This is a genomic window from Candidatus Tisiphia endosymbiont of Dioctria linearis (genome assembly GCF_964026545.1).
In the GTDB taxonomy this organism is placed as follows: Bacteria; Pseudomonadota; Alphaproteobacteria; order Rickettsiales; family Rickettsiaceae; genus Tisiphia.
This window is the reverse complement of sequence record NZ_OZ032156.1, coordinates 57,672-115,342: the sequence shown is the minus strand read 5'-3', so window position 1 is coordinate 115,342 and position 57,671 is coordinate 57,672. Positions and strand designations below refer to the sequence as shown.

53 protein-coding genes and 3 pseudogenes (1 of these 56 only partly in view) are annotated in these 57,671 nt (G+C 32.2%); 16 read left to right on the top strand and 40 right to left on the bottom strand.

Features of this window, described 5'->3' with window-relative positions; translation table 11 throughout:
* The first annotated feature begins 16 nt into the window (after positions 1-16).
* Positions 17-1,750 carry a tetratricopeptide repeat protein gene (locus tag AAGD42_RS00585; RefSeq protein WP_341752858.1) on the top strand — a complete coding sequence of 578 codons (1,734 nt, stop codon included), beginning with the start codon at positions 17-19 and terminating at the stop codon, positions 1,748-1,750.
* 86 nt (positions 1,751-1,836) lie between these two features.
* Here the strand turns inward: AAGD42_RS00585 and AAGD42_RS00580 are convergent, their stop codons facing one another.
* The 10 genes from AAGD42_RS00580 to AAGD42_RS00535 form a co-directional block, all read right to left on the bottom strand.
* A complete protein-coding gene (locus tag AAGD42_RS00580; protein WP_341752857.1) occupies positions 1,837-3,327 on the bottom strand; it encodes a replicative DNA helicase in 1,491 nt (496 codons plus the stop codon).
* 21 nt (positions 3,328-3,348) lie between these two features.
* On the bottom strand, positions 3,349-4,281 hold the full coding sequence (gene trxB / locus AAGD42_RS00575) for a thioredoxin-disulfide reductase (RefSeq protein WP_341752856.1): 933 nt from the start codon (positions 4,279-4,281) through the stop codon (positions 3,349-3,351).
* 34 nt (positions 4,282-4,315) lie between these two features.
* Positions 4,316-5,194, bottom strand: a complete 879-nt coding sequence (locus AAGD42_RS00570; protein ID WP_341749551.1) for an alpha/beta fold hydrolase — start codon at positions 5,192-5,194, stop codon at positions 4,316-4,318.
* A gap of 168 nt (positions 5,195-5,362) precedes the next feature.
* A complete protein-coding gene (locus tag AAGD42_RS00565) occupies positions 5,363-6,292 on the bottom strand; it encodes an AEC family transporter (RefSeq protein WP_341752855.1) in 930 nt (309 codons plus the stop codon).
* Positions 6,293-6,383: 91 nt separating this feature from the next.
* The gene (locus tag AAGD42_RS00560) at positions 6,384-7,244 is read right to left on the bottom strand and encodes a ribonuclease D (RefSeq protein ID WP_341752854.1); all 861 of its coding nucleotides are present in this window, start codon (positions 7,242-7,244) and stop codon (positions 6,384-6,386) included.
* A gap of 226 nt (positions 7,245-7,470) precedes the next feature.
* Positions 7,471-7,749: a Txe/YoeB family addiction module toxin gene (locus tag AAGD42_RS00555; protein WP_341749554.1), complete on the bottom strand. Its 279-nt coding sequence runs from the start codon at positions 7,747-7,749 to the stop codon at positions 7,471-7,473.
* Complete coding sequence (locus AAGD42_RS00550; RefSeq protein WP_341749555.1) at positions 7,743-7,991, bottom strand: type II toxin-antitoxin system Phd/YefM family antitoxin; 249 nt, start codon at positions 7,989-7,991, stop codon at positions 7,743-7,745. Before AAGD42_RS00550 ends, AAGD42_RS00555 begins: the two co-directional genes overlap by 7 nt.
* Positions 7,992-8,220: 229 nt before the next feature.
* Entirely contained in the window at positions 8,221-10,047 is a 1,827-nt protein-coding gene (locus AAGD42_RS00545; RefSeq protein WP_341752853.1) for a PAS domain-containing sensor histidine kinase, read from the bottom strand.
* A gap of 7 nt (positions 10,048-10,054) precedes the next feature.
* Positions 10,055-12,052, bottom strand: a complete 1,998-nt coding sequence (locus AAGD42_RS00540) for an acetyl/propionyl/methylcrotonyl-CoA carboxylase subunit alpha (protein ID WP_341752852.1) — start codon at positions 12,050-12,052, stop codon at positions 10,055-10,057.
* Between the two features lie 144 nt (positions 12,053-12,196).
* Entirely contained in the window at positions 12,197-13,741 is a 1,545-nt protein-coding gene (locus AAGD42_RS00535; RefSeq protein WP_341752851.1) for an acyl-CoA carboxylase subunit beta, read from the bottom strand.
* A gap of 136 nt (positions 13,742-13,877) precedes the next feature.
* Here AAGD42_RS00535 and rpe point away from each other — a divergent pair, with 136 nt between their 5' ends.
* Positions 13,878-14,528 carry a ribulose-phosphate 3-epimerase gene (gene rpe / locus AAGD42_RS00530; protein ID WP_341752850.1) on the top strand — a complete coding sequence of 217 codons (651 nt, stop codon included), beginning with the start codon at positions 13,878-13,880 and terminating at the stop codon, positions 14,526-14,528.
* A gap of 11 nt (positions 14,529-14,539) precedes the next feature.
* On the opposite strand, the gene AAGD42_RS00525 is transcribed toward rpe, so the two are convergent.
* The 5 genes from AAGD42_RS00525 to AAGD42_RS00505 all read right to left on the bottom strand — a co-directional run bounded on the left by AAGD42_RS00525 (position 14,540) and on the right by AAGD42_RS00505 (position 20,267).
* Positions 14,540-15,247, bottom strand: a complete 708-nt coding sequence (locus AAGD42_RS00525; protein ID WP_341752849.1) for a M48 family metallopeptidase — start codon at positions 15,245-15,247, stop codon at positions 14,540-14,542.
* A gap of 149 nt (positions 15,248-15,396) precedes the next feature.
* Positions 15,397-15,810 carry a helix-turn-helix domain-containing protein gene (locus tag AAGD42_RS00520; RefSeq protein ID WP_341752848.1) on the bottom strand — a complete coding sequence of 138 codons (414 nt, stop codon included), beginning with the start codon at positions 15,808-15,810 and terminating at the stop codon, positions 15,397-15,399.
* Between the two features lie 133 nt (positions 15,811-15,943).
* Positions 15,944-17,860: an RNA polymerase sigma factor RpoD gene (gene rpoD / locus AAGD42_RS00515; protein WP_341752847.1), complete on the bottom strand. Its 1,917-nt coding sequence runs from the start codon at positions 17,858-17,860 to the stop codon at positions 15,944-15,946.
* A gap of 17 nt (positions 17,861-17,877) precedes the next feature.
* The gene (gene dnaG, locus AAGD42_RS00510; RefSeq protein ID WP_341752846.1) at positions 17,878-19,650 is read right to left on the bottom strand and encodes a DNA primase; all 1,773 of its coding nucleotides are present in this window, start codon (positions 19,648-19,650) and stop codon (positions 17,878-17,880) included.
* Complete coding sequence (locus AAGD42_RS00505; RefSeq protein WP_341749564.1) at positions 19,647-20,267, bottom strand: diacylglycerol/polyprenol kinase family protein; 621 nt, start codon at positions 20,265-20,267, stop codon at positions 19,647-19,649. Before AAGD42_RS00505 ends, dnaG begins: the two co-directional genes overlap by 4 nt.
* Positions 20,268-20,343: 76 nt before the next feature.
* Between AAGD42_RS00505 and greA the strand changes: the two genes are divergently transcribed.
* Positions 20,344-20,835: a transcription elongation factor GreA gene (greA, locus tag AAGD42_RS00500; protein WP_341753419.1), complete on the top strand. Its 492-nt coding sequence runs from the start codon at positions 20,344-20,346 to the stop codon at positions 20,833-20,835.
* A gap of 275 nt (positions 20,836-21,110) precedes the next feature.
* Here greA and AAGD42_RS00495 read toward each other — a convergent pair.
* From AAGD42_RS00495 to efp, 6 genes and pseudogenes are all read right to left on the bottom strand, one after another.
* Positions 21,111-22,157: pseudogene (locus AAGD42_RS00495) on the bottom strand (HlyD family secretion protein).
* Between the two features lie 3 nt (positions 22,158-22,160).
* Positions 22,161-22,922 (bottom strand): CDP-alcohol phosphatidyltransferase family protein, encoded by a 762-nt coding sequence (locus AAGD42_RS00490; protein ID WP_341749569.1) that lies wholly within the window; start codon positions 22,920-22,922, stop codon positions 22,161-22,163.
* A gap of 41 nt (positions 22,923-22,963) precedes the next feature.
* Positions 22,964-23,659, bottom strand: a complete 696-nt coding sequence (locus AAGD42_RS00485; RefSeq protein ID WP_341760742.1) for a phosphatidylserine decarboxylase — start codon at positions 23,657-23,659, stop codon at positions 22,964-22,966.
* Between the two features lie 230 nt (positions 23,660-23,889).
* Positions 23,890-24,219 carry a DUF2610 domain-containing protein gene (locus tag AAGD42_RS00480; RefSeq protein ID WP_341749571.1) on the bottom strand — a complete coding sequence of 110 codons (330 nt, stop codon included), beginning with the start codon at positions 24,217-24,219 and terminating at the stop codon, positions 23,890-23,892.
* A gap of 272 nt (positions 24,220-24,491) precedes the next feature.
* The gene (locus tag AAGD42_RS00470; RefSeq protein ID WP_341752844.1) at positions 24,492-25,232 is read right to left on the bottom strand and encodes an inositol monophosphatase family protein; all 741 of its coding nucleotides are present in this window, start codon (positions 25,230-25,232) and stop codon (positions 24,492-24,494) included.
* Between the two features lie 6 nt (positions 25,233-25,238).
* Positions 25,239-25,805 carry an elongation factor P gene (efp, locus tag AAGD42_RS00465; protein WP_341752843.1) on the bottom strand — a complete coding sequence of 189 codons (567 nt, stop codon included), beginning with the start codon at positions 25,803-25,805 and terminating at the stop codon, positions 25,239-25,241.
* 214 nt (positions 25,806-26,019) lie between these two features.
* Between efp and AAGD42_RS00460 the strand changes: the two genes are divergently transcribed.
* The 3 genes from AAGD42_RS00460 (at position 26,020) to AAGD42_RS00450 (ending at position 28,752) form a co-directional block, all read left to right on the top strand.
* On the top strand, positions 26,020-27,378 hold the full coding sequence (locus AAGD42_RS00460) for a PleD family two-component system response regulator (protein ID WP_341752842.1): 1,359 nt from the start codon (positions 26,020-26,022) through the stop codon (positions 27,376-27,378).
* 82 nt (positions 27,379-27,460) lie between these two features.
* Positions 27,461-27,973: an RNA pyrophosphohydrolase gene (locus AAGD42_RS00455; protein ID WP_341751052.1), complete on the top strand. Its 513-nt coding sequence runs from the start codon at positions 27,461-27,463 to the stop codon at positions 27,971-27,973.
* Between the two features lie 26 nt (positions 27,974-27,999).
* Positions 28,000-28,752, top strand: coding sequence for a class I SAM-dependent methyltransferase (locus AAGD42_RS00450; protein ID WP_341752841.1), 753 nt, complete (start codon positions 28,000-28,002; stop codon positions 28,750-28,752).
* 2 nt (positions 28,753-28,754) lie between these two features.
* On the opposite strand, the gene AAGD42_RS00445 is transcribed toward AAGD42_RS00450, so the two are convergent.
* On the bottom strand, positions 28,755-29,216 hold the full coding sequence (locus AAGD42_RS00445) for a nucleoside deaminase (RefSeq protein WP_341760741.1): 462 nt from the start codon (positions 29,214-29,216) through the stop codon (positions 28,755-28,757).
* 10 nt (positions 29,217-29,226) lie between these two features.
* Positions 29,227-29,454 (bottom strand): annotated as a pseudogene (locus AAGD42_RS00440) (cation transporter dimerization domain-containing protein); the annotation flags it as partial.
* A 104-nt stretch (positions 29,455-29,558) separates the two neighbouring features.
* Between AAGD42_RS00440 and pdxY the strand changes: the two are divergent.
* On the top strand, positions 29,559-30,440 hold the full coding sequence (gene pdxY, locus AAGD42_RS00435; protein ID WP_341752839.1) for a pyridoxal kinase: 882 nt from the start codon (positions 29,559-29,561) through the stop codon (positions 30,438-30,440).
* 31 nt (positions 30,441-30,471) lie between these two features.
* On the opposite strand, the gene AAGD42_RS00430 is transcribed toward pdxY, so the two are convergent.
* Together AAGD42_RS00430 and AAGD42_RS00425 are read right to left on the bottom strand one after the other, a co-directional pair.
* Positions 30,472-30,924, bottom strand: a complete 453-nt coding sequence (locus AAGD42_RS00430; protein WP_341760740.1) for a nucleoside deaminase — start codon at positions 30,922-30,924, stop codon at positions 30,472-30,474.
* Positions 30,925-30,934: 10 nt separating this feature from the next.
* On the bottom strand, positions 30,935-31,843 hold the full coding sequence (locus AAGD42_RS00425; protein WP_341752838.1) for a cation diffusion facilitator family transporter: 909 nt from the start codon (positions 31,841-31,843) through the stop codon (positions 30,935-30,937).
* A 143-nt stretch (positions 31,844-31,986) separates the two neighbouring features.
* Here AAGD42_RS00425 and AAGD42_RS00420 point away from each other — a divergent pair, with 143 nt between their 5' ends.
* Together AAGD42_RS00420 and AAGD42_RS00415 are read left to right on the top strand one after the other, a co-directional pair.
* Positions 31,987-32,457: an RT0821/Lpp0805 family surface protein gene (locus AAGD42_RS00420; RefSeq protein ID WP_341752837.1), complete on the top strand. Its 471-nt coding sequence runs from the start codon at positions 31,987-31,989 to the stop codon at positions 32,455-32,457.
* A gap of 147 nt (positions 32,458-32,604) precedes the next feature.
* The gene (locus AAGD42_RS00415) at positions 32,605-33,324 is read left to right on the top strand and encodes a metal ABC transporter ATP-binding protein (protein WP_341752836.1); all 720 of its coding nucleotides are present in this window, start codon (positions 32,605-32,607) and stop codon (positions 33,322-33,324) included.
* 48 nt (positions 33,325-33,372) lie between these two features.
* Here AAGD42_RS00415 and AAGD42_RS00410 read toward each other — a convergent pair whose 3' ends face one another.
* From AAGD42_RS00410 to AAGD42_RS00395, 4 genes and pseudogenes are all read right to left on the bottom strand, one after another.
* Positions 33,373-33,609, bottom strand: coding sequence for a hypothetical protein (locus AAGD42_RS00410; RefSeq protein ID WP_341752835.1), 237 nt, complete (start codon positions 33,607-33,609; stop codon positions 33,373-33,375).
* A gap of 27 nt (positions 33,610-33,636) precedes the next feature.
* Positions 33,637-34,971, bottom strand: a complete 1,335-nt coding sequence (gene radA / locus AAGD42_RS00405; protein ID WP_341752834.1) for a DNA repair protein RadA — start codon at positions 34,969-34,971, stop codon at positions 33,637-33,639.
* Positions 34,968-38,360: pseudogene (gene mfd / locus AAGD42_RS00400) on the bottom strand (transcription-repair coupling factor). The gene radA and the pseudogene mfd overlap by 4 nt, the downstream one beginning before the upstream one ends.
* Before the next feature lie 6 nt (positions 38,361-38,366).
* Entirely contained in the window at positions 38,367-38,642 is a 276-nt protein-coding gene (locus tag AAGD42_RS00395) for a succinate dehydrogenase assembly factor 2 (RefSeq protein WP_341749599.1), read from the bottom strand.
* Between the two features lie 161 nt (positions 38,643-38,803).
* On the opposite strand from AAGD42_RS00395, the gene AAGD42_RS00390 reads away from it, so the two are divergent.
* The 3 genes from AAGD42_RS00390 (at position 38,804) to clpX (ending at position 42,142) form a co-directional block, all read left to right on the top strand.
* Positions 38,804-39,292, top strand: a complete 489-nt coding sequence (locus AAGD42_RS00390; RefSeq protein ID WP_250311751.1) for a palindromic element RPE2 domain-containing protein — start codon at positions 38,804-38,806, stop codon at positions 39,290-39,292.
* Positions 39,293-39,294: 2 nt separating this feature from the next.
* The gene (gene dnaA, locus AAGD42_RS00385) at positions 39,295-40,686 is read left to right on the top strand and encodes a chromosomal replication initiator protein DnaA (RefSeq protein ID WP_341751054.1); all 1,392 of its coding nucleotides are present in this window, start codon (positions 39,295-39,297) and stop codon (positions 40,684-40,686) included.
* Positions 40,687-40,876: 190 nt separating this feature from the next.
* A complete protein-coding gene (clpX, locus tag AAGD42_RS00380; protein WP_341752833.1) occupies positions 40,877-42,142 on the top strand; it encodes an ATP-dependent Clp protease ATP-binding subunit ClpX in 1,266 nt (421 codons plus the stop codon).
* Between the two features lie 195 nt (positions 42,143-42,337).
* Here the strand turns inward: clpX and AAGD42_RS00375 are convergent, their stop codons facing one another.
* From AAGD42_RS00375 to mutS, 5 genes are all read right to left on the bottom strand, one after another.
* Entirely contained in the window at positions 42,338-43,681 is a 1,344-nt protein-coding gene (locus AAGD42_RS00375; RefSeq protein WP_341752832.1) for a class I SAM-dependent methyltransferase, read from the bottom strand.
* Between the two features lie 111 nt (positions 43,682-43,792).
* Positions 43,793-45,586 (bottom strand): single-stranded-DNA-specific exonuclease RecJ, encoded by a 1,794-nt coding sequence (gene recJ, locus AAGD42_RS00370; RefSeq protein WP_341752831.1) that lies wholly within the window; start codon positions 45,584-45,586, stop codon positions 43,793-43,795.
* Positions 45,587-45,927: 341 nt separating this feature from the next.
* Positions 45,928-46,164, bottom strand: a complete 237-nt coding sequence (locus tag AAGD42_RS00365) for a type II toxin-antitoxin system RelE family toxin (protein WP_341752830.1) — start codon at positions 46,162-46,164, stop codon at positions 45,928-45,930.
* On the bottom strand, positions 46,148-46,366 hold the full coding sequence (locus AAGD42_RS00360) for a ribbon-helix-helix domain-containing protein (protein WP_341752829.1): 219 nt from the start codon (positions 46,364-46,366) through the stop codon (positions 46,148-46,150). The genes AAGD42_RS00365 and AAGD42_RS00360 overlap by 17 nt, the downstream gene beginning before the upstream one ends.
* Positions 46,367-46,710: 344 nt before the next feature.
* Positions 46,711-49,377, bottom strand: a complete 2,667-nt coding sequence (gene mutS / locus AAGD42_RS00355) for a DNA mismatch repair protein MutS (RefSeq protein ID WP_341752828.1) — start codon at positions 49,375-49,377, stop codon at positions 46,711-46,713.
* Between the two features lie 304 nt (positions 49,378-49,681).
* Between mutS and AAGD42_RS00350 the strand changes: the two genes are divergently transcribed.
* A complete protein-coding gene (locus AAGD42_RS00350; RefSeq protein ID WP_341752827.1) occupies positions 49,682-50,407 on the top strand; it encodes a hypothetical protein in 726 nt (241 codons plus the stop codon).
* A gap of 221 nt (positions 50,408-50,628) precedes the next feature.
* Here AAGD42_RS00350 and AAGD42_RS00345 read toward each other — a convergent pair whose 3' ends face one another.
* The 6 genes from AAGD42_RS00345 to AAGD42_RS00320 form a co-directional block, all read right to left on the bottom strand.
* Positions 50,629-51,150 (bottom strand): GNAT family N-acetyltransferase, encoded by a 522-nt coding sequence (locus AAGD42_RS00345; RefSeq protein ID WP_341752826.1) that lies wholly within the window; start codon positions 51,148-51,150, stop codon positions 50,629-50,631.
* Between the two features lie 185 nt (positions 51,151-51,335).
* The gene (locus AAGD42_RS00340; protein WP_341752825.1) at positions 51,336-51,599 is read right to left on the bottom strand and encodes an HU family DNA-binding protein; all 264 of its coding nucleotides are present in this window, start codon (positions 51,597-51,599) and stop codon (positions 51,336-51,338) included.
* Between the two features lie 3 nt (positions 51,600-51,602).
* Entirely contained in the window at positions 51,603-52,517 is a 915-nt protein-coding gene (gene sppA, locus AAGD42_RS00335) for a signal peptide peptidase SppA (protein ID WP_341752824.1), read from the bottom strand.
* An 89-nt stretch (positions 52,518-52,606) separates the two neighbouring features.
* Complete coding sequence (gene smpB, locus AAGD42_RS00330) at positions 52,607-53,068, bottom strand: SsrA-binding protein SmpB (protein WP_250311469.1); 462 nt, start codon at positions 53,066-53,068, stop codon at positions 52,607-52,609.
* Positions 53,055-53,933 carry a 4-hydroxy-tetrahydrodipicolinate synthase gene (dapA, locus tag AAGD42_RS00325; RefSeq protein WP_341752823.1) on the bottom strand — a complete coding sequence of 293 codons (879 nt, stop codon included), beginning with the start codon at positions 53,931-53,933 and terminating at the stop codon, positions 53,055-53,057. The genes smpB and dapA overlap by 14 nt, the downstream gene beginning before the upstream one ends.
* Before the next feature lie 197 nt (positions 53,934-54,130).
* Positions 54,131-55,033: a branched-chain amino acid transaminase gene (locus AAGD42_RS00320; RefSeq protein ID WP_341752822.1), complete on the bottom strand. Its 903-nt coding sequence runs from the start codon at positions 55,031-55,033 to the stop codon at positions 54,131-54,133.
* Positions 55,034-55,086: 53 nt separating this feature from the next.
* Between AAGD42_RS00320 and AAGD42_RS00315 the strand changes: the two genes are divergently transcribed.
* The 3 genes in view from AAGD42_RS00315 to uppS are tightly spaced (at most 2 nt apart) and all read left to right on the top strand, a layout consistent with a single transcriptional unit that may run on beyond the window.
* Complete coding sequence (locus tag AAGD42_RS00315; protein WP_341752821.1) at positions 55,087-55,767, top strand: response regulator transcription factor; 681 nt, start codon at positions 55,087-55,089, stop codon at positions 55,765-55,767.
* Positions 55,751-57,052: a sensor histidine kinase gene (locus AAGD42_RS00310; RefSeq protein ID WP_341752820.1), complete on the top strand. Its 1,302-nt coding sequence runs from the start codon at positions 55,751-55,753 to the stop codon at positions 57,050-57,052. The genes AAGD42_RS00315 and AAGD42_RS00310 overlap by 17 nt, the downstream gene beginning before the upstream one ends.
* A 2-nt stretch (positions 57,053-57,054) precedes the next feature.
* Positions 57,055-57,671 carry the 5' portion of a polyprenyl diphosphate synthase gene (uppS, locus tag AAGD42_RS00305; protein ID WP_341752819.1) on the top strand. Its footprint extends 73 nt past the window's final position, so the window shows 617 of its 690 coding nt (coding positions 1-617); it begins with the start codon at positions 57,055-57,057; its stop codon lies off the right edge, out of view.

The following is a 57,671-nucleotide window of genomic DNA, read 5'->3' as shown; positions in this document are numbered from 1 at the left end:
ACCTAATATAATCAAAATGACTGTCTTTGAAAAAAGTGAAGCCATTATTCTAGCTAATAATCTTCTAGAAAATAACGATATCAAATTAGCAAAATTCTTGAGCAAAGAATTTGCTGGTTATCCTATCATGATAGTACAAGGTGCACAATTATTAAACAATGTACAAGGTTTAGGTAAAAAAGAGTATAAGGAAAAGATACACCAATCAACAGACAAAATTAAATTAAATATTACATTAGTTATCAATGAGTTAAAGCCAAGTGCTAAAAAATTACTAAATAGAATAGCCTTAATAAATAATCAAGGTTTCTCGAAAGAACTTTTAAAAATTATTACGGATAATCAAAATACTCTTGATGATGATCTCTATCAATTATCTAAATTTGCTTTAATATCTAACATTGAGCTACATGAAATTAATCCGATCTTTGAAATGCACGATGTTATTGCTCAGAAAATATCTGAGAGTGCTAGTAATAATAAAGCCTATTTAGAAGATATCATTACTAAATTAGTTGGATATGTGCCAAAGAGTGTAATAAAATCCCGTATTTTTAGAAGCGCTAAAACTATGGAAGAAAATTTTGAAATAATTTTAAGAAATTCAAAAAAATATAATTTAAGTATATATAAACTTATGCAACTTAATAGTCAATTGGCAACTCAATATAATAATTCTCTTAATTATTATAAGCTAGAGAAAAATATTCAGTGGTTTAATAAAATTAATCAACAAGGAAAATTTAAATTATGGTTAATGAGCAATGACGAGAAATATACATATCTAAAATATATGCAAAAAATAGGTGCGTATTATGCGAATTATCTTAACTATAGGATGGCAATAAAATATTTTATAAAAGCGAAAGAAATATTTTATAATAGTAATGTAAAAGGTTATGAAGTTTCAAAATGGACTTTATTCTATAATATAATGATATCTAATCTTGCATTAGGACAGGTTCAAGAAGCAGAAAAAGATATTCAAATTATAGAACAAATGTTTAATGAAGGTTTAATAGATAAAAGTGATTTAGGTTGTATACATCATGGTAAGTCAAGGTTATTCTTAGTACAAGGAAAATATACTGAATCATTAGAACAAAATAATAAAGCTATAGAAACATTTATTAAAAGTGGATTAGATACTGATGACCTAATTCTTATGTATACTTATATAGCTAAAGCATTAATATTGAATTATCTTAAAGAATACCCAAAAGCATATGCTCAACTTAAACAAGTATATAATTTGTTTAAAACTTACAAAATACAGTCTCTTGAAATACTTGGTACTATTTATGCCGAGATGGCAAGAAGTGAATTAGGACTGAATAAGCTAGACCAAACCTCATATCATGTTAAACAGGCTATCTCTATATTTTTAACCGATGAGCGTAGAAATCCTAAAGATGCAGATTATTCAGAAGATATAGGTCTAGCACTGAGCTACGTAATACAAGGTAATATTTTGTTTGCTCAAGATAAGATAAAAGAAGCAATAGAATCATATAATAAAGCTTACAGCATATATTATTATGTATATAGAGATAATCGTAAAAATGTGGCACAAGTTAGTGAGTTGTATAGTCAAGGAGCTAAAGCATCATGTAAAGCAAGAAACTTATTTAGTTATAAATTTTTTGGTAAGTCTCAAGTGAAGGAGTTTGGGATAAATCATCCTAATACTGTATCTATGTTCAAGTATTGTAAAAAATATAATATGGGTTTATGGGCAGAAGAACAGTAAAAGCGGCTCCTCGCAATGACATTTTATACTTTAAATTTTGTTCACAGAGCCTAGTCTCAGTACTAACATCAAAGATTTTTAGCCCTTTATTTCCCAAGTAGTTTTTTTTGTAAATTACCAAATTTTGAATGCTGACTATCATAGTGAAGATGAACATTGCCAACAGGACCATTACGATGTTTCGCTATTATAATATCCGCAACATTATATACTTGATTTAACTTACTTAACCACTCTGCATGTTTTGCATCACCCGCCGAAGGTTCTTTACGGGTTAAGTAATATTCTTCCCGATAAATAAACATTACTATATCAGAATCTTGTTCAATAGACCCAGATTCCCGTAAGTCCGACAACATCGGCTTTTTATCTTCTCTAAGTTCGACAGCTCTAGATAATTGTGATAAAGCAATTACAGGAATATTTAATTCTTTGGCTATAGCTTTTAACCCTTGAGTAATTTCTGAAATTTCATTTACCCTATTCTCTGATTTGTTTATTCCTCTAATTAACTGCAGATAATCTATAAATAATATACCAAGATTATGCTTACGCTTCATTTTTCTAGCCCTAGTACGAATAGCAGCAATAGATAAAGCCGGTGTATCATCAATAAAAAATGGTAGGTCAGAAAGGGTTGTAACTTCTCTGCGTAATCGATTATAATTCTCTTCCGTCACATGACCTGACCGAAGAGCAGATGAATTAATTTCAGTATGCATTGACAGAATACGAGTAGTAAGTTGCTCAGATGACATTTCAAGAGAGAAAAATCCTACTGATTGACCTTCTGTTTCTTGTTCATTATTTTTTTGCTGTAGAACTTTACAACTATTTACTGCAAGATTTATAGCAAAAGCTGTTTTCCCCATTGATGGACGCCCAGCAATAATAACTAAATCTGAGTTATGAAAACCTGATAATTTTTCATCTAAATCAATTAAGCCGGTAGAAATACCTATTACATGATTAGAATTCTTCATTGCCCTGTTAATACTGGCAAGAGACTCTGAGAGAGATAGCCCAATTTTAACAAAGCTCTTATCATTCACTCCTTCACTAGCAAGGTTATAAAGCTTACCTTCTGCATGTTCTATTTGCTGACTTGAATCATATTCTAAAGAAGCATCATAAGCATTATTAACTACCTCTTCCCCTATCTGAATTAAATTACGCCTTATTGCCAAATCATAGATTATTTTTCCATAATCTAGAGGATTAATTACCATCATTGACAGAGTGACTAATTTATTTAAATAGTCACTACCACCTAATTGCTGAAATAATTCATCTTTTTCTAACATGCTTCTAAGCGTTATTGGAGTAGCGATTAAGCCTTTTTCTGTGATAACTTCAATAGAATTATAGATTTTTTGATGTAGTGGCTCAAAAAAATGATTTGGTCTTAGGAATTCTGAAACAATATTGTAGTAATCATGGTTAACTAAAATCGCTCCTATTAACATTTGCTCAGCTTGAACGTTTTCCGGTAAAGTTCGAGCAACAGGCATGACTATACCTGACTCATTCGAGCCGCTTAACTTATCTGCTTTATCAATCGCTTTACTGCGAGCCATAATTTTTTCTTATGTTTAGGTCTAATTATTTAAAAACTTTTCTGCTTCTAAAGCTGCCATACACCCAGTACCAGCAGCAGTAACTGCTTGTCTAAAAATTTTATCTTGTACATCTCCAGCGGCAAAAACACCTTTAATACTGGTTTCCGTTGAATTTGGTTTAGTAATAATATAATTATCACTATCTATATCTAGTTGTCCTTTGAACAAACTAGTATTTGGCATATGTCCAATCGCTATGAATATACCAGTACAGTCAATTGAGCTAACCTCACCTGTTTGGGTATTTTCTAGCCTAGCTGAGCTAACTGATTTAGGATTATCAGTACCGATAACTTCAATCAGCTTATGATTCCAAACGACAGATATTTTAGGATTTTTAAATAATCTGTCTTGTAAAATTTTCTCGGCTCTAAAACTATCCCCACGATGCACAATAGTCACCTGACATGCATGATTGGTTAAATATAACGCCTCTTCAACAGCACTATTACCTCCACCAATAACTAATACGTGCTGATTTTTAAAAAAGAAACCATCGCAAGTGGCACAAGCTGAGACCCCACATCCTTTGAATTGTCCTTCGGAAGGAATATTAAGCCATTTGGCTTCCGCCCCGGTACATATTATAAGACTATCCGCCCAGTAAATTATACCAGATCCAGTGGTCACCACTAAGGGTTTTTTTGATAAATCTACCTTTTCTACATAATCGTAGATAATTTCTGCCCCAACATTTTTTGCCTGCTGAGTCATTTGCTCCATTAACCAAGGACCTTGAACCGGATCAGCAAAACCTGGATAATTTTCAACATCTGTCGTAATGGTTAGCTGTCCGCCTGGCTGCATACCATGTAATAATATCGGATTTAGTGCTGCCCTAGCTGTATAGATTGCCGCACTTAAGCCAGCAGGACCTGAACCTATAATAAGTACTTTAGTAGAAATAGTCATAATTAATATCCTTGTCAAAAATCATTTAGCCAGGTCATTTAGCCAAGCCATCTAACCAGAATTTTATATAGTTAATTTGATCACTAGTCATTAACGAAGGTACATGACCAGCATAATCAACAACAAAAAGTTCCAGCTCTTTATTTTTTTTCATTTGTTCAATAGTAGATTGTTGTAAAATATCAGACTTAGCTCCATGGATAACCAATAATTTACAAATAATTTTATTCCATATAGCCCACATATCAACATTTTTTTGCTTACTCGCATTAGCACTCATACCATGTACTATGTCAGGATCATAATTCATTTTATATTTTCCATCTTGAGTCTTTATAAAACTATATTTGGTAAGATAATCCCAATCTTCCTCACTACTAATACCAAATTGGCTATATATTAGCTTTAAATGTTGCTTGGCACTAGCTAAATCAACAAATAAGGGTACTTGGCCTGCATATAGACCAATTTTAACTAAAGGGGATGACGGAATAAAAGGACCTATATCATTGATAATCATGGCTTTGATAAGTTTGTTATATCGACTAGCTAGAACCATACCAATTATTCCACCCATGGAACTACCAAGCCAAATACAGTTCTTAATAGCTAACTTCCTTAGAAAAAGTACTGTATCTTTTATATATACTGGATAGTTATAATGCTCTTTCTTTTTAAAAACATCACTATTTCCACGCCCTGGATAATCTATAGCAATTACTCGAAATTTATCACTTAATGCCATAGCAATTTTATCAAAATCATGAGCATTTCTAGTCAAGCCATGGGCACAGACTATGACATTTTTATTATTAGGGTTGCCAAATTCAAGATAAGCCAGCTTATGAGATGGGATATATTGTGAGCCAAACCAATTAATATACGGTCCAACTTGGATGAATTTTTGTATCATTTCATTTCTAATTTTTTTACGTCATTGCGAGCCACCGTAGGTGGCGTGGCAATCTATTGACTTCTCAGTTTTCCTTGGATTGCTTCGTCGACCTAAGGTCTCCTCGCAATGACGGTTTCTCAATTGACGAAGCAATCAATTTTTAATCACTTTCTTATATTTAAATAATTAATTCAAATCGCTTAAAAATATACTTACCATAAATGGTATATATATTACACTAAAAATTAGTGAAAGAAATACTGTAGTAGCAACTTTTTCTGGATGGAATTTTTGTAGACTTGCTATAACAATCAGATTGGCTGCCATAGGGGCAGTGGCAAGAAGCCTAAAAGCATTGTAATAATTCTCATCATACCATCCTAAAACAAATTTATCTAAAAGGATAAATAAGTTAATTCCTATTGGATAAAATAGAAATTTTGCCATAAAAGTGGCAACAGTAAACTTTATGTCTATTTCAAATTTTTGCAAAGTTGAAAGAGCTAAACCAACCATAACCATACCAAGTATAGAAAATGACCCTCGCATATTATATATAAAATCATCTAAAAAATCAGGTAAAGTAAAGCCAGCGAAACTAAATAAACAACCAAGTAAAAAACCATTTAAAATTGGTAGCTTTACAACTTTCAAGATACTTTCACTACTATTGGCAAAACTTCTGGCACAAATATAAAATCCCACAGAGCATTCAAAAATATTTACACCTATAACTGCCATCATATAGATACTTAAAACATAATCATCAAAGAGAGCAGCAGCTATTGGTAGCATAAAATAACCACCATTAGCGGTACCGGCAGATAATGCTATAATGTTTCGTGTATGATCAAACCAATATCGTCCAAAAAAATAGTAGGAAAATATTGATAAGGAAGTAGCAATAAAAAAAATAACTACAGTAACGCTTAATGATGATAAAGTTAAAGTAGTACTGGCAGGAATAGCAAAAAAAACAATAGGAGATATAAAATAGAATAACAACGAAGCTATACTATCTCTTTCAACTTTAGAATATCTTCCTGCTAGGAAACCAATTACTACGCTCAGTAAGACAGAAATGGTTTTAAAAAAAACTATACTAAATATTGCCATGCAATAAAGCCAGAATATATAAGATTCCTGTTTTAGTCAACCTTTGAGAAAATAGCAATTTTATTTTACAATTAATATAAATAAAGTGTCTTTATTCACCTAATTCTTGTATTGCAAGACACAGATCTGCTAATTGAGTTCTATATTTTTGCTTACTAAGGTAGCGACCATTTAGTTTAAGATTTTCAAAATCTTTGTTACTGGTCGGTAAATGTTGACAAATCTTTACTAATTCCTCATCACTAATAAAATGTCTCCTTGGTAAATCTATGGTACTTGCTTGTTCTTCCCGATAAGCTGCCATAATTTTCATTTTATTAATAAAAAACTCTGAATGATTATAGAATCTGACTTTTTGCCAAGCCTTTTGTGTATCAACAATATAATTTTTAATATTAAGCAAAGATTTTATTTGTTCGTCATATTCATTTTGCAGATTATTATTTTGGATTATTGATTGTAATATTTTGTAAATCGGTTCTAAATATTCAACATCTTTAATAGCATAATCTAGCAGATTAGTACTAAGGGGGCGTTTTAACCAATCAGATCTTTGGTAAGTTTTATCAATATGAACGAAGCAAATTTTACTGCATATATCCGAATAACTTAAATGTTTACCAAAATCACAAATACCAGCAGCAATTTGTATGTCAAAAACATTTCTTGGCAATTTCTTAAATAAATGATAAAATATCTCAAAATCCTCTCTAGGAGCGTGAACTATTTTAAGAATTTTCTCGTTCAAAAATATTTCGTTAAGAGGCAAAAGATCCAAATCACATAAAGTGTCAATTATCACTTTGTGACTACTAGTCATGATTTGTATTATGCTAAGCTGAGCAAAATAAGTATTCTTACGCAAAAATTCAGTATCAACACTTATAGTCTTACAATCCAATAACTGCCGACAAAATTCGTTTAATATTTTTTGATTATCAATAATCAGCATTTTTGAAGTATTAGTAATTAAATTGCTCCTAATCTAACGGATTTAGCCATACGCTCATGGTTATAGTAAAAATAGCTTAACAGTTTTACAGCACTTTGTCAAATAATGGAATCCTTAAGAAAGTTCAGACTATCAAATGTACTTCTTAATATGGGAATGTAAGATCTAATATTATTATAAATTTTATAGTCTTGTACTTTCATTTGTTATCCATTCGAGATATATTTTAATTTTCGTAATGACTCCACATTCTGAGTACTTTTACTATTTGCATATTCTCATCTATCTCATAAACTAACCGATGTTGTAAATTAATTCTTCTCGAATATTTATTTACTAGATCCCCCAACAATTTTTTATAAGGCGGGGATATTTGCAAAGGATTAACACTTAGTATTTGGCATAATTTCCTTGCTTTATCTTCTAAATTAGCCGCTTTTAATTTTGCAATATCTTTTTGGGCAGCTTTAGATAACACTACCTTATATTGTACTAAATCTACCATTCTACTTCAGTATAATCTTTGCATTCTTCTATAGGCTCTCTACTAGCTTGTAAAATAGACTCTCTCATATTAGGAATTGATAACAAATATAAAGTTTCTTGCATAGAAGCATAATCTTCTTCCGATAATATCACAGCATTATTACGTTTTCCTTTTATATATATGGGTTCATGCGTTTTGTGAATTTCATCAATTAGTTTAAATAATTTCGATCTTGCAATAGTTGCTGAATAAATAAACATAGTAGATACCTCATAGAATATAAATACTAGAAAGTACCACTTTACGTACACACTGTAAAGGCAATTTTTTATTGAGAGTTCACGGAAAAAAGCTGAAGTACAAAACGTCATTGCGAGACCATGTAATGGTCGAAGTAATCCATTATTCTTGGATTGCATCAATGCTACTAAAGTAGCTCCTCGCTAACAGACGTCTTGTACTTTAACTTTTTTCCGTAAACTCTCACTATTATAAAATATTCTGCTTCGAATTATTAGTCTTTAATTTTAATTCATCAAGGTTGAACGTTATATTGATAATGGCACCACCTTCTAACCTATTTGCTAACTCTAGTGTTGCACAATGATCTTGTGCTATTTTTTTGATAATAGCCAATCCCAAACCTGTTCCCTTAGATCTAGTTGTTATATAAGGTTCTGTAGCTCTATCAATTAAATTTTCTTGAAAACCTACCCCATTATCATCTACTGTAATAATAATCTGATGGTCAGATTTAGCTATAGAAACAATAATAACCCCTTGAATCCCTATAGATTCTTCGGCATTCTTTAATAAATTAACCATAATTTGATTAATTTGAGTTGTGTCACAAATAAAATCTATATGCTGATCAGTTGTGATAAATTTATATAATATTTTATCATTAATTAATTTTCGGGATTCAACCATATTTTTTATCAGAATTACTAGATCACAATCCGTAAATACTGGAGCTGGTAATCTTGCAAAATTAACAAATTCAGAGACAATCTTCTTAATATCATCAGTATGACGTACAATCATCTGTATGTATTTATTAAACTCTGCTTTATCTTCAACTTGATTACCGAATTTTCTAAATAATCTTTCGGAGGCAAGGTGAATGGGGGTCAAAGGGTTCTTGATCTCATGAGCTACTTTCCTTGCAACATCAGACCAAGCAAGTGCACGCTGAGCTATAACTAAATCTCTTTGTTGACGATCAATCTGTTTAACCATCCTATTAAAAACTGAAGATAAAACGCTTATTTCATCTTTATTAATAACATCTTCTGGCACTTGGATAGTTAAGTCACCGTCTTTAACTTTTTCAGCAGCAATTACTAATTTCCTAATAGGGGTTACTATTTTTATAGCAAAGATCATCCCCCAACTTATTGCAGCTAATAGTAATAATAAAGCAATAAAAATAAATACTATAGAAAATTTGATCTGCATACTGGATATATGTTTTTTAAGACGATAATATTCTTCAGCTGCACCACTAGTTTTATTAATATGATCGGTAATTTTAGCATCAATCAACCTACCTACCAACAAATATATATCATTCTGATCCTTAAGTTTTATAAGCATTCGAATCTTTGTTGGATCCGATTTTATCTCAACAATTTCTCCTATCTCAGCTCTTTTCATTAAATGAGCTGGAATAGTAGCAAATGAAGTTGCAAAGCTTAAGAATGTGTTAGCAATAACAGTATTAGTAGGTTTATGTAAAACTATAACTTCATCAAGAGAACGCATCTCAGCTTCAGAATTTAATGTATCATTAAATAAAATGGGGTTATGTATCAAGTCATAATACATTTCATTTAAATCATAAGCGACAGATAACGTCGTTTCTCGCAATTGTAGTTTATGTTCATTGATATAAGATTCTGCTACTATTATTGATTGATCAAGCACAGCAGAAATCTTTTTATCGAACCACGATTGAATACCAAAGTTAAAAAAATATGCTGAAAATACTGAAACAATAATCGTTGGAATTGTAGCAACCAAACTAAAAGCAATGATGATACGATTTTGCAATTTTGAAGATTTCTCAACATCTCCTTTATCAACAAAATCTCGTAAAAATTTGCGAGCTAATAAAATGCCTAAAAGTAAGAATATAGTAAGATCTACTAATATCAGCCCGATAACTCTACTTGGGTCTGGACCAAGAGACTTTGGCTCAATTGAAATCACATAATAAGTTGAGTAAGCCAATATGACGGCTACAATTATTAGAACAAATAGTAATTTACCGCTATCACAATATTTCCTAAGATTTTGATAAAAGTGATTCAACATTTTTAACCTAAACGAACTCTAGTAATACTTGACCACTAACCACCAGCTCCTTTTCATTAACTAGGATTTTAGCAATTTTCCCATTACGCTCAGCAACAAGTATATTTTCCATTTTCATAGCAGTTAAAACCATAATCTCTTGACCAACAATTACCTCACTACCTTCTTGAACCCTAATTGCAATAATTTGTCCTGCAAGCGGAGCTTGCAATTCTGTTTGCTCTTCTTGGATATTTTTGGTAATCATCAACGCTTCTAGTTCAGACATCCTTGGAGAACGGACATAAGCTTTAACAGTAATGCCTGAATGCGATAACATATAACCTGTTACGATATTTTGAATTTTTATATTGGCTTTTCTACCATTTACAATACAGGAAAAGAGTCTACTACCTAAGTTCCAATTACTACGTATGTAGATTCTATCATTTTCTTGTCTTATATTATAACCATAATCTACTGGTGTAATTAAAACTGGAAATAGTTTATCATCAATTGATACAACCCATCTAGTGCCAATTTTATGAGTTTGATCGATTATTTGACCAGAAATTAATGAGGCACGTTTTTGCTCGGTAATATAAACAAAAATGGCTGTAGCGAGGAATATTTTAGTAATTTCAGAAGTTAAACTTGCTCCAGAAAAACCATCTGGATATTCTTCTTCGATAAACGCGGTATTTATATCACCTGCTATAAAGCGAGGATGTGATATTACCGCTTCCAAAAAACTAATATTATGAGAAATGCCTTGTATTATGTAAGAACTTAAAGCAGAACGCATAACTTCAATAGCTTGCTTTCTAGTTTCTCCATAAGTACAAAGTTTGGCAATCATTGGATCATAAAACATACTGACTTCTCCTCCAAGCCCTAAACCAGTATCCACACGAATATTAGCATTTTTTGGCGGTTCTGAATATTCAGTAATTCTACCACTAGATGGCAAAAATCCACGCATTGGGTTTTCTGCACAAATTCTCGATTCAAATGCATGCCCCTTTAATTTTATATCTTCTTGAGAAAATGATAATTTTTCACCAGCCGCTATTTTTATCATCTCTTCTACTATATCAATACCAGTTATCAGCTCAGTTACTGGATGCTCAACTTGTAGTCTAGTATTCATTTCAAGAAAATAAAAATTCTTATCTAAATCAACTATAAATTCAACTGTACCGGCAGAGTAATAACCTACTTTACTAGATAAAGCTATGGTTTCTTTATACATTTTTTGTCGTATTTCCTCAGTAATAAAGGAACTTGGGGCTTCTTCAATCACTTTTTGATGATAACGCTGAATTGAACATTCTCGCTCACCAAGACAAACACTATTACCATACTGATCAGCTAATAATTGAATCTCAATATGCCTTGGGGACTTAATTAATTTCTCAATGAATAATCTACCATCACTAAAATTATTTACTGCCTCAAGCTTAGCTGATTCAAAGGCATTAGCCATTTCTTCAGAGTTTTTCACCACTCTCATTCCACGACCGCCACCGCCAGCTGTTGCCTTAACTATAATAGGGAAACCTATTCCTTCTGCAATTTCTATTGCCTGATTTATACTGCTGATAGTACCCATATAACCAGGAACTGTGCTAACTCCTGCTTCTACAGCGATTTTTTTTGCTTCAATCTTATCGCCCATTTTCTTAATGGCAGAAGCATTTGGACCTATTAAGGCAACCCCTTCCCTTTTTAAAATATTTGCAAAATTTGAATTTTCCGATAGAAACCCATATCCTGGATGCACCGCCGAAGCTCCACTCGCTCTAATAGCATTTATAATATTTTTAATCGACAAATAACTTTCAGTAGCAGGGGAATTGCCAATATAATAAGATTCATCAGCATATTGTACATGCATTGAATGTGTATCGGTTTCAGAATATACTGCAACTGATGTAATACCCATCTTTTTTAGTGTTCGCATTATTCTTAAAGCTATTTCACCACGATTGGCGATTAAAATTTTATCAAATAATGGTTTAGTCATAAAATCTCGTACTTAAATAATAATATTAGACATTATACCAGATGTCCTGCTCCTCACTAATAGATAATTAGAGATAATTTCACTAATTTTTATATAGCTAACCCGATTAGCATTCTTGGTCAAATTTTAAAATAGAAGACTATGCTAAAGCGGTAAGTTATCATGTTTCTTCCATGGTAACTGTACTTTCTTGTGTTGAAGAAAGTTTAGTGCTTTACATATACGCCATCTAGTGTTTTGAGGCTTGATAATATCGTCTAGATACCCTCTAGATGCTGCAACGAAAGGAGAAGTAACAGTATCTTTATACTCCTGAATCTTTTGTTTTTTTGATTCTGGATATTTACATTCTGCTTTAAATATTATTTCAGCAGCCCCTTCAGCTCCAAGTACCGCAATTTCCGAGTTAAACCACGCATAATTGACATCACCACGAAGATGCTTTGAGTTCATTACGATATAAGCACCACCATAAGCTTTCCTAGTAATTATGGTAATTTTCGGTACAGTTGCTTCAGCGTACGCATATAATAATTTCGCACCATGTTTAATAATACCGTTATGCTCCTGAGCAATACCAGGTAAGAAGCCTGGAACATCAACTAAAGTCACTATCGGAATATTAAATGCATCACAAAAACGTACAAATCTTGCTGCTTTTCTTGATGCGTTAATATCCAAACAGCCAGCTAAATGTAATGGTTGATTCGCAACAAATCCTATAGACCTTCCTTCCATATAACCAAAGCCAATTATAATGTTTTTAGCAAAATCTGGTTGTAACTCAAAAAAATCTCCTTCATCCACAATACGCTCAATTAACTCTTTCATATCGTAAGCTTTGTTTGGAATAGTTGGGACTAAGGTATTTAAAGACATATCAACTCGATCAGCTGGATCTTCGGTACGACGATATGGTAGTGGGCTACGATTTGATAGAGGTAAAAAATTAAAAAATCTTCTAGTTTCTAGAAGTAGCTCTATATCATTTTTAAAAGCAAAGTCAGCAACACCACTCTTGGTAGTATGCATCTTTGCACCACCAAGTTGTTCTTGACTTACTTCTTCACCTGTAACAGTCTTAACTACCTCCGGTCCGGTTACAAACATATAAGAAGTATTTTTAACCATGAAGATAAAGTCTGTTAAGGCAGGAGAATAAACAGCTCCTCCAGCACAAGGTCCCATAATTAAGGTGATTTGTGGAATAATACCAGAAGCAATTACATTGCGTTGGAATAATTCACCATAACCACCAAGACCATCAACTCCTTCCTGGATTCTTGCTCCTCCCGAATCATTTATCCCAATAACTGGTGCTCCTACTGCCAAAGCAGAATCGAGTATAGAGCATATTTTTTTAGCATGATACTCACCAAGAGAACCACCTAATACCGTAAAATCTTGGCTATACACAAAAACTAACCTACCATTTATGGTGCCATGTCCAGTTATTATACCGTCCCCTAGGAATTTTTTTTCTTCCATTCCAAAATTACTACATCTATGTTCAACGAACATTCCTGTTTCTTCAAAACTCTCGGGGTCTAGCAACACTTCTATTCTTTCTCTGGCAGTGAGCTTACCTTTCTTATGTTGTAAGGTAATTCTTTCTTCTCCCCCCCCTTGACGGGCATTATTACGCTTTTCATCAAGTGAATCAGAAGAATTTGCAATATGTTGACTCATATATGGCTATTATAGTTCATTATAATCATAACTCGTAGTATAATAACAAAATGACGAAAAGATAGTAGAAATTTATCTGAATTAGTTTTATAGAATGTAGTGTGCTTACTTAAAAATTTTATATTAAAGGATAAAAGTGAAAATAATTAAGATTGCTCCTTCGTTACTATCAGCAGATTTTGCTAATTTACAAAAAGAAATTAGTTCTTTGGAAAAAGCTGGTGCTGATATGATTCATATAGACGTTATGGATGGACATTTTGTACCTAATTTAACATTTGGATATCCTATAATAAAATCCTTGAGAGCTCATACTACATTACCATTTGATGTACATTTAATGATTAATAACCCAGAATATTCAATTAAAGATTATGCGAATAGTGGAGCAGATATTATCACTATCCACCCTGAAACAACTATTCATCTTGACAGAACTTTAGATATTATTCAAAATTTAGGAGTAAAAGTGGGAGTGGCACTACTTCCTTCCACTAATCCAAATTATATAGATTATATTATTGATAAATTGGATTTGATACTAGTAATGACTGTAAACCCTGGATTTTCTGGTCAAAAATTTATAGAAAATCAGTTAGAAAAAATTAAAATTATTTCAGAAAAAATTAAAAATTCCGGCAAAAATATATTGCTTTCTGTTGATGGAGGAATAAATGATGTTACCGGCAAAAATTGTATCAAAGCAGGAGCTGATCTTTTAGTATCAGGTAACTTTATTTTTCAATCAAAAAATTATCAAAAACAAATAGATTTACTAAAATATTAGTTTGGTTAAATCTATTGTAGATATTGATACAATTTATTGCCATTTTCCTTAAGCCATAATCTAGCCAACTTATAATCCGGATAAAGTCTTGCCACTAAATGCCAAAAATGTTTACTGTGATTCATTTCCATTATATGACATATTTCATGTACCACTAAGTATTTTAATATTTTTTTTGGAGCAAAAATAAGTCGCCAATTAAAAGCAAGTACAGCATTACTGGAACAACTCCCCCATTTGTTCTTATTATTGGTAATTTTTATTTTACTAAAATTTATATTATGTTTTTTGCCTAGAAAAGTCACTAGGTTTACTGCTTCTAGTAACAATTTATCTTGCAAGAATCTTGTTAAGGTGCTTTTGTGTTGAGAAGGTAGAGAATATATCTGAATAATATCCTCTCCTATTTGTACTTTATTATAATCTGCATCAATATGTAGTAATGAGTATATTCTGTCAAAGACTGTTATAGTATTATTATCTACAGGGTCTTGTTTTGAATAGTCTGGTAAATTCCGTCTTATCCAAGATTCTTTGTCTAATAAAAATTTATATCCTGTATAAAAATTTTTATTAGGCAGAACTAATTCAGCTCCTTTGTGGTTTATTTTAATGGCAATGCGTTTGGCTTTATTACTACACCTTATTGGAATGTCAATACCATAACCTAGCTTATCTAAAGTAATAAAATTCGGTATTAATTGCGGCTGATTATTCATATCTAATATTATCTATGTTATCTAATGTTTATTTATAGCAAATGATAGTATCAATAACTGACAATGGGTATTGGCGAACCAGTGTAGTCGGCATATTTAAAGCTGATAAAATAACACATATTAGACCTTGCAAAATTCACAAAGAAAGATTAAGGTTTATGATATTTATCAATCATCCAATCTATAAATGTATTATCAACAGACTGCTTTTTTAGAGCATATTCATATACTTCTTTTATTAGGGCTGTAAGATTGCTAAATGAAAAGTTTAAATTTCTCTCAGTTAATATATTAATAGTTAAGCTAGTGGCTTTGCTAAAGATTTTCATCTGATCAACAGTCATCACCTCAAGGTTTACTTCGTTATCAACAACAAGAGCTTCCAAATTAACATCTAATGCCTTAGCAATTAATTGTAAATTAGTAGCACTAGGGTTTTTTGAACTACCGTACAAAATACTGTAAACAGTATTTCTACTTATTCCAGTTTTCTTCTCTATCTCTACAGCGTTGATATTTTTTTGAATCATTAATGAGTTAAGTTTGGTTTGTAAGTTTACCATAAATAAAGCTTTTTCTATAAAAATTAATGTTTCTAAATATTAAGGTATCTTTATTAAAAAGTAAACAAATAATAATTAATTGATTTGGATTCAATTATACGTGGACACAAATCATTAAATAATCTTATGTAAATTAGCCGCCAAAAGCAGATTCTGAAGAATTGTTGTGCTTTCTAGAACCACTCCGGAAGCTACTAAGTCTTTTAGATCTAGTCGGATGTTTTAATTTACGCAGTGCTTTGGATTCTATTTGCCTAATACGTTCCCTAGTAACATTGAATTGCTGCCCTACTTCTTCCAAAGTATGATCAGTATTCATCCCTATACCAAATCTCATTCTTAGAACCCTTTCTTCACGAGGAGTAAGAGTTGCTAATACTCTAGTGGTAACCTCTCGTAAGTTCGATTGAATTGCTGCATCAAGTGGTAATATAGCATTTGGGTCTTCAATAAAGTCTCCCAAATAACTACCATCATCATCTCCTACTGGATTTTGCAAGCTAATTGGCTCTTTAGCTATCTTCATCACTTTACGTACTTTATCAACTGGCATAGAAAGGCGAGCAGCAATTTCTGCTGGAGTTGGTTCATAACCTAGTTCGTTCAGCATCTGCCTAGAAGTACGGATAATTTTGTTAATCGTTTCAATCATATGTACAGGAATACGTATGGTTCTAGCTTGATCAGCAATGGCTCTAGTAATAGCTTGCCTAATCCACCAAGTAGCATAAGTAGAAAATTTATACCCCCGACGATATTCAAATTTATCAACAGCCTTCATTAATCCAATATTTCCTTCCTGAATTAAATCTAAAAACTGCAATCCACGATTTGCATATTTTTTAGCAATCGAGATAACTAGACGAAGATTAGCTTCTATCATAGCTTTTTTTGCCCGAAGAACCTGTCTTTCACCCTTTTGTATGGTATGCACTAATTTTTTAAATTCAATAATTGGCAAACCGCTAATCATTTCCATGCTTCTTAATTCGCTAATCATTTGATCCGTGACATCAGATTCTTTAGCAAGGAAGTTCCTCCAATTAGCATTCTTATTTTTTTGCATTTGCCTTTTCCAATTCTCATCAATTACTGCTCCCATATATTCACTTAGGAAAGATTGACGAGTTACGCCATATTTTTCAGCTAATTTAAGAAAATTTCCTTCTTTATTTACTAATTCTCTATTCAAACTATATATCCTATTAAGAATTTCCTCCGTCCTTTTAGAATGGAAATGGATGCCAGAAATCTCAACAATTATTAAATGTAAATTTTTGGCATATTTTTTATTATCTTGCAACCCCTTAGGTTGAGGATAACGGGCATAATGTTTTTTTGCTTCAACTAACAACTCTTCAGAAAGTTTAGCAATTTTCTCCATACGCTTGATAACAGCAGGTAATAACTGTAATTCAATAGTAGCTATTGATAAATTACTAGCTTCTTCATGCTCTTCATTGTCTGATTCCAGATCGTTATTATGATTTTCTTCAGAATTACTACAATATTCGTGAACCATATTAGCTTCTAAATCAATCAAATCCCTAAGTAGTATTTTCTCATTAGCTAAATCTTCATGCCATTTAATAAAGAACTTCATCGATATTGGATTTTCACAAAGTGATTTAACCATTATTTCTTTGCCTTCCTCAATATCTTGAGCTACTTCTATTTCAGCCTCACGAGAAAAGAGCCCTACTCCGCCCATATCTCGTAAATATAATCTTACTGGATCATCGGTTGAGCCTATATTTTCTTCTTCACTGTCATCTTCAGGCTCGTTATCAACATTATTAGATAGTTTAAATTCTTCATCTACATTAATATCAAGTTTAATCTCATCTTCATCGCCTTCTATAATATCAACTCCAGCCTCAGAAAACTTTGATATTACCTTTTCTAGATCATTTACTGATATATTATTAGTAATTGGAATAACTTTGTTTATATCATAGTAAGTAACTGCCTTACCTTTTGCTTTGGCTGATTTAACTAAGTTATCAACTGCTTCGCCTTTTTCATCTATATTCTTTTTCACTTCTGTCATAATTTATAAACCTTAGGTCAATTAGTAAAAGATTCGTTTAAATTATAAAGTTCTTTAGAGACCCTCATAATTTCTTCTCGGTATAGCATAGCTTTTTTCAATTCTTCATCCGTTCCATTTTGAATAATGGAACTATATTCTTGTTTTAATAGTACTAGGTGATGTTTTTTATGCAACCATTGCCAAAGCAAGTCAGAATCTATATCATTCTTGTTAAATGATAAATCTAGAAATAGATTATTAGATTTCGACAATAGCGAAAAAGTCTCATAAAATCCAGCTTTTTCTGCCAAATCAATAATATTCTCCTGATCGAATATATCATTGCTAATAATCTCTGCAAAATACCAATCACGAAAAGCTTCAAGCGTACCATTTTGAAAATGTAACGTTAATAAAAAACCCTTTATTTCTTGCTTGTTAACTATCTCTGGAAATTTTACTAACATCATACAAAAAACTTGTTCTAACATCTCAATTTCTGAATAGTCCGGAGCTGAAAATATTACATTTGAATTTTTTGCAACCCCTTTACTTTGGCGTTTAATTAAATTTTGCCATATTTGCTCTTTAAAATATCTATAGTAATTATGGCTGAGAGTCCTATCTTTTATTTGCTTACAATAATCTTCAAGATTTTTTTCCAAAATAGCTTTATCTTCCGGGGTTACAAACTTCTTACCTTCATATTCGGAACGCCAAATCATTTCGGATAGATTAATCCTTTTATCAAAAATTTTGGCAAAGCCCCCTGCCCCATCTTTATTGATAATATCATTAGGATCACTGCCGCCAGGTAACATCACAAAGGAAATTTTCTTATTACCATTTATCAACGGCAATACTAGGTTAATTACTCGCTGAGTAGCTTTTATCCCCGCCATATCACCATCTAAACAAAGTGCTATTTCATCTCCGGCACGCCATAATTTCTGCAAATGATTCTCTGTAACCGCAGTACCAAGACTTGCTACTGCCTCTTTAAAACCAGCCTGGTGCAAGGCAATAACATCTAAGTACCCCTCAACCAAGATTGAATGGTTTTTCTTATAAGCAACACTAATCGCATTATTCTCTCCATATAATGTTTCATTTTTCTGAAATAATATGGTTTCCGGAGAATTTAAATATTTAGGCAATCCATTACCAATTACTCGTCCCCCGAACCCAATTACCTTGTTATAAATATTCCTAATCGGAAAAATGATCCGGTTATAAAATATCTCATACATTGTACCATCATTTCCCTTGCCCACTAAGCCTGCTTTTTGAAGTTTTTTCAAAGATATTGATTTTTTTTCAAAAAATTTCTGCAATTCCTTAGCCGGAGGAGCAAAACCAATGGAAAATTCCTTAATTGCCTCTTTACTAATACCGCGATCACGTAAATAATTACACACTTCTTGTGACAATTGTGAGGTAAAAAACCTTTCTGCCATCTCTAAGATATCAAGTAGTTCATCCGATTCTTCATGCAGTTTTTGTTGCTCTACGGTTAATTTAGGCAATTCAATGCCATAATCATTGGCAAGTTTAATAGCTGCTTCTTTGTAAGATAAACCACTAAGGCTAGCAACAAATTTTATAACATCTCCGTGAACAGTGCAGCCAAAACAGTAATAGAACCTCTTGGCATCATTTACAGTAAATGATGGAGATTTTTCAACATGAAAAGGACATAGACCCAAGTAATTCCCAGATTTTTTAGTTAAAACTACTCTTTGCCTAACAATATCCGATAAATTAATCCGAGTTCTAAGAAGTTCATAAAATTCTAATGGAATTCTCATAAACCTAAAATAAAGGTGAATATAATTGTAGAAAAACAGTAAGTAAGAGGTACTAATAAATTATCATTGATCAATAAATCTTTTGCATAAAATTCACCAATAGTAGTAATTACGGAACTAATGATGATAACAGTAAAACTAGTATGATAGCCAATGAAAAAATACACTAACATGCTGATAAAAATTGCAGAAGTTAGAAAGGCAATAGAACCTTCCAATGATTTACCATTTTCTAAAGGCTTACCTATTTTGGTACCAACTAACGCAGCAAGACAATCAGCTATTATCAATATCAACCAAGACGAAATCGCTAAACCTTTTGAAAATAACAGAGCTGTCAAAAAAAATCCAATTGCCATAAAACTACCACCACTTAGTCTGAATGAACCGCTCCGTTCCTCGGGTCTCATAAACTTTCTAAGAAATCTATCTGTAAATTTCTTAACATATAAATTGTAGTGCCTGGCAGTATCTATATATAATACACAGGCGGTAAGTAAAAATAATAGTGTAGTAACAACTAATTTAGATGAAAATAAATAAAAAAGTGGTATAGTTAAGCTATATACATGGAAAGTCTTACGTTGTATCTCAAATTTAAATATTTTAGTTTGCATGATAATCTAAAAGGGCTGTTTGACAAAGTTTAACACAACAAATATACTAGAAAACTTAACTTAGACAAGACATATTATTATGACAAAATTTCCTATTACACATAAAGGGTTCGATAGTCTAGAAAAAGAAATCAAGCGCCTTAAACATGTAGAAAGACCAAAAGTAATTGAGGCTATAGCAACAGCTAGAGATTTTGGAGATTTATCTGAGAATGCAGAATATCATGCAGCAAGGGAAAAACAAAGTTTTATTGAAGGTCGTATTTTATATCTTGAAGATAAAATGGCAAGGGCGGAAATTATTGATACCTCAAAGCTCTCAGGTGACAGCATAAAATTTGGTGCTACAGTTAAGTTGATCGATGACGAAACAGAAGAAGTAGTTGTGTACCATATTGTTGGAGAATATGAAGCAGATATAACTAAAAAGAGAGTATCGATAGTATCGCCAATTGCTAAGGCTCTCATAGGTAAAGGAGTTGGAGATGTAGTAGAAGTGACAACTCCTAAAGGTTCAAAATCTTATGAGGTTTTGGAAGTAACCTATCAAGAACTAGTAGATATTTGACAGCAATTATAAAGTGAATGTTTACGGAAAAAAGTTAAAGTACAAGACGTCTATTAGCGAGGAGTAAAAAGCCTCAAACGTCATTGCGAGGAGAGCGTAGGTCGACGAAGCAATCCAATCTAATAAATGTGGATTGCCACGCTCATATACGTTCGCTCGCAATGACGTCAGAAAGTGGGGTGCCACGACTTACTTGAGTGGTCTCGCAATGACGTTAAAAGATATTGTAAGCCTCGCTAATAGACATTTGTATTTTAACTTTTTTTCGTGAATACTTACGTCTCATCAGTCCTAACTGAAACTATCACAGACATTCCTGGCATCAAATTACTAGTACCATTTTTAGGAACCTCAAAATCTATTAGCACAGGAACCCGTTGAACAATCTTAGTAAAATTACCAGTTGCATTATCACTGGGAATTAGACTAAATTTCGAGCCGGTAGCTGGTGATATGTTACGTATTCTACCATATATAACCTTTTTGGGTAAAGAATCAAACTGTAATTTAACTTTTTGCCCTGACTGGAATTTAGCAATTTGTGTTTCTTTAAAATTAGCTTTTACATATATTCGTTCATCCTGTACAACAAAAAATAATACCCTACCTGGGCTAATGAAATTTCCTACCTGCAAACTACTATTTGCTATTATTCCATTAACCGGAACTCTAATTTTGGTATTTAGTAAACTCCTGGATATTATATTTTTATCTTGCAATAATCCTTTTAATTTTTCTTCTTCAGCAGTTTTTTGCAAAGCTAAAAGTAGTAATTTTTGCTGGGCTATTTGCAAGTTTAACTTTGCCTGATTATAATCAGTTTTTGCTTTAGTAAAAGACATTCTAGATTCATCTAATGTCTTCTGACTAGAAAAATTCCCTTTGTTAAGCTCTTGAACTCTTGTATACTCAGTTGAATTAATTTCCAAATTAGTATTAGCAAAATCAACAGCCTCTTTACTTTGTTGTAAATTAAATTGTGTGATTAAAGTTTTTTGTTCTATGATTTCTATATTTTTAATAGATGCATTAATAGAAGCTTCAAGCGACGCAAGGCGTTACTTATAATCCTGATCATCGATTTCAGCAATAAGGTCACCTTTTTTTACTCTCATATTATCTGAAATCAATACATTCTTAATCACTCCACTAATCTCAGAACTAACGCTAGATATGTCTGCCTCAATATATGCATTATCAGTCGACTCTGTATGACTCCAAATATAAATATTATAAGCTAGATATACAACTATTACACTGAACAAAACTAGAAAATATTTAAAAAATGGATGAGACTTATATTTTTCAAAGGCTTCTAACATAATTTAAATTTTCTTACTAATAAAACAGCAAATTGGTATAGACAAAATATATATAGAGGCAATGAATGGTAATAAATACCATGGATATATAATAAGACTTATGATGATAACAGCAAACACCATCATGGCTAATGATAAATATTCGTGTTTTATCTTAATATTTTTTGTCGAAAATGTTGGCAACCTACTAGCCAGTAAAAAAGCAATTACCACAATATATAAGCCTATTATAATGGTATGGGTACGAATATTGATACCTAAAATGCCACTCACTTCAAAATCTAGAATCATGGGAATTAGAGCAAGTAAAGCTCCACAAGGAGCAGGTACACCAGTAAAAAAATATTCTAACTTCTTATTATTTGCCTCATGAAAAATAGCAGTGTTAAATCTCGCAAGCCTTAATGCCATACATACGATAAATAGCAATATAGTTCCCCATGAAAATACTTTATATTCATATTGTTGAAAAGACCATAAATATACAAGACAAGCCGGCACTACCCCAAAATTAGCAAAATCACATAATGAGTCCAGTTCAGCACCAAACGGACTAGTAGCATTTAGCATCCGTGCTATCCTACCATCAATTCCATCTATTATAGCAGCAACTAAGGTACAATATACAGCCCTTTCCCATATACCATCCAATCCAAATTTAATGGCACTAATACCAATCACAAGACCCAATAAAGTAATAAAATTAGGAAGCAATTTTATAAACGGAATTGGTTTTGTTATTCTAACTTTGCGTATTCTAATCAATTTATACCTATATACTTACTAACATTAAAGTAGCAATAGTCTCACCTTCTTTCAAATTTAAGTTCAGATGTTTTTTTGACCCTAAAATCAGCAATAATAGTTTCTCCCCCAACTGCAGTTTGCCCTTCAGTAACACAAAGGGCGGTTTTAAGTGGCAAATAAACGTCCGCTCTACTACCAAAACGGATAATACCATATCTATCACCAATTCTAACCTCAGTATCTTCTTCTAAGTCACATAATATCCTTCTGGCTATTAATCCTGCTATTTGGACAAAAGCAATTTTATGACCACTATTTGTCTCCATTAGAACAGATTGACGCTCGTTATAGATACTTGCTTTATCAAGAGAAGCATTAAAAAACTTTCCCGGATTATAATGTAGAGATAAAATCTTGCCATTAGCCGGAATACGATTTACATGAACATTAAAAATATTCAAAAAAATGCTAACTCTAATCATTTCCTGATCACCAAGACCAAGTTCTATCGGTGGAACTGCTTCAGTTATTTTATGTACTATTCCATCTGCTGGACTGACCACCAAATCGTCACTAATAGGGGTAAAGCGATCTGGATTTCTAAAAAAATATATACACCAAACTGTCATAACCAACCCTACATACCCAAAGGTATTATGGACAGTAAAAAGTAAAAAAGTTACCACTGCAAAGCTTACAATAAATATGTAGCCTTCTCGATGAATAATCTTCGACAAATCGTTATATTGCTTCATTCTCACTCTCTAATTCGTATTATTTTAGTATAGCTTTACTATACATTAATTATTAATAGCACTAATAGGCAATTGCATTTAAATTTTATTTTTTTAATTATTCACCTTACGCAACCCTCATAGCAATTTAAAAATTACAGACAAGTACCCATCATTGCGAAGAGTGCATAAACCTCAAACATCATTGCGAGGAGGTGCTAAGCACGAACGAAGCAATCCATCCAGATATATCATATATCATCGCTAATATCATTATTACTATCTGATTGGTCATTACTACTTTCTGATTCTTCATTTTTTTCAGTTCTATCATCCTCTTCTTGTGCTGACCCAAGAGCATACACACATAATTCTTCAAGTAATACATTATTCTTATTAGCCAGTTCTTGTAGTTTAGTAATTGCATCCATGACCTCTGCTGGTATTTTTCCACCACGTTGCTTTGATAACCAGTCATCCTGAAAATGCAAAGGATGATGTCCCGGCTCAGGTTGCCCTACATATATGGTAAACGGTGCCATTTGCCCACCAAAATCACAATTAACAGTAAATTTCTTCATAACATAATATCAAATTATTAAAAATTCCACTATGTGGTCTCGCAATGACGTATACGTCTATATAGTCAATTGATGAGAAGTTGGTGACGTCGTCACTCGTCGCTCGCCTATTACTTATAGGCGTCGCTCCATCGCTCCTAGCCCCAAATTCTCCTGAATTGACTATAACTCGTCATTGCGAGGAGGCGTGAGCCGACGAAGCAATCCAAGAAAATGGTTAGAAATGGGTTGCTTCGACCTACTTGCGTGGTCTCGCAATGACGTTGGGTTAGCTATTTTTCTGCTAATAAATGTTCAAATTTCTTAGAAAGTTCATAATTAGTAGCAACAAACATTTCATCATTATTTATTATCGCTCCACCTGCTTCTCGGATGATTAGATCAAAACCGGCTTTTAAAGTGTAATTTAATGATGAAAAATAAACAGCATCGATCTTACCAGTTGTTAGTAGTAACATTCCATAGCAGTGACAACCAAAAACCCTAGCATTTTTCAAAAAAACTGGGTTGATATTAAGGTCATCGGTAGCGATTAAAAAATTATCAACACTAGCACAACCAGAAACCCTCAATCTACTATTACCAGTAGTATTATTTTCTGACCATACCCCTCTGCCTTTTTCAACATAATAAATCTCATCAAGAGCTGGAAAATTTATCACCGTACATATCGTAGTTAAAATTTGATTAATCTTCTTTAAACACGTTATAGATACAGCAAAAAATGGTAGGCTCTTTTCTAAATTACTAAAACCATCCAGCGGATTTATTAGTAAAACCATCTCTTCACTATTATCTAGTTTAAACTTATCCTCTGGAAAGAATAACGCACTTGTATATTTTTGCAACTCATTACGTAATAAATCTTGTGCTTTAACATAAGCCTTATTGCAAAAATCATAGTTTCCCTTACTAGATCTTTGAAGCATTTCTAGTTCCAAAAAATCTCTATGCAAAAATTTAACAGCTTTACGTGACGCAGTAATAAGTAAGCTAGTTATAGGTTGTTGCATAAGATATTACTTAGCTCTTTCAACAAAGCTAATATCTTCAATTCTCACCACTATTTTCTCACCTACCACTAAGTAAGGTGGAACCATTACCTTTACTCCATTAGTTAAAATTGCCGGTTTGTAAGAAGATGTGACCATAGCCCCCTTAATTACGGGATCAGTTTGCATAATTTCAGCAATAACGGTTTGTGGTAATTCAACACTTAAAGCTTTTTCCTCATAAAACTGTACCTTTAATACCATATTATCTTCAAGAAATGGCAAACTTTCGCCAAGAATTGACTTATTAATTAAAATTTGCTCAAAGGTCTCATTATCCATTAACACTAGATTATCTTCCTCAAAATATAGGAATTGTAAATCTTTGGTATCAAGTTGTGCTTTTTCAACATAATCAGATGAATTAAACCGCTCATTAAGCTTTGTACCAGTTTTAAAATTTTTCATCTCTACTTGTACATAAGCCCCACCTTTACCAGGTTTAGTATGTTCAGGAGTTTTATGCACTACCCATAACTCATTATTATACACTATAATGTTGCCAGCTCTAATAGCATTTGCTGAAATTTTCATATTATTATTACTTATCTAAAATCTAATTATTCTTAGCCAATTCCGAATTTACTGAACTATGATGACATGAATTTATTAGGAAGAATATACAATAACTGTTATAAACACAAGTAGATTTAAGTAATAATAATTTAGTAAAATTACTTAGTGCTGTAAAAAATTATGCTAAAATAAAAAAAATTGTTAAGAAACATAAAGAGAATATATTTATTTTATGACTGCCAATGTACTAGTAGTTGATGATATAGAATCAAATATTAAATTACTGGAAGCTAAACTTTTAGGGGAATATTACACTGTCTTTACTGCCAATAACGCCAAAGACGCTCTAAACGTTCTTGCCATTAATAGAATTGATATTGTATTACTTGATGCCATGATGCCTGATATGGATGGATTTGAAACCTGTAGAAGAATTAAGTCTAATATTTCTACCATGCATATACCAGTCATTATGGTTACAGCCCTTTCTGATACTGAAGATCGTATAAAAGGTCTTGAAGCTGGAGCTGATGAATTCTTAACAAAACCTATTGATGATACTGCTATTTTTGCCAGGGTACGATCTCTTGCTAGAATGAAGGCGGTTATTGATGAACTCAAACTAAGAAATACTACTAATGCTGAATTAGGTGGCTCTGTCATAGAAATACAAGATAATTTTTCAGATAGTAAAATACTGTTAATTAACGATGATATAGTACAGGCAAGAAATATCAATAAAATGCTTCTAACTCTTACCCCCAATATCAAAATAATATCTGATATCAAGGAATTGGAGAAAGATACTGAATATCCTCTAGATTTAGTAATTATTAGCTGCCAATTAGAACAAGGAGACCCTTTGAGAATAAGCGTGATGTTACGCTCTAATACTAAATTTCATGATATAGTGCTGATATTACAAGCTGAAGAAGAAAATAGAGCAACAGTTATCAAGGGTTTAGAACTTGGTATTAATGATTATTTTATGTATCCAGTAGATAAGAATGAGCTGTTAGCTAGAATTAGAACTCAACTGAGAAGAAAACACTATCAAGATAAATTACGCAATGATTTAAAGTTAAGTGTAAATCTGTCTATTAAAGATGGTTTGACTGGTATATTTAATCGTCATTATTTTGATACACACATAAAACAAATGGTAAAGAAAGCTACTGATAGCAAAAGACCCTTATGCTTGCTTATGTGTGATATTGATCATTTTAAACAAGTCAATGATAGTTATGGTCATCAAGCAGGAGACGTAGTACTAAAAACTATTACTAATGTTCTGAAGAACATTTTTCGGGTCACAGACTTAATTGCTAGATATGGCGGTGAGGAATTTGCTGTCCTTTTAAATGATATAACGATTGACGAGGCTATGTATGTAGCGGAGCGGGTAAGAATAAGAGTGGAGTCTATCGAATTTAAAGTTAAAACTCAAGAAACTCCTATTAAGAAAACTATCTCAATAGGAGTAACTGAATACAAAATTGGGGAAACGATTAGTGATTTTATAGGGCGTGCTGACAAAGCTCTGTATAAAGGAAAGGAGCAAGGAAGAAATAGAGTGATAAAAATAATTTAGGTACACAAATGAAGAGTAATCAGGTATAATGGGTTGTGAGATGGGCATTTTGCAAATCTGCCTTCCATACAAAACTAAGAACATGAAAAATAAAACTCTTCGTAAATGTTATCCTGAATTACCATATAGACCAAGTGTAGGTATGATGATAATCAATGATACCAATAAAGTATTTGTTGGTAAAAGAATCGATACCAAAATACCAGCCTGGCAAATGCCTCAAGGTGGTATAGATTTGGGAGAAACACCCAGCGTTGCTGCTCTTAGAGAAATGTTAGAAGAGATAGGTTCCAACAAAGGTGATATTATTGCAGAAAGCAGATATTGGTATAGTTATGACGTGCCTAAAATTTTAATACCTAAATTATGGGATGGTAATTTCCGGGGACAAAAACAAAAATGGTTCTTAATTAGGTTTACAGGTACTAACGAAGATATTAATATTAACACTAGTAATCCAGAATTTGAAGAATGGTGTTGGGTTGAGTTTGACGAATTATTGTCAACTATAATTCCCTTTAAACGCAAACTTTATAAAGCTGTAGTTAAAGAATTTTCTCCGATCGTTAATGATACACTATGTTCTGTAAAGTAAGAAATTAGGAATTAAAATTTGGTATTATGACTGATAAAAAACAGTTGGCTTTTGGTGTGGATTCTCGTAGATGTGAGAAATATAGTTTACGTCAAAGTAGATATTACGTTATTTCAAGAGATGTTAGTCGTATCGTAAGTGAAATTAAATCTAAAAACCAAAGAGTAAAGTTATTAGATATTGGTGTTGCTTCTGGTGTATCTCGGCGTTATATCGAAAATCAACCAAATAATGAAGTGATAGATTATTATGGAGCAGATATTGAAATAAGAGATGATATATATAAGAAGGAATCTTATAGTTGTTTATACCAAGCTGATTTAATGCAAGGAATGTTAAATGTTCCGAGCAACATTTTTGACATTGTAATTTGTGAACAAGTTTTAGAACATTTAGATGAATTAGAACTTGCTTTTAAATCGATAGAAAGAGTGTTAAAGCCTGGCGGGACGTTATTTCTGGGCGTTCCAATTTTTCCTCATGGAATACATTTAGTACGTCAATATTTAGTGCCTTTAATTGATAAAATATGTCGAGTAAAAAAAGTTAGAGGTCATGTTCAAGCATTTTCATTACTTACATTTACAAAATTACTTCATAAATATACTGAATTGGAAATTTTAGAATATAGAGGATTTCGAGTTATTTCTGGAGGTATTCTTCGATCGCTTGAAAATCATAAATGGTGGCTAGATTTTAACCTTAAATTAGGTAAACTAATTCCTAGCCTATGCATTGAAATTCAGATTGTTGCTAAGAAGTCAGATAAGGCAACATAGATTTATAGTAAGCGGGGATGACATTTTTGGTTCCTTACCTTGTAAAAAAACTCTTTGATTAGATTTTCAGAAATTTTTGCCGAAAAGCCACTATATATTTCAGGGCGGTAAAAACAAGATTTGCTATTAAAAAAACGCCCACCATTTTCAATCGCCCCCTGTTTTGGATCATTTGCTGCATAAAATAATCTACCTATTCTAGCAAAAGATATTGCACCAGAACACATAACGCATGGCTCTAAAGTAACATACATATCACAATCTGATAAATTTTTACTAGATAGAATCTGACAAGATTGATTTATCGCTACAATTTCAGCATGCAATATCGGATTTTTGGTTTTCTCAACAATATTATGAGCCTTTGCAATAACTTTGTTAGTTATTCTATTGACTATAATAGCCCCTACTGGAATTTCATTTTCATCTAAAGCAAGTTGTGCTTGCTTTAGAGCTTCCTCCATAAAAAAATTGTTAAATTCTGTTGATCTTTTCACGGTAATTAACTTTTTCTTCATAACCATATGGATCTAGATGAATAATTATTTCTGCCTCTGGAAACTCTAACAGCAATTCACTACAAATTTGATCACTATGATAATGAGAATTATATAATGACATATCTGCATCCATTTCTATGTGACATTGTATAAACGGCTTACTTGCAGCATATCTAGTTTTCATTTCATGGATGCCTTTTACTTCTTTAAAGCTAATAATTCTTCAAATAATTTGCATATATCTATTAGTGTAGTTGATTTTTATGATATATTGTCATACAGGAAGGATGAATTTTTAGAGGTATTATGCCAATAATTAATAATTATAATCTCAAACAACAATCTGGTATATTATCTATACAATCACATGTTGTTTATGGGTATGTGGGTAACAAGGCTGCAGTATATCCATTGCAATCTATGGGATATGACGTATGGCCTGTAAATACAGTACAATTTTCTAATCATACCGGGTATGGACAATGGCAAGGAGAAATATTTAGCAGGGAGCATATTAGAAATATACTACAAGGAATAGAACATCTAGGGGTTTTAAATCAATGTTGTGCTATATTGTCAGGTTATATGGGAAGTGCTGATATATGCTATGAAGTATTTGATATTGTTAATAGATTAAAACATCAAAACAGTCAATTGCTATATCTTTGTGATCCAGTCATAGGTAATACACATTGTTACGTAAAACCTGAAGTTTTAAATTTTTTTAAAACCAAGCTTATAGCTGATATTATTACTCCTAATCAATTTGAAGCTGAGATATTATCAGGTATTAAGATTACTAATACAAAAAACCTTAAATTAACTTTAAGGTTTTTTCATGATTTAGGAATACAAATTGTAGTAATTACTGGAGTAAAATTATTTGATATATCATCTACAGATATACACCTTGTTGCTTCTGAGGGAAAAGATACTTATATAATCAAGACAAAAGAATATAATTTTCCTAAAGTAATAAGTGGAGCTGGAGATTTATTATCTGCTATATATCTGGGTAGCTATATAGCCACCAAAAGTATAATTCAAAGTTTACAAATCTCAGCCTATTATATGGATAAAGTAATGGGTTATACTTTACAATCAGGAGCAAAAGAGTTACAAGTAACAAAAATAAGCTATGATACAGTATTATATACTAATGATTTGCCAAGAGTTATAACAATTTAGGATTCTATCACATCTGTTTACTGGGAGAAACCTAGGAATGGCATTTTTGATATCTTACCTTGTAAAAAAACTCTTTGATTAGATTTTCAGAAATTTTTGCCGAAAAGCCACTATATATTTCAGGGCGGTAAAAACAAGATTTGCTATTAAAAAAACGTCCACCATTTTCAATCGCCCCCTGTTTTGGATCATTTGCTGCATAAAATAATCTACCTATTCTAGCGAAAGATATTGCACCAGAACACATAACGCATGGCTCTAAAGTAACATACATATCACAATCTGATAAATTCTTACTAGATAGAATCTGACAAGATTGATTTATCGCTACAATTTCAGCATGCAATATCGGATTTTTGGTTTTCTCAACAATATTATGAGCCTTTGCAATAACTTTGTTAGTTATTCTATTGACTATAATAGCCCCTACTGGAATTTCATTTTCATCTAAAGCAAGTTGTGCTTGCTTTAGAGCTTCCTCCATAAAAAAATTGTTAAATTCTGTTGATCTTTTCACGGTAATTAACTTTTTCTTCATAACCATATGGATCTAGATGAATAATTATTTCTGCCTCTGGAAACTCTAATAGCAATGCACTACAAATTTGATCACTATGATAATGAGAATTATATAATGACATATCTGCATCCATTTCTATGTGACATTGTATAAACGGCTTACTTGCAGCATATCTAGTTTTCATTTCATGGATACCTTTTACTTCCTTAAAGCTACTAATTATTGATATAATTTTTCTTCTATCTTTTTCCGGTAACTCTTCATCAATAAGATTTTTTAAAGCTTTTCTGAATAAAGCATAAGAAGCATATATTATGTATAATGAAATACCTATACCAAATAATGAATCTATAAACCAAAAACGAGTAGTTAAGTTTATAGAAAAGATTACCGCAATATTTGTTAGTAAGTCTGTAAAATAATGTAATTTATCTACTTTTATTATTTCCGAACTAGTCTTTTTTATCACATAAGTTTGATAAGCTACCAAAATAAAAGTTAGTATAATACACAAATACATTACATTGATACCAGACTCTATATTGCTTGGAACAGATTTATCAATAAGAGATTTTATCGAAGAGAAACAAATAAATAAACCAGAAACACAAAAGAATACTGATTGTGAAAAAATTGCTAAATCTTGGATTTTTTCATGCCCAAATCTATGGTGATAATCAGGGGGTTGCAGTGCAAAACGAATAGCAATCAAATTAATAAAAGACGATGAAATATCAAGTATAGCATCAATTAAAGATGCTAAAATAGACTGAGAATCAGTCACAATCCATCCATAAGATTTAATAAATAAGATGAATGCAGCTAAAATAAAAGATACATAAGATGCCGATTTAATTAAATTTTGATGCTCTGAAGTCGTCATATAAAATTTCAATTGTTTTATAATATAAAATACATTATTATCCGACAATCTCCTAGTATATATTCTAATCAAGGGATGTGTCAAATTTAACGACACTTAATAAGATTTTTTGTATATCTTTAATTTAAAATTATATGGTTTTTATGAATTTAACATTCAAAATTACGGCAATTATTTTGGCAACAACAATGTTGCACGGTTGTTCTGGCATGAATAAACAAGGTGGTGGAACATTAATTGGCGGTGTAGCTGGTGGGCTTTTAGGATCGCAATTTGGCAAAGGCACAGGACGCCTTGCAGCAACTGGTATAGGTGTTTTAGCTGGAGCACTTATTGATGGTCAAATCGGTCAAACTATGGATGAGCATGATAGACAATTGGCACAGTTAAGCTCTCAGAAAGCATTGGAAACTGGTTCTAGTGGTCAAAGCGTAGAATGGCGTAACCCAGATAGCGGTAATTACGGATATGTAACACCAGAAAGAGCTTTTAAAAACGATCAAGGGCAATATTGTCGTGAGTATACTCAAACAGTCGTTGTTGGTGGTAAGCAGGAAAAAGCTTATGGTAAAGCTTGTCGTAAACCAGATGGGCAGTGGGAAATTGTTAAATAGACTATCATAAATTTAGCAACACATCGTCATTGCGAGGAAGGTCGTAGGTCAACGGAGCAATCCACAAAAGTAATCAAAAATGGATTGCCACGACCTACTTGCGTGATCTTGCAATGACCCCATTTGTAAAGTTTCGCAAGGAGTCTAATGCCTATCTCGAAATCAGAAGATACTATATTAATAAAGTTCAATAATGTATCTAAGCAATTTGGGAAAAAAATTCCCCTTACCAATATTAATTTTACTGTCAAAAAAGGCGAAGTGACGACTTTAATTGGTCCAAATGGTGCTGGCAAAACAACAATAGCTAGGTTAATCTTAGGTTTAGATCGCCCTTCCTCTGGTAACATAATAATTCACCCTAATCTAAAAATTGGCTATGTCCCTCAAAGACTAGATTTTGCTTCAGATTTACCAATTACAGCTGAAAATTTTTTGTATTTATTAGCTTCAAATAGTACTAACAAGGATTGGCAAGAATTGAGCAATTTTATTGATTTTGATAATTATAAGCATCACGATATTTCTGAACTTTCTGGTGGTCAATTTCAGAAGTTAATGCTAACTGCTACCTTACTAAACAATCCTGATCTAATTATTTTAGATGAACCGACTCAGTCATTAGATGTTACTAGCCAACAAGAATTTTATCGAATCATTAATCAAATAAAAAAACGTCTAAATATTACAATTTTTATGATCTCACATGATTTATTTACGGTAATGAAAAATTCCGACCAAGTAATATGTTTAAATGGTCATATCTGCTGTAGTGGCAAACCAAATGATTTAGCAGAAAACCAAGAATTCCTAAACACCTTGTCAGCAATTGGTTTTTACGTCCATCATCATGACCATAAACATTAGGAGTTGTAAGAAAATAGGTTTGACTTTTTTATAAATAAAATATACCAATCATTTATAATGATGAAATTTTATGTATAAATACCTAGGCTCTGTGAACAAAATTAATTTTTCTACTATATTAATAGGAAACATTTCTTGTGTTTCGCTCTTAACCTGTACATAAGAATTAATGTCTTCTAATTCCTCTAGTTTTTCTTTAATTTCTTCATAAGTTTCTATCGACAAAATTACGGCTTTCTTACCATGTGAATCTTCAATAAAACTGATATTATCTAAATTAACCATAGACATCCCCCCTACTCTGAATTTTAATTATATTAACTCCTTTAATTCCTTTAGATTACTAATTGGACAAATTAGGTTACTACTCAGTTTTTCAAGTTTGGAGCAAATTAATTTATTGAATCCTAATTTTGTTGCTTCTTTTATTCTGACTTCTGCTGCAGTTACTTTCCTTATTTCACCAGATAAACCAATTTCTCCAAAGAAAATACTATGTTCTGGCACAGCTTTATTTTTTGCGGCAGAAATTAAAGCCGCTGCAACAGCTAAGTCTGAAGCTGGGTCTGAAATTTTAAGCCCGCCAGCAACGCTCAAATATACCTCATGAGAAGATAAATTAAGACCAAATCGTACATTTAATACAGCTATTATCATTGCTAGCCTATTCAAATCCCAGCCTACAACTGAACGTCTTGGCATTGGTATATTTGACGGAGCAATTAATGCTTGGATTTCGATTAATAAAGGTCTTGATCCTTCGATTCCAGCAAATACTGTTGTACCGCTAACGTTTTTATCTCTTTTCATCAGAAATAATTCAGAAGGGCTGGAGACTTCAATAAGACCGCTAGCAGTCATTTCAAAAACACCAATTTCTCCTACTCCACCAAACCTATTTTTAATAGACCGTAAAATCCGAAAATGACTATTATGATCACCCTCAAAATATAGTACGGTATCAACGAGATGCTCAAGTAACTTAGGACCAGCTAATTGCCCATCTTTTGTCACATGACAACTAAGCAAAATAATAATATTATTATGTTTAGCATAGCTAACTAATTCATTAGCACAGGCACGAATCTGGGAAATAGTACCAGGGGGGGATGATAATGTACGAGTTACCATCGTTTGAATTGAATCAATCACTACCAAATCAATATTGTTCTTATCGGCATCAATAGTTGAGATAATATCTTCAATGCTAGTGGCGGCTAAGATGGAGGTTGTTTTATTAGTAAGTCCTAATCTTAAAGCTCGGAGTTTTATTTGGTCAATAGATTCCTCTCCAGTTACATACAGACAGCACTTCATTGTAACACAAGAGGAGGTTGCCACTAAGTGTAATAATAAAGTTGATTTCCCAATTCCAGGGTCACCGCCAATTAAAATTGCAGAAGAGCATACCAACCCGCCTCCCAGCACCCTATTTAATTCCTTTATAGGCGTAGGGATACGTAACGAATCCACTACCACCCCATCCAGCTTTTGTATTTCTTGTTTATTACCTAACTTAACTTGTATTTGACTAATTATCTCTTCTTCAATTCCTCCCCATAAGCCACAATCAAAACATTGCCCAGCCCATTTAAGGGAGCTATTACCACAATTTGTGCATATATATTGTTTTTTAATTTTACTCACGCTGCCAATAATTGTTCTAACAAACTATTTGTTTCTTCTATAATATCCTTTCCTACCAATATTTTGCTAAATATTAATTTAGTATCCGGTTTTATTTTGGTTTGCTGAGGATGTTTTATAACAAAATTCATAACCTTATCAGCTATATCCGCTTCTTTGTAAAATTTTAAAACAAATCCTCGTTCACCAGAGTCTAAATTTTCAATATTAAGTTTACTGCATTTATGTTTTATTTTCACTATATCAAGTAGATTATTAAACTCTAATGGAATAGGACCAAAACGATCAACCATTTCATCCTTAAAATTTTCAATATCTGTATCGTCAGTTAAATTGCCAATTCTTCTATACAAACTTAGTTTAAGAGAAGAATCTGCAATATAATTATCAGAAATGAAAACAGGTAACCCCAAATTAATTGTCGGAACAAAAGATTTTGGATTTTCAGTAACTTCACCCTTAAAAATTGCTATTTGTTCATCTAACATTTCCTGATAAAGCTCTACCCCTACTTCTTTAATCTGACCTGATTGTTCTTCCCCTACTAAATTACCAAAACCACGTAAATCCATATCATGGCTAGCAATAGTAAACCCAGAACCAAGAGTACAGCTACTCTGCATTATTTCTAGACGTTTTATTGAATGGGCAGTCATTTTTTTATAATTTGCTAAGGTTAGATAGGCATAACCTCTGAATTTACTTCGACCTATCCTTCCTCTGAGCTGATATAACTGACTTAGACCAAGAGTATCAGATTTATGAATAATCATCGTATTAGCTTCGGCAATATCTATACCGGACTCAATTATTGTAGTAGAAACTAGTATATCAAACTTACCATCACAAAATTCACCCATAATCTCATCTATTTTACCAGCTGGCATCTGACCATGAGCAACTTTATACTTTAATTCTGGTACAATTGTTTGTAAATATCTCTCTATATTTGGAATATCCTTAATTCTAGGTACCACATAGAAGATTCTACCACCACGGAAACGTTCTCTAAGTAAAGCGTCTCTGATAATTACTTGGTCAAATGGCATCACTGTTGTTCGAACTTCTAACCTATCCATTGGCGGGGTGGCAATGATGCTAAGATCTTTAAGACCAACCATTGACATTTGCATTGTACGAGGAATTGGTGTTGCTGAAAGAGATAAAACATGCATTGTAGCTCTGAGACTCTTTAAATATTCTTTTTGAGCAACACCAAAATGTTGTTCTTCATCAATTATTAATAATCGGAGATTATTAAATTCTATATTTTTACTTAATAAAGCATGTGTGCCAATTATTATATTAGCTGTACCGTTTTTGATTTGTTCTTTAATAATTTTAGCATCTTTATTGCTAACCAGACTGGATAATTGTACTATATTTAAACCAAAATCCTTAAATCTTTTAACAAACCTTAAATAATGTTGCTTACCTAGAATAGTAGTTGGTACGATGATCGCTACTTGAGAAGTCATCATAATTGATTTTGCTACCATAAAGGTTGCTCGTATAGCTACTTCGGTTTTCCCAAAACCAACATCTCCGCAAATTAATCTATCCATTAAAATACCAGAGTCAAAATCTTTTTTAATGTCGTTTATGGCATTTAATTGATCTTCAGTTTCAGTATATTTAAATCTATGACAAAATTGCTCATACTCTGCATGATCAAATTCTATTGGACTTGCTACAGTTAACTTTCTCTTAGCAGCTATTTTTAATAATTGTTCAGCAATTTCTGTAATACGGTTTTTAAGCTTGGCTTTACTTCTTTGCCATGCACTACTACCCAATTTGGCAAGCTGTGCTTCACCACTGCCATATTTTTTAATTAGTTCTATATTTTCAACAGGAATATATAATTTATCATTATTCTCATATAGAATTTTTAGGAAATCATGAGCTTTGCCTTTAACATCTAGTGTTTCAACGTTAAGAAACTGACCAATACCATGATCCTTATGAACAATTAGCTCTCCTTCAGTTAAATTATCTAATTCCATTAAAATGTTTTTGAGCTTACGTTTAGCACCTTGCTGACGAAAATTCACTGCACTTTTTCCTAGAATATCATGAGCGGCAATAAACAAATATTTATCACTATAAAACCCTTGGCTAAGTTGAACATAGGCAAGATTTATAACTGCAATTTTTGCTTGTTGTAAATTGTCTATCTAGATATATTTTCGTGAATAACTATCTATTAGGCTTTTAAATCTTTCTAAATTACTTTTAGAATGACAAAAAATAATCGGTATTTTATTTTTATTATTTTCTATAATTTCGAATAGCTTATTAAAAACTGTCTTATCCTCCATAAAACTAGTTACCGTAATTTTTTCTAATGAATGGGCATAAGACGAATCTTCTGGCGTAATTAAAATATTATTATCATGTTCCAGGAACTTTTGTATTTCCTGGCTGGTAAAATAAACTTGTTCGGGAGGCAATGCAGGATAGAAGGTATTTAATTTTATTTTGTTAGACTCAATCCGCGATCTGTAAAGATCGGTATAATTATTTTCCTGCTCAATAATTGATTGCAACGATAAATTATCGTAAATAATAACAGGATCATCCAAGTAATTAATTAGGCTACTGAAAGAATTATAAAATAAAGGAGATAAATGTTCATATCCTTGGAATTTTTTCCCCTCAATCACTGATTCATATAAAGGGGTATTGACATAATTAACTCCAAAAACTTTTAAATAATTATCTCTAAAATTCTTTATTGTTTCTGGATTTAATATCACCTCACTAGCAGAATTAAGTATTAGCTTCGTGCAATTATTGGTAGAAATCTGACTATCAATATCAAATTCTTTTATTGATTCTATGTGATCCCAACTAAAATTAATACGATAAGCTTTAGAACCAGGCAAGACTATATCTACTATCTCTCCTCTTACAGAAAATTCACCACTATCAATACTACTGCTACTCCTAGTAAAACTATTATGTACCAAGAATTCCGCTAATTTATCGGCTGAGAGCTGCATTTTATTATGTAATCTCAAAAAAGACTTAACCAATAACTCTGGAGGAGGTAATTTTGTCAGTAAATTTATAGCACTAGTCACTACCAATTTTGTATCGTTATTACTTGCCAAGTAACTCAATATATTCGCTCTTTCTGATAAAATATTTTGATTTGGCGAAATGCGATCATATGGTATAGTATCAAAACTAGGGAAATATAATATGTTGCTAGTTTTAATATTTTGTGCCATAAATAATAATTGTTTATGGCTATTGATTGCATCATCTTCACTGGCAAAGATAAGTAAAATATTCTTGGTACGTTTATTTGATAAATGTTTATTTGATAAATACTCACTAGCAAAAAAACTTTTTGCACTGAGCGGGAGTGGTTGTTGTATCATTATTTACTAAGCTTCTATGTTGTTAATATCAAAACTAAGTATTTGTAACATTACTTTTGAGTTTAAGTGAGAAGGAGGAGCCGTTTTATTGGTAATCCAATCATAAATATCTATATCATTTTGGTTAAGTATTAAAGCAAAATCTGCTAAATTAGCTGCATCCATGTTAGCAAGAAATTTTTCAGCAAATTTACCCAATATTAAGCCAATTTCTTTGCAACCACGATTTTTGCTTTGATATAACAATTTTTTGGTTAAAGATGTTTTGTTAAAATAATCCATATTTACAATCTTACAAAAAAACATCATAATATAATTCAGATAGTTTGACAATTACCAAATATAAAATAAAATGTAAGCTGTATAAAATGGTGCTAGAACTTAATTGCTCCAAATCTTCTTTATTCAATAATATTTAATATATCAAAGAAACTCTAAACTTTATGAGCATTAAAAATATATCTTCCTTAAAAGCTTATAAGTTGCTAGAAATAGATAATAATAACATGATAATTGATGTTAGGACTGCTGAAGAATGGCAACAAGTAGGCATTCCAAAGCTTGATAAAGATAAAATAATTTTTATTAGTTGGCGTTTATTGCCTAATATGTCACTAAATAACGAATTTAAGAACCAGTTGATGTCGAAAATCAGTAATATAGTCAATTCAGGAGAATTTGGGGCTAGGAGCGATGGAGCGACGCCTATAAGTAATAGGCGAGCGACAAGTGACGACGTCCCCAACTTCTCATCAATTGACTATAACTATAAACTATTATTCCTTTGTCGCTCCGGAGGTAGATCCCATGAAGCTGCACAATTTGCTAGTACTCTAGGTTATAAAGAGTGCTATAATATAATTGATGGTTTTGAAGGAGGAACTAATGGAGCTGGTTGGAAACAAAATAATTTACCATGGCAAATTCTGTGAATATTAACCATAATCAATTGACTATAGCAAAGGAAGTGACTTATCATAGAGATATTTGGCAACAAGTTTGCTCTGACCTTAATAAACATTACGGCGATGCCTTATATAAAAGCTGGTTCAGTAAGATTAACTTTTTAGAAGCTGCTACTAATACTGTTATACTTTCTACACCAACAAATTTTATTCGAGATTGGGTGGAATCTAGATATGCACGGGCTATATTGCAATCTTGGCAGTCCTATGACAAAGATATCAAATCAATTGAGATCATTACTAAAGAATTATCAGAACAAAACCAAAATATACCTGAATATTTAGCAAAAGTTCCATCAATAAAAGAAGGAATGGATACCAATTCCGAAGGCATTTTTTCAGCCTTAGACTTACGATTTACTTTTGAAAATTTTGTGGTGGGTGGACCAAATGAATTAGCCTATGCAGCATCTAGAGCAGTTGCTGAGTCGGAAGGAGCCGTAGCTGAATCTAACCCTTTATTTTTATATGGAGGGGTCGGTCTTGGCAAAACACACTTAATGCATGCCATTGCTTGGTATATAAAACATAATAATCCGACTCGTAAGGTAATTTACATGTCGGCAGAAAAGTTTATGTATCAATTCATCAAGGCACTACGTAATAAAGATGTTATGTCTTTTAAAGAAGAATTTCGTTCGGTTGACGTGCTAATGATCGATGATATTCAATTTATATCAGGTAAAGATAGCACCCAAGAAGAGTTTTTCCATACTTTCAATGCTTTAATTGATAATAATCGTCAAATGGTTATATCGTGTGACCGTTCACCGTCAGATTTAGATAATATCGAAGATCGAATTAAATCCAGACTTGGCTGGGGATTGGTTGCCGATGTCCACAGCACTACTTATGAACTAAGATTGGGAATCTTAGAATCTAAACTTGAACAAATGAATATCCATATACCTAAAAATGTTGTAGAATTTTTAGCAGCTAAAATAACATCGAATGTCAGAGAGTTAGAAGGAGCTCTTAATAAAGTTATCGCTCATTCTACCTTAGTTGGTAGGGAAATAACTTTAGAGAACACCCAAAATATCTTGCGTGATTTACTACGTTCCAATGAGAAAATTATCACCATTGAGGATATTCAAAGAAAAGTAGCTGATCGTTATAATATTAAATTTTCCGATATGTCTTCTCCTAGGCGTATTCGCTCAATAGCTAGACCAAGACAAGTAGCTATGTATTTGAGTAAAACATTAACGCCAAAAAGCCTGACTGATATCGGTAAGAAATTTGGCAAGAAAGATCATACTACGATAATGCATGCTATCAAAAAGGTAGAAGAATTATGTGAGATTGATACAGAATTCCGAGAAGAACTTAGTCTGTTAATGAAGATACTACAAAATTAAAATTCTGAATGTGGATTGCCACGCTCACGTACGTTCGCTCGCAATGACGGTAGTTTGTATGGATAAATACTAATCTGGTTAGTTATAATATGAGATAGCATTGAAAATATATTAGACTTAGCTAAATAACTTATCTATATTTATACTTACATAAGATAATATTAAAATCACAAATTAAAAAAGCAAAATTATGTCAAGTGGTGAAGTCGAAAGAAAAGAGTTAAACTGTTCTTTTTGTGGTAAAAATCAATATGAGGTGATAAAATTAATTGCTGGACCAACGGTATTCATTTGTAATGAATGTATCGAACTTTGCCTTGATATTATAAAAGAAGAAACTAAGGTATCACTTAAGCAAGTCTCCTCTTCAATTCCAACACCACAAAAGATTTTTTCTACTCTTAATGATTACGTAATTGGTCAGGATCAAGCAAAAAAAGTCTTATCAGTCGCGGTATATAATCACTATAAACGATTAGAATATATCGAATCAGGTAATAATGATGTCGAATTAAATAAATCAAATATCCTGGTTATTGGCTCTACTGGCTCAGGAAAAACTCTTTTGGCACAAACCTTAGCAAAAATTCTTGATGTACCTTTTACTATGGCAGACGCCACTTCTTTAACCGAAGCTGGCTATGTTGGTGAAGATGTTGAAAATATCTTGCTAAGATTATTACAAGCAGCAGATTTTAATATAGCTAAAGCCCAACGAGGCATTGTTTATATAGACGAAGTAGATAAAATCGCAAGAAAATCTGAAAATCCTTCTATAACAAGAGATGTATCAGGAGAAGGTGTACAACAAGCGTTACTTAAAATCATGGAAGGAACTGTTGCGTCTGTACCACCACAAGGGGGAAGAAAACATCCGCAGCAAGATTTTGTGCAAATAGATACTTCCAATATTTTATTTATATGTGGCGGGGCTTTCATGGGAATAGATACTATCATTAATGCTCGTACCGCTCAAAGTTCAATTGGTTTTGCAGCAAATATCCAGTCAAAACAAGAAAGAAACCACAGCGAAACACTAAAATCATTAGAAATTGAAGATTTAGTAAAATTTGGATTAATTCCTGAATTTATTGGTAGGCTTCCAGTAGTAGCAACTTTAGATGACTTAGATAAAGCATCCTTAGTAGCAATTTTAACTCAACCAAAAAATGCTGTTATTAAACAATATCATAAATTATTTGAATTAGACGATGTTGAACTATCAATTGACAATGATGCTTTAGAAGCAATAGCCGAAAAAGCACTGACACGAAAAACCGGTGCTAGGGGACTCCGTTCTATAATCGAAACGCTTCTACTTGACAGCATGTATAATGTTACCAATTTGAAAAAAATGCACGTACATATTTCAAAAGATGTGATAGATGGCAAAGCTCAGCCGGTAGTCACTCCAAAAAATTATGTAAAAGCTACTAAAAAGCGTATGGCGGTTTAGAGTGATTTCTATAGATTTATTGCTAATTTCTGATATTAACGAAGAGTTGTATAATATTTTTTGATAAATATTATATAATCTCTCTTTACAATTAATAGGAGATTTATATATGAGAAATAATACTAATATACAACCTCACCACTTCAAAAGCTGTTTTCCCAGCTTTTGAAGTTAGTTACAAATGTTAAGTGTATTTTAAAAAAGTTTTACTGATTTGTCATGAAGCAACATAATTCCTGTAGTAAAAAATGGAGCAAATATAGTCTTTACTTCAGACAATAATGCTTCGTTACTAATTTCTTGTTGCAATTCTTCTCTAATTAAATCAAACATCTCCTGCAAGCTTTTACCACCATCTATCATTTGTTTAAAAACATATTTGGTATAATTAGAAACTGGTATAGCAATATTGATATTTTTTAACCACGAAGTATTTAACGTAAAATTAATGACATTGCCAGCTATCAAAGTACTAGATTCCATATGATCATAAATTTGTTTAGCAATACCCGCAATACCATAAAAATATGGTACATTATCCAAATCATCAAGAGTAGCAATGGTATCTTTTGCATTAGAAGCAAAAAAACTATGTTTAATGATATTGCCAACCATTAATTCACAAATTGCTTGCTGAGTTATTATATCCATCCTCTTAATTTTTTGCAAAAGAGAGAAATCGCTAATATAATTCTCAATTCTTAGAGCTAATTTTTCGCTAACATCAGAAAATTCGACAAAATTCAAACCTGCATTATGGATAAATTCGTATAATTCAGGAATGGAATAAGCCCTATCTTGTTTATGCAAGAACAGATCATATAAACCTATATCGCCAAAAACAACATGGTCTCTTAATAGTTCTTGTCCACGTATATACCAATTAGTTGCAGGAAAACCAGCCATAACAGCCTTGGCATTCATTACTTCCTCTACCCTATTACTAACACCCTGATTTACCATTTTCATAATATCTTGCACCTGATATAGCCCAGTACGACCATATTTAGCATAAACCATTACACCCATTGCTCCATGATCAGTTAGAGAATCTTTTAAAATCTTTAAACCATCGGGAGGGCTTTTTAAATGGTGCAATACTCCTGTACAATTAATATAATCAAACTTGCCTAAATTAAGTTTTGGGATATTTAAGATAGAATCATATACCCATTTAATATTGGTAAGACCGCGTTTCTCGGCACGTTTTTGGGCGATCTCCATGCTTGGCTTGCTAAAATCTAAATATACTACTTCGGCATTTTTATTTTTTAGCTGCTCTGCCATATATATAGTAGAATCACCAGTACCACCGCCGGCAATTAACACTCGAAAACCTGAATTAAAATCCTCTTTGCCTTGATATAAATAATGATTTAACTCCCCCAAAAATTCACCACTAACTGCCAGTAATCTTTTTGTTTCCTCTTCAGGATCTCTATAAGGATAATCTTGATAATGCTCTTGAACTGTAGCAAGATCGTTTGTTGTTTCAACAGAAACACTGGTCTGTGATTTTACTTGTTTAGATTTTGACATAAAAAACTTACATATATATTGATTGTTCTAATCGCTTTCTTGAATTGCTTCGACCATTACATGGTCTCGCAATGACGCCTGGGTTGCATATTTTGAATATAATTAAAAAAATCATATTATCAAGTCCTTTATTTGTAATTGTATAGTATGACGTTCTTGCCAGCTATTGACTTTTAATGACCCAATCACGGAAATATTATAAGACTTAACATTAAGCAATATATTCTCTATCGGACTAGACACGGCATTAAAAGCAATAGCAGCAAGGGCTTTAGAGCCAAACGCTTCCTTAGAAGGGGCTAGCAAACATTTTATATGTTTACCACCAACTATGTCAGCTTTCAAAACAAAAAGATTAGAGAATTTAAATATTGGGTCAGGATTTCCCTGACCAAATGGCTCAAGTTTACTTAGCTCATCCATTAACAGCAAATTTACACTACTAGTAGTGAGCTCAGCATCATATTCTTCGCCTGTAAGGTCATTCTGATTATTCATATCACTCTTAAAGGCGTGATTTAAGAATTCTTGCAACTCTAGTAATTTTTCTTCTAATACTGTAAATCCAGCAGCCATTGAATGCCCCCCGCCAACTACAATTAACTCTTTAGTTTTGGCGTTGATAATTTTACTACCAAAATCAACATTTTTGATAGAACGACAAGAAGCCTTACCTATTCCATCATTTAAAGCTATAACTGACACCGGTTTATTAAATTTTTCTTTTAATCTTCCAGCGACAATACCAATCACACCCGGATGCCATCCTTTACCAATTATAAATAATGAGCTATCATTTTCCTGAGTTAAAGCTATTTGAGTAGCTTCCTCTATCATCATCAGTTCTATTACTTTCCGCTCATTATTATGTTTCTCCAACTCCTGTGCTAATCTATTTGCTTCTATTGGACATTCGGTAGATAAAAGATTAGCCCCTAATGATGATTTACCAACTCTTCCCCCAGCATTAATCCTAGGTCCCAAGACAAATCCCAAATGATAACAGTTTGGTTTTTCATTTAAGCCAGCAATATCGCATAAGGTTGTCATACCTAAATTTTTTCTTTGCTGAAGGATTTTTAATCCTTGAGTAACAAAAGCACGATTTAAGTGAACAAGCTTCATTACATCGCATACCGTACCAAGGGCAACTAAATCTAAATACTGCATTAAGTTAGGTATAGTAATATCATCCCTACCACTAATGTCATGATGATTGGCAAAGAAATTTTGTTTTTTTAAATCAGATAATAAGGCAGTAGCAAATAAAAATGATACTCCTACAGCAGCCAGATACTTATAATCGCTGGTTTCATCAATACGATTTGGATTAACAACGGCAACAGCCTCAGGTAATATATCGCTACTAATGTGATGATCGATCACTATCACATCAAGCCCTACTAGTGCTGCATGTTTCAGAGCCTCATGTGCCATTGCTCCGCAATCTACAGTAATAAGCAGCTTAGTTCCATTATCCTTAATTTTTTGCATAGCAGCTGGGGTTGGTCCATATCCTTCAGCAATTCGGTCTGGAACATAAATATCAACATTCTGCCCCAAATCCCTAAATAGATTCTTAAGCAATGATGAAGAAGTAGCCCCATCAACATCATAATCAGCAAATATGCAGATTTTTTGTTTATTTATAATGGCTTCTATAGCTCTATCTACTGCCTTGTGCATATCAAGTAAATGAAAAGGATCTGGCAGTAGGTTCTTAAGTTTAGGTGATAGAAAATCAGTAACTTGCACCAAATTCTCTAGACGGGGAGATAGAACCCTAGCTAAAAAATCACTAATTCCTACAGAACGACAAAGCTCTAGAACACCATCCTCGTTGACTAATCGCTGCTGCCAAATTTTGTCATTTACTGAACATTTAGGTTCTAGTGATATTGACATGTAGGGTAACCTTATTAAAAAGTGTAAAATCTAGTTATATAGTCAATTAACCTGAATTAGTGCCGAATAAGCACCGCTGTCATTGCGATAAGGCGTAAGCCGACGAAGCAATCCATTTTAATCGTTTTTTGGATTGCTTCGTCACACTAAAGTGGCTCTGAGCCATGACGCTAAGGCTAAATACTAATCGGATTTATAACATTGCCAATTTAAGTTAATTGACTATATCTATAATATAACAGATTTTTATGCTCCACTAATATCTGTTTTCATTATTTTTATTTTTTTTACCATGTATACTCAAATGATTTGAGTATACACCTCATCCCTTATCGCTATTCTTAAAACAAAAGCACTATTAACAGCTCTTCTTCTATGCTACAAATCACTCTATACTTCCCTACCCTATATCTCCACAATCCAACATAATCATATTTCATTGGCTTGCCTAAATCTTTAGGATGACTACATTTTAATACCTTATCTTTAAAATAATTACTGATCAATTCTTGTGATGCTTTATCTAGCTTTCTAAATTCTTTAGCAGCCTTGAAATCAAATTCAATTTTCCAAGTCATTATTATCTTCTAACTTCTCTAAAGATATTCTAGGATTCCTTTGTTCTAATCTGTGCAAAGCTATAAAATAATCTTCCTTTTCTTGCAAAAAACTCTCTACTGCTTTTCTGATAAGATAACTTTTCTTTCTATCTATAGTTTTTCCAAGCTGGTCTAATTTATTATAAAGCTCATCTGGTAGCTTTGATGTGATTGTATGCATAGGTATACTTTTTGCAAAGTCAAATAAATCGTTCCACAAAAAAATTATTTTATAATCTTAAAGTGAATTAGCTTGAATTGGCAACGTTATAAATCTGATTAGTATTTAACCTCAACGTTATTGCGAGGAGACCAACAAAGCAATCCAGAAAGGTGTTTTAAAATGGATTGCTTCTACCATTACATGGTCTCGCAATGACGTATATGCACCCCAAAAATCATTGCGAGGAATGCGGAAACCGCACGACGAAGCAATCCATATAGTCTTGATGTATCTATACTATTTTTTACTCATCATAGGAAATAAATAAAAAATTGTAGGGTACTATGCGTCATCATAGGCATTTACTCAACAATCAATCCTTTTAACTTATAGACTAACTCTAAAGCTTGCTTAGGGGAGAGTTGATCAGGATCGATTTTATTAATTTCTTTTTCTAACTTATTGAATTTCATTTCTTTTTTGCTTTCTACTGGCAAATTAAATAAACTTAAATTGTTTGATTCGGTATTTAATATATGCTTATTTTTGTACGTTGCACTTTTTTCTAATTTTGCTAAAATGTCATTCGCCCTAATTATAACAGATTTTGGTAGCCCCGCTAAGTAGGCTACATGAATTCCATAAGATTTATCAGCCGCCCCTTCTATAATATTATGCAAAAATAATATTTCTTTTCCTAATTCCTCAATAGCAACTGTATAATTTTTTAGGCTTGGCAAAAAATTACTCATACTGGTTAATTCATGATAATGCGTAGCAAATAAACATCGGCATTTGAGATTATCATGAATATATTCAAGTACTGACCAAGCAATTGATACACCATCATATGTCGAAGTTCCACGCCCAACCTCATCTAGTATCACTAAGGAATTTTTAGTAGATTGTGCTAAAATAGCTGATGTCTCTAGCATTTCTACCATAAAAGTCGACTGTCCTGCCTGTAAATCGTCCCCTGCCCCTATTCTACTGAATATCTTGTCTACCACTCCTATCTTGGCACTTGTCGCTGGTACAAAACTACCAATTTGTGCTAATATGGCTATTAGGGCATTCTGCCGCAAAAAAGTACTTTTACCAGCCATATTAGGTCCAGTAATTAACCAAATTCTATTAGATTCTGATAAAGTACAATTATTGTCAATAAAGCTCTTTTTATCGGTTAATAGGCTTTGTTCAACAACTGGATGACGTCCCTTGATAACTTCAAAAGTTAAATCGTTCGTTAAAACTGGTCTAACATAATTATATTCATCGGCAATATAAGCAAAATTACAGAATACATCAAGCTGACTCAAAGAACAGCTAAGTAATCGCAGAAATACGGTGTTATCAATAACTTGCTGGCATATTTTATTATATAATTCCAGTTCAAGACTAATTGCCAAACTTTTGCTATTAACCATATCGCTTTCTAATTTTTGTAATTCAATAGTAGTATATCGACTAGCATTAGAAGTTGTTTGACGATGAATAAATTTTGTGTCTACCATCTTATCACTATGTCTTAGGGTAATTTCAATAAACAACCCAAGCACATTATTATGTGATATTTTGAGAGTTTCAATGCCAGTATCAAGACGATATAGATTCTTTAGCTTCTCTATATGTGATTTGCCATTATTAATTAGGTCATATAATTCTTGTAGTTTAGGGTGATAATGATGATTTATTATACCGCCTTCATTGGTATTATTTGGTGCATCCTCTCTAATTGCCTGGTCTATTAAGGAATATAATTGTTCATTGCCAGATAATGGTTTAATTAAGTTTTCTATATAGTCTGGCAAATTTAGTCCGTAATGAGCAATAAACTCGCCCTTTATTTCCAGTGCAGCATTTAATGTATATTTAATATTTAACAAATCTCGTCCTGAACCACGATTCATCATAATTCTAGATAAGCAACGTTCTAAATCTCCAGTTTTTTTGAGTAATTTTTTAATATTTCCTACTATGGCAATATTTTTATAAAAAAACTCTGTTATATTTTGTCGAGAATTTATTTGATCAATATCTATTAGTGGTGTAGATAAAAAGTGATATAATAGACGGCTGGCAGCTTTAGTAACGGTATGATCAATAGTAGCAAGAACACTGCCTTTGGTTTTTCCTAATAAATTACTGGTAATTTCCAAATTCCGCCGAGTTGCCGAATCAATAATCATAAAATTATGATAATTAACCAACCGAGGTAAAGGTAGAGAAGGTATATTTTGCTTTTGGGTCAAAGATAAATATTCTAAAACACTACCAATACTACTTATTTGACATTCAGATACTTCACCTATAGCTTTTAGATCATTAATTTTATAAAAATCTAAGATAATTTTATGACATTTCTTACTAGCAAAAAAACTATCAACTTGATATGAGATACGAAAATGCAATTGGTTATTAATATTACTAGCTAATTGATGTCCCCTCAAATTTTCACTAAGTAAAATCTCTTTTGGCTTAAGACGCGATAGTTCGTTGATAATCTCATTTTGTGGAATCTCAATAACTGAAATTTCCACGGTAGAAATATCTACGTAACAAATTGACGCTTTGTTTTTTAATAAAACTAAACTTGCCAAATAATTAGGCTCACAAACATCAATTAAAGATTCCTCAGTAATAGTACCTGGGGTGATGATACGCGTTACATCCCTATGTACTACAGCCTTATAACCATCACGTTTTTTTGCCTCTTCGGGTGTCTCTAATTGATCGCAAATAGCAACTTTGTAATTCTCTTCAATTAATTTATTCAAATAGGTCTCAAGAGCATGATGAGGGACACCACACATAGCAATCTCACAATCACCATTAGAACCTCTTTTAGTCAAAGCAATACCTAAAACTTGACTGGCAAGAATTGCATCCTCAAAAAACATTTCATAAAAATCACCCATCCTAAACAATAGAAGACAATCAAGATTAGCAAATTTGATGTCTAAATATTGTTGCATCATCTTGGTTGATTGAACATAATTATATTTCTGGTGAAATTCTTCTAAAGTCATAACTACACATAATTATAAAAAATAAACAATAAAGACGATAGGATGTTTTGTCAAATTTACTAACAAAAAAACAATTAAAATCAATTTATTGTAAGCTTTTTAGTGGAGAAGATGATAAAATATTTTTTAAACAGACAAGGGTTTTTTATAATGAGGATAAGTTATGAGCAGTAAACCGCTGATATCGTTGGACTACGCAATTAAATTTTTACTCAAGAATAAAGGTGACTATGAAATAGTCTAGGGATTTGTTTCGGCGATACTTAAAGGTGTTGGTGGTTATCCAGCAGTAAAAATCATTGCCTTGCTTGAAAGTGAAAGTAATAAAGAAAGTGAAAACCTAAAGAAAAGCATTGCTGACGTTATTGTTGAAATAGATCGCACATATACTAGCCTCTTTCTCCATAAAGCTTGCTTTAATGCTAGTCGATTGATTGTCGATAGTATTTATGCTAGTCAGGATTATACTAGTATCAAGAAAGTATTTCATATCAACTTAATATATTTTCCATATGCAGGGCTGAAATCGCCTTTATGTCACGGTAAGACTATTTTTAGAGAAATCGACCGAGAACATCCTATAGACGTACATCTTGCTGATAGTAAAGGTAATGAAGTGGAGCTTCATAATGTATTTCCAGAATATTTTATTATTTCCGTACCACTTTTTAACGATATTGTAAAAAAGGAAATGGATGAATGGTTGTATTTTGCTAAATATGCTGAGGTTAGAGATGATTTTAAATCACCTTATATGAAGAAAGTAGCTGAGCGTCTTAGCATCCTAAAAATGACTACTCAAGAACGTATAGATTATAATAAATATGTCAATGAATCCTTAAAGCAACGTGATTATATAGTTTCAGCTGAGCAAAAAGGTAGGGAAGAAGGTATTGAAAAAGGTATTAAAGAAAAAGCTATAGTCACAGCAAAAGAAATGTTAATTGATAATGAGCCAATGGAGAGAATAGTTAAATATACAAAACTAACTATTGAAGAAATAGAGAAGTTAAAAGAAGAAATGAAGTAAGCGTTCACGGTTTTTTTGCTATTTTTCTTATGATAATAGTATGGATCTACCCTATATACAGAATGAGAAGCAGATGCTAATCTTCTAGGATAGGAAATGAACCCTAAACAACAATAAGGAGGCTCATATGGAAGTTACCACAATTGGTATAGATATTGCAAAAAGAATCTTTCAAATTCACGAGCATTGCCTAAAAACAGTTGATAAGGTATCCGAAGGTTTTAAAATAATAATATATAGATAGAAAGCCGCAACATTATAATGCATTTGGAGTATTTTTTAGTTTTTCGATTTAGCCTTGCTAAATTATCTCTACTAGCGACAAAGCCTAATTTTTCATAGAAATACTTTGCTTTTGAACGCTTTTTATTTGTTGTAAGTTGAATAAGAGAAACATCATTATCTTTAGCATATAAGATAGTTTGAGCAAACATCCACTGACCTATTTTCTGACCTCTATGTTTTTCAGCAACTCTTACGGCTTCTATCTGCATGCGAGTACTACCGATAAACGTTAGCGAGGGCATAATAGTAAGATGACATGTACTGATTATCTCGCTTATCTTTTCTACAACCATCAAATATTGGTTTGGATCGCTATCAATCTTGTGAAACGCTTTTATGTAACATTTATCCAATTCTGTACTTTTAGATTCACGCGTTTGTCCTAAGTCATCCTCAAGCAATAGTTCTATAATACGAGGTAAATCCTCTATTTTTGCTTTTCTATGTGTTAAATTCATAACTCCTTCCTTAAATATTTAATATAGAGTTAGATCAACATAGTAGCAAGTAATAAGAGTATGAATAGTTATAATGATCTGCTTAAAACTTTAGCAGGCACCATGGATAGTAACATTATTGATTTTGGTACAATAGTTACTTTAATCCCAAATAATGAATAAAAAATCTGCTCACTAATAGACGTTCATGATTCTATATTTTTCTCCCATATGTTACCATAATTTTTAGGCATACGATAATAAACGGTTTTATATGATTGCTCACTATTTGAAAATTTCCGCTGCCTAACCGAGAAACTACCAAACCCTCTAATTTCAATACGGTTTTGTTCAGCTAAGCTAGATTTTAAATAATCCAAAACTAAATCTACAGAATCTTTTATATCCTCTCTAGAAAGATAACCAAGGTTCTCCGATATTTTATTTACTAAGTCAGATTTTTTTGCCATAAATCAAAAGATTGCCCCTAATCCTTGAAATTTATTCTTGAAAAAACTTGGCAAGATACTATCAAAATCTTCCATAATCATTTCAAGGAATTTTGGTTTCGGTTTTATTCTAAATTCTTTTACTTTCAAATCCTTATCGATTTTTTTAACTTCCTGTAACCATTTAATCGCATCATCCTGTGACCCCACAGCATCAACAATCTTTAGCTTTAAAGCTTGGCGACCAGAATATATCCGCCCATCAGCTAGTTCTCTAACTTGATCAATTGGTATATTCCTTCTTAAAGCCACTAGTTCAATGAAATAATCATAAGTATCTAGTACATTCGACATTATTGCCTGACGAACAGCTTCTGTGACTTTTTCAGTAGGATTAGGAACCGCCTTTAATTCTCCGGATTTAAAATTATTAAAGGTAATACCTAAAGTTTTTGCTAAATCTGTGACTTCTAGAGTTTGAAGAATTACACCAATTGAGCCGGTAATTGTCCCATTATGACTAATTATGTAATCACCTCCTAAGGATATCAAGTATCCCCCGCTGGCTGCCAATGTACCCATAACAACTACTACCGGCTTTTCTGCAGATATTTTCCTGAGTATATTATAAATTTTCTCTGAACCAACAACAGTTCCACCAGGAGAATTGACATTAACCACTAAAGCACTAATCTGATCATCATCAATGATTTTTTCCAATCTTGTATCACGTTTTGCATCTTCAAAAATGATATCTTCTATTGAAATAGCAGCTATATATTTACTATTAGTAGTTATATATTCAGATTTTGTCAAATCAAATTGTTTAATCATCACCACAATTAAAACTATAAACATAAAAATTGTTGCTAGCTTCCAAAGCATTAATTTCGTCTTATTTTGCTTTCTTTCAATTAGGTATTCAGCAGTTATTGTCATTAATTCACCATTCGTTGATTTTTTCTTAATATTTGACGAAGCAATCTAATCCATTTTAGTAATCCATTTTGGTAATCCATTTATGATGGTTAGCACTTCACCCGCATAATTCGCCCTTGATCCCTTTTCCAATCTTGTTCTTTAATTGTCTGTCTTTTATCATGTAATTTTTTACCTTTTGCGATCCCTAACTCAACTTTTACTTTATTTTTCTTATTAAAATATAAAGAAAGAGCTACGAGAGTATAACCCTTTAAGCGAATCTTACCAATTATTTTTTTTATCTCACTCGAATTAAGGAGCAACTTACGTGTCCTTCTAGTCGAGTGATTAAACCTATTAGCTTTTTCATATTCCGCAATATGACAATTATACAAAAACACTTCATTTGCTGAATTTTCTGCATGACTATCTTCTATACTGGCTTTTCCTTGACGCAATGATTTAACTTCACTACCAGTCAATATTATGCCAGCTTCAATTTTTTCTTCAATAAAGTAATTGAAATATGCCTTCTTATTTTGCGCTATTACTTTTTTATATTCCGACATATTCCATAGCTTTATTTATTTTTTCCTCGGTAACGACGTTAGCTGAAGTTAAAGGAAGTCTTAATTCATTGGCACATAACCCCAATCTTGCCGCAGCATATTTTACCGGTATCGGATTGGATTCTGCAAATAATGCTTTATATATAGGTAATAATTGCTGTTGAATTTGCAGAGCTTCCTGATAATTACCATCACGACAATCGTCCTGTAACTTCTTGCACAAACTAGGCGTGATATTGGACGCAACAGAAACGCACCCTACCCCCGAATGAGCATTATAATATAAAGCTAATTCATCATTACCACACAATAAATTAAAATCTTTGACTATAGCCCTAATTCGTAAGGGGCGTTCTAAATCGTTACCAGCATCTTTAAGGGCTACAATACGCGGTAGTTTACTGAGCCTAATTATCGTATCATCGGAAAAGTCTGCCAAAGTTCTACTAGGTACTGAATATAGCATTATTGGTAAATTACTGGCATTATGGATAGTTTCAAAATGCAAATATATTCCCTCTTGAGTTGGCTTTACATAAGAAGGAATACTACACATAAATCCATCAACGGCAACTTTTGTGCATATTTGCACCATATCTACGGCGACGCTAGTAGTCATGGCTGAACAACCAGCTATTACTGGCATACGTTTATTAACAATTTCCATAACCGCTTGTAACAAAGACTGATATTCTTGCAAAGTTAAACTAGCTCCCTCACCAGTAGAACCAGCAACCACTATCCCATCAACTTTATTAGCAATTTGATAGTTCACTATCTTTTCCACAGAAGCAAAATCTAATTTATTCTCCTTAAAAGGAGTTATCATAGCTGTAATGACTCCTTTGAATATATTATTTTCCATAAACACCTGTTAAATTCATATCATTTTTATTATAGTCAATTAGCATTTAGCCATTTGTCTCAACGGGAATGTCATATATAACATCCAATGAACAATGGATTGCTTCACTCACATACGTTCGCTCGCAATGACGGTATTGTCAAGCTACTCTTCGCTAATAGACGGAAGTACTTTACATAACCTCAGTATATCACTATTTATTTGCATACTAAGTAATTATATTCTTTTTTTAGCAAATTAGTAATTTTACTATCTTCAAAGATGACATTTCGCTCACCAAGGTTAATCGATTTAATCCCCTTAACTTCTACAGCTGTACCTGTCATAAAACATTCATTAAACTCCCCTACCCTATCTGGAGTTATATACTCTTCTATAACCTTGATATTTAAATCATTAGCAAGTTCAATAATTGTTTGACGTGTTATGCCATTTAAGAAACTATCAGCTATTGGAGTAAATAATTGATCATCTTTAACAAAGAAGATATTTGCCGTACTACATTCAGCAACATATCCCCGCCAATCTAATAAAATTGCATCATCGTACCCCAGAGACTTAGCTTCTTTCTGGCATACTATCATCATATTATAATGTCCTGATGATTTACATTGTGGCGGCAATGAGTTTGGATGACATTTTCGCCAATGAGCAATATGCAGACTTAAGGCACCAGAAGGTCTAAGAGTTGATGGAACAGCAGCAATTAATAGATTAACCGATAAGTTTACATTAGTCAGATTAAGAGATTCACTACCCAACCAAATTAATGGGCGAATATACGCATCTTTAATATTATTTTTTGTTATAAGTAGCTGGTGAGCTTCTATAATTTCTTCAAAACTATATGGCACCTCTATGCTTAGACTTTTTGCTGACTCTATCAAGCGTTGTGTATGTTCTTCTAATTTAAAAATTTTACCATTATAGGCTTTTTCTCCTTCAAAAACTCCACCAGAATAATGCAAACTATGAGTAAGAGCGTGTATCTTAGCTTCCTGCCAAGCAATAAATCTACCATTAATCCAAATATAACCTGATAATTGATTAAGATTTTTAAACGGCTTTTCAGTTAGTATATTTTCTTGTATTATTGTCATTGTTAATATTCTACTATTAAACTATAGTAATTTTTATTACCTAAAATTTATTTATGCAAAGCTCAAAACCCCACATTCTTGTAGTTGATGATGATACTAGAATACAAAAGCTTTTAAAACAGTTTTTGTATAAAAATGGATTTTTAGTATCAACAACACATTCTGTCGAAGGAGCTGAGGGATTATTAAAATCTTCTATTTATGACTTAATTATTCTAGACGTCATGTTACCAAATGTTACAGGACTTGATTTTGCTAAAACTATAAGAGCTACCAAAGACCTTGTGCCAATTGTTATGCTAACTGCATTGTCAGAACCAAATGATCGTATCAAGGGCTTAGAAGCCGGGGCATCAGATTATTTAACTAAACCTTTTGAACCGAAAGAATTATTATTAAGAATCAACAATCTATTAAATAGCTATAATAATTATAAAAAACAAGATAAAATCAAACAATTAGGTAATAATTATTATAATTTTGAGTCAAAGGAATTCATAAAAAATAATCAACTTGTATCATTAAGCTCTACAGAACAAAAATTACTAGAAGTATTACTAAACAACGTTGGACAAGAAATGAAACGTGATGAGTTATCAAAAATAATGGGAGGTCTTAGCCCTCGTTCTATCGACGTACAAATTGTTAGAATAAGAAGTAAGATTGAAGATGACCCGAAAGAACCCAAATACCTAAAAACCATTCGGAATAGCGGATATGCTATCTATACATAAATTTACACCACAAACATTACTGGCTAGATTTGTACTCATTATCATTGTTCCAACATTAATAGGACAAATTTTAGCGGTATTTTTGTTCTATGATCGTCACTGGTATAATGTTTCTTACTATACTAGTAATATTATTGCTAATGAGATTATTTCCCTTCTTGAAAAAGATGATAATAATTTATTGGCAAAGAATACTGTAGCAACCAATTATTTAAATTTATCGTATCAGTTTTATCCAGAATCAACCTTATCACCTACCCAACCTAGAATTAGTGAGGAATTAGAGATTTTTAAAAACATTATTAACGTAAAAATTAATAAAAATAATATAGTACAGCTTAATGATTCAGGAAGAATTGAAGTACTACTTCAATTAACCAATGGTTTAATACAAATAACTTTCCCAGCAAAATTGTTGATGAATCCAACTGCCTATATTTTTGTCTTATGGTTAATCTTCTTGACCATTTTACTACTTTCCGTTTCCTTAATCTTCTCTAAAAACCAAATTAAATCCATTTTAATTCTGGCAGATGCGGCTGATCAATTCGGGCAAGGAATCACCAAATTACAAACATTTAAACCTTCTGGGGCAAAAGAAATAAGAAAGGCTGGTATTGCTTTTCTTAAAATGAAAGAACGCATTGAAAAGCAAATTAGCAAAAGAACTAGAATGCTTGCTATGATTTCGCATGATTTATGTACTCCGTTAACTAGAATGAAGTTACAATTAGAGCTAATGAACAAATCTGAGGAAACAGAAGGTCTTAGGGAAGATATAGTTGCTATGCAGCAAATGATAAAATCATATCTTGATTTTGCTAGAGGAGAAAATGGAGAAGAAGCTCAAATAATCGAATTATCTTCTTGGATGTTAAATGTTACAAATAAATGGTCTGCCAACATTGAATTAATTACGATAGGGCAACCAATATACACACAAATTAAGCCTAGCAACTTTGAACGTGCAATATCTAATGTAATAAATAATGCGATAAAATATTCTACAAAAATAAAAATTACTATATGCTCTACCTCTACTAATGCAATAATAAAGATTGAAGATAATGGAATTGGCATAAAGGATGAAGAGAAATTATTAGTATTTAAAGCATTTTATCGTTCAGATAAGTCCCGTTCACTTAATAATTCAGGGAATGTTGGACTTGGTCTTGCTATTACTAAAGAAATAATTATTGATCATAGTGGGACAATATCATTACAGGATAGTAAAGCTTTAGGCGGGTTATTGGTTGAAATTTCACTACCTATAATACAAAAGTAAATATGAGTACAATCAACAAAGTAAATCATTTAGCTATCATCATGGATGGTAATGCTAGGTGGACATTAGGGAAAGACCTACCTAAATTTGAAGGACATAGAGTAGGTGCCGATAAAGTGAAAAAATTATTAGCAAATTTTATAGAACTTAATATACCTTACGTTACACTTTATACTTTTTCATCAGAGAATTGGCGTAGATCAAAGACTGAGGTCACATTTTTATTGAAATTATTACGTTATTACCTAAAAAATGAGACTGCGGCACTGCACAAGAATGGGGTTAAAATAAAAATTATCGGTAAATTGGGTTTATTAGATTCTGTGTTACAAAAACAAATTCATGATGCTATGGAATTAACAAAACATAATAATAAAATAACTCTTTGTCTTGCTTTTAGCTATGGCGGGCGAGCAGAGATTGTTGATGCCTGTCAGAAAATTATCGATTCTGGTAAAATAAATATTAGCGAACATGAGTTTATTAATTATCTGTATGATCCAGAAATGCCAGATGTAGATTTATTAATTCGCACTGGTGGGGTATATAGAATCAGCAATTTATTATTATGGCAAATCGCATATGCTGAACTATATTTTTCACCTAAATACTGGCCTGA

Bases quoted from the DNA above. Each gene is read 5' to 3' on its own strand.
- AAGD42_RS00420 (WP_341752837.1), top strand. From the start codon at position 31,987: ATGAATTTAACATTCAAAATTACGGCAATTATTTTGGCAACAACAATG.
- AAGD42_RS00310 (WP_341752820.1), top strand. From the start codon at position 55,751: ATGCTATCTATACATAAATTTACACCACAAACATTACTGGCTAGATTT.
- AAGD42_RS00315 (WP_341752821.1), top strand. From the start codon at position 55,087: ATGCAAAGCTCAAAACCCCACATTCTTGTAGTTGATGATGATACTAGA.
- AAGD42_RS00450 (WP_341752841.1), top strand. From the start codon at position 28,000: ATGACTGATAAAAAACAGTTGGCTTTTGGTGTGGATTCTCGTAGATGT.
- AAGD42_RS00390 (WP_250311751.1), top strand. From the start codon at position 38,804: ATGAGCATTAAAAATATATCTTCCTTAAAAGCTTATAAGTTGCTAGAA.
- AAGD42_RS00360 (WP_341752829.1), bottom strand. From the start codon at position 46,366: ATGCATACAATCACATCAAAGCTACCAGATGAGCTTTATAATAAATTA.
- sppA (WP_341752824.1), bottom strand. From the start codon at position 52,517: ATGACAATAACTGCTGAATACCTAATTGAAAGAAAGCAAAATAAGACG.
- AAGD42_RS00455 (WP_341751052.1), top strand. From the start codon at position 27,461: ATGAAAAATAAAACTCTTCGTAAATGTTATCCTGAATTACCATATAGA.
- AAGD42_RS00560 (WP_341752854.1), bottom strand. From the start codon at position 7,244: ATGCTGATTATTGATAATCAAAAAATATTAAACGAATTTTGTCGGCAG.
- AAGD42_RS00555 (WP_341749554.1), bottom strand. From the start codon at position 7,749: ATGGTAGATTTAGTACAATATAAGGTAGTGTTATCTAAAGCTGCCCAA.
- AAGD42_RS00460 (WP_341752842.1), top strand. From the start codon at position 26,020: ATGACTGCCAATGTACTAGTAGTTGATGATATAGAATCAAATATTAAA.
- AAGD42_RS00485 (WP_341760742.1), bottom strand. From the start codon at position 23,659: ATGAAGCAATATAACGATTTGTCGAAGATTATTCATCGAGAAGGCTAC.
- AAGD42_RS00415 (WP_341752836.1), top strand. From the start codon at position 32,605: ATGCCTATCTCGAAATCAGAAGATACTATATTAATAAAGTTCAATAAT.
- trxB (WP_341752856.1), bottom strand. From the start codon at position 4,281: ATGACTATTTCTACTAAAGTACTTATTATAGGTTCAGGTCCTGCTGGC.
- rpoD (WP_341752847.1), bottom strand. From the start codon at position 17,860: ATGACAGAAGTGAAAAAGAATATAGATGAAAAAGGCGAAGCAGTTGAT.
- AAGD42_RS00365 (WP_341752830.1), bottom strand. From the start codon at position 46,164: ATGACTTGGAAAATTGAATTTGATTTCAAGGCTGCTAAAGAATTTAGA.
- AAGD42_RS00505 (WP_341749564.1), bottom strand. From the start codon at position 20,267: ATGCAAACTAAAATATTTAAATTTGAGATACAACGTAAGACTTTCCAT.
- AAGD42_RS00550 (WP_341749555.1), bottom strand. From the start codon at position 7,991: ATGTTTATTTATTCAGCAACTATTGCAAGATCGAAATTATTTAAACTA.
- AAGD42_RS00410 (WP_341752835.1), bottom strand. From the start codon at position 33,609: ATGGTTAATTTAGATAATATCAGTTTTATTGAAGATTCACATGGTAAG.
- AAGD42_RS00445 (WP_341760741.1), bottom strand. From the start codon at position 29,216: ATGGAGGAAGCTCTAAAGCAAGCACAACTTGCTTTAGATGAAAATGAA.
- AAGD42_RS00545 (WP_341752853.1), bottom strand. From the start codon at position 10,047: ATGTTGAATCACTTTTATCAAAATCTTAGGAAATATTGTGATAGCGGT.
- AAGD42_RS00535 (WP_341752851.1), bottom strand. From the start codon at position 13,741: ATGAGTCAACATATTGCAAATTCTTCTGATTCACTTGATGAAAAGCGT.
- AAGD42_RS00320 (WP_341752822.1), bottom strand. From the start codon at position 55,033: ATGACAATAATACAAGAAAATATACTAACTGAAAAGCCGTTTAAAAAT.
- AAGD42_RS00540 (WP_341752852.1), bottom strand. From the start codon at position 12,052: ATGACTAAACCATTATTTGATAAAATTTTAATCGCCAATCGTGGTGAA.
- AAGD42_RS00565 (WP_341752855.1), bottom strand. From the start codon at position 6,292: ATGGCAATATTTAGTATAGTTTTTTTTAAAACCATTTCTGTCTTACTG.
- smpB (WP_250311469.1), bottom strand. From the start codon at position 53,068: ATGTCGGAATATAAAAAAGTAATAGCGCAAAATAAGAAGGCATATTTC.
- AAGD42_RS00520 (WP_341752848.1), bottom strand. From the start codon at position 15,810: ATGGTAAACTTACAAACCAAACTTAACTCATTAATGATTCAAAAAAAT.
- AAGD42_RS00345 (WP_341752826.1), bottom strand. From the start codon at position 51,150: ATGAATTTAACACATAGAAAAGCAAAAATAGAGGATTTACCTCGTATT.
- AAGD42_RS00340 (WP_341752825.1), bottom strand. From the start codon at position 51,599: ATGGCAAAAAAATCTGACTTAGTAAATAAAATATCGGAGAACCTTGGT.
- AAGD42_RS00480 (WP_341749571.1), bottom strand. From the start codon at position 24,219: ATGAAGAAATTTACTGTTAATTGTGATTTTGGTGGGCAAATGGCACCG.
- dnaG (WP_341752846.1), bottom strand. From the start codon at position 19,650: ATGAGAATTCCATTAGAATTTTATGAACTTCTTAGAACTCGGATTAAT.
- AAGD42_RS00470 (WP_341752844.1), bottom strand. From the start codon at position 25,232: ATGCAACAACCTATAACTAGCTTACTTATTACTGCGTCACGTAAAGCT.
- AAGD42_RS00570 (WP_341749551.1), bottom strand. From the start codon at position 5,194: ATGATACAAAAATTCATCCAAGTTGGACCGTATATTAATTGGTTTGGC.
- mutS (WP_341752828.1), bottom strand. From the start codon at position 49,377: ATGACTTTAGAAGAATTTCACCAGAAATATAATTATGTTCAATCAACC.
- AAGD42_RS00430 (WP_341760740.1), bottom strand. From the start codon at position 30,924: ATGGAGGAAGCTCTAAAGCAAGCACAACTTGCTTTAGATGAAAATGAA.
- clpX (WP_341752833.1), top strand. From the start codon at position 40,877: ATGTCAAGTGGTGAAGTCGAAAGAAAAGAGTTAAACTGTTCTTTTTGT.
- AAGD42_RS00525 (WP_341752849.1), bottom strand. From the start codon at position 15,247: ATGAATAATCAGCCGCAATTAATACCGAATTTTATTACTTTAGATAAG.
- AAGD42_RS00395 (WP_341749599.1), bottom strand. From the start codon at position 38,642: ATGGATTATTTTAACAAAACATCTTTAACCAAAAAATTGTTATATCAA.
- AAGD42_RS00425 (WP_341752838.1), bottom strand. From the start codon at position 31,843: ATGACGACTTCAGAGCATCAAAATTTAATTAAATCGGCATCTTATGTA.
- efp (WP_341752843.1), bottom strand. From the start codon at position 25,805: ATGAAAATTTCAGCAAATGCTATTAGAGCTGGCAACATTATAGTGTAT.
- pdxY (WP_341752839.1), top strand. From the start codon at position 29,559: ATGCCAATAATTAATAATTATAATCTCAAACAACAATCTGGTATATTA.
- AAGD42_RS00580 (WP_341752857.1), bottom strand. From the start codon at position 3,327: ATGGCTCGCAGTAAAGCGATTGATAAAGCAGATAAGTTAAGCGGCTCG.
- dapA (WP_341752823.1), bottom strand. From the start codon at position 53,933: ATGGAAAATAATATATTCAAAGGAGTCATTACAGCTATGATAACTCCT.
- recJ (WP_341752831.1), bottom strand. From the start codon at position 45,586: ATGTCAATATCACTAGAACCTAAATGTTCAGTAAATGACAAAATTTGG.
- AAGD42_RS00585 (WP_341752858.1), top strand. From the start codon at position 17: ATGACTGTCTTTGAAAAAAGTGAAGCCATTATTCTAGCTAATAATCTT.
- AAGD42_RS00375 (WP_341752832.1), bottom strand. From the start codon at position 43,681: ATGTCAAAATCTAAACAAGTAAAATCACAGACCAGTGTTTCTGTTGAA.